Annotated in this window: 58 protein-coding genes (2 of these 58 cut by a window edge); 26 read left to right on the top strand and 32 right to left on the bottom strand. The window is 35.4% G+C overall.

The window, feature by feature from the left end:
• Window positions 1–523: the beginning of an NAD(P)/FAD-dependent oxidoreductase gene (locus K0R77_RS05625; protein WP_300349634.1), read on the bottom strand. Its footprint begins 686 nt before the window's first position; only the first 523 of its 1209 coding nucleotides appear in the window; the start codon lies at window positions 521–523; its stop codon lies off the left edge, out of view.
• A 292-nt stretch (window positions 524–815) separates the two neighbouring features.
• Between K0R77_RS05625 and K0R77_RS05630 the strand changes: the two genes are divergently transcribed.
• From K0R77_RS05630 to K0R77_RS05640, 3 genes are all read left to right on the top strand, one after another.
• On the top strand, window positions 816–1310 hold the full coding sequence (locus tag K0R77_RS05630; protein ID WP_300349637.1) for a thioesterase family protein: 495 nt from the start codon (window positions 816–818) through the stop codon (window positions 1308–1310).
• A 61-nt stretch (window positions 1311–1371) separates the two neighbouring features.
• A complete protein-coding gene (gene thiL, locus K0R77_RS05635; protein WP_300349640.1) occupies window positions 1372–2436 on the top strand; it encodes a thiamine-phosphate kinase in 1065 nt (354 codons plus the stop codon).
• Window positions 2437–2517: 81 nt separating this feature from the next.
• Entirely contained in the window at window positions 2518–2967 is a 450-nt protein-coding gene (locus K0R77_RS05640) for a hypothetical protein (RefSeq protein ID WP_300349643.1), read from the top strand.
• 51 nt (window positions 2968–3018) lie between these two features.
• Here the strand turns inward: K0R77_RS05640 and pepT are convergent, their stop codons facing one another.
• The gene (pepT, locus tag K0R77_RS05645) at window positions 3019–4266 is read right to left on the bottom strand and encodes a peptidase T (protein WP_300349646.1); all 1248 of its coding nucleotides are present in this window, start codon (window positions 4264–4266) and stop codon (window positions 3019–3021) included.
• Between the two features lie 187 nt (window positions 4267–4453).
• On the opposite strand from pepT, the gene K0R77_RS05650 reads away from it, so the two are divergent.
• The 3 genes from K0R77_RS05650 to K0R77_RS05660 all read left to right on the top strand — a co-directional run bounded on the left by K0R77_RS05650 (window position 4454) and on the right by K0R77_RS05660 (window position 6815).
• Window positions 4454–5302, top strand: coding sequence for a hydroxymethylglutaryl-CoA lyase (locus K0R77_RS05650; RefSeq protein WP_300349649.1), 849 nt, complete (start codon window positions 4454–4456; stop codon window positions 5300–5302).
• Between the two features lie 32 nt (window positions 5303–5334).
• Complete coding sequence (locus K0R77_RS05655; protein ID WP_300349651.1) at window positions 5335–5736, top strand: OsmC family protein; 402 nt, start codon at window positions 5335–5337, stop codon at window positions 5734–5736.
• Window positions 5737–5978: 242 nt separating this feature from the next.
• Window positions 5979–6815, top strand: a complete 837-nt coding sequence (locus K0R77_RS05660; protein WP_300349653.1) for a sulfurtransferase — start codon at window positions 5979–5981, stop codon at window positions 6813–6815.
• A gap of 169 nt (window positions 6816–6984) precedes the next feature.
• Here the strand turns inward: K0R77_RS05660 and K0R77_RS05665 are convergent, their stop codons facing one another.
• From K0R77_RS05665 to K0R77_RS05675, 3 genes are all read right to left on the bottom strand, one after another.
• Window positions 6985–7311, bottom strand: coding sequence for an SUF system Fe-S cluster assembly protein (locus tag K0R77_RS05665; protein ID WP_300349656.1), 327 nt, complete (start codon window positions 7309–7311; stop codon window positions 6985–6987).
• Between the two features lie 3 nt (window positions 7312–7314).
• On the bottom strand, window positions 7315–8016 hold the full coding sequence (locus tag K0R77_RS05670) for a 3'-5' exonuclease (RefSeq protein WP_300349658.1): 702 nt from the start codon (window positions 8014–8016) through the stop codon (window positions 7315–7317).
• 69 nt (window positions 8017–8085) lie between these two features.
• Window positions 8086–8433 carry a tRNA-binding protein gene (locus K0R77_RS05675; RefSeq protein WP_300349661.1) on the bottom strand — a complete coding sequence of 116 codons (348 nt, stop codon included), beginning with the start codon at window positions 8431–8433 and terminating at the stop codon, window positions 8086–8088.
• A 208-nt stretch (window positions 8434–8641) separates the two neighbouring features.
• Here K0R77_RS05675 and K0R77_RS05680 point away from each other — a divergent pair, with 208 nt between their 5' ends.
• The 5 genes from K0R77_RS05680 (at window position 8642) to K0R77_RS05700 (ending at window position 13959) form a co-directional block, all read left to right on the top strand.
• The gene (locus K0R77_RS05680; RefSeq protein WP_300349664.1) at window positions 8642–9217 is read left to right on the top strand and encodes a DUF4840 domain-containing protein; all 576 of its coding nucleotides are present in this window, start codon (window positions 8642–8644) and stop codon (window positions 9215–9217) included.
• A 96-nt stretch (window positions 9218–9313) separates the two neighbouring features.
• On the top strand, window positions 9314–9877 hold the full coding sequence (locus K0R77_RS05685; RefSeq protein WP_300349667.1) for a sigma-70 family RNA polymerase sigma factor: 564 nt from the start codon (window positions 9314–9316) through the stop codon (window positions 9875–9877).
• Window positions 9870–11270 (top strand): outer membrane beta-barrel protein, encoded by a 1401-nt coding sequence (locus tag K0R77_RS05690; protein WP_300349670.1) that lies wholly within the window; start codon window positions 9870–9872, stop codon window positions 11268–11270. Before K0R77_RS05685 ends, K0R77_RS05690 begins: the two co-directional genes overlap by 8 nt.
• 28 nt (window positions 11271–11298) lie before the next feature.
• A complete protein-coding gene (locus K0R77_RS05695; protein ID WP_300349673.1) occupies window positions 11299–12264 on the top strand; it encodes a T9SS type A sorting domain-containing protein in 966 nt (321 codons plus the stop codon).
• A gap of 159 nt (window positions 12265–12423) precedes the next feature.
• Entirely contained in the window at window positions 12424–13959 is a 1536-nt protein-coding gene (locus K0R77_RS05700; protein ID WP_300349676.1) for a YifB family Mg chelatase-like AAA ATPase, read from the top strand.
• A gap of 216 nt (window positions 13960–14175) precedes the next feature.
• On the opposite strand, the gene K0R77_RS05705 is transcribed toward K0R77_RS05700, so the two are convergent.
• Complete coding sequence (locus K0R77_RS05705) at window positions 14176–16377, bottom strand: S46 family peptidase (protein WP_300349679.1); 2202 nt, start codon at window positions 16375–16377, stop codon at window positions 14176–14178.
• A gap of 85 nt (window positions 16378–16462) precedes the next feature.
• Between K0R77_RS05705 and K0R77_RS05710 the strand changes: the two genes are divergently transcribed.
• A complete protein-coding gene (locus K0R77_RS05710; protein ID WP_300349682.1) occupies window positions 16463–16897 on the top strand; it encodes an META domain-containing protein in 435 nt (144 codons plus the stop codon).
• Between the two features lie 72 nt (window positions 16898–16969).
• On the opposite strand, the gene K0R77_RS05715 is transcribed toward K0R77_RS05710, so the two are convergent.
• From K0R77_RS05715 to K0R77_RS05725, 3 genes are read right to left on the bottom strand one after another with little or no spacing between them, the layout of a single operon-like run.
• The gene (locus tag K0R77_RS05715) at window positions 16970–17383 is read right to left on the bottom strand and encodes a hypothetical protein (protein WP_300349685.1); all 414 of its coding nucleotides are present in this window, start codon (window positions 17381–17383) and stop codon (window positions 16970–16972) included.
• A gap of 7 nt (window positions 17384–17390) precedes the next feature.
• Window positions 17391–19937 carry a collagen-like protein gene (locus tag K0R77_RS05720; protein WP_300349688.1) on the bottom strand — a complete coding sequence of 849 codons (2547 nt, stop codon included), beginning with the start codon at window positions 19935–19937 and terminating at the stop codon, window positions 17391–17393.
• A gap of 5 nt (window positions 19938–19942) precedes the next feature.
• Complete coding sequence (locus K0R77_RS05725) at window positions 19943–20422, bottom strand: T9SS type A sorting domain-containing protein (RefSeq protein ID WP_300349691.1); 480 nt, start codon at window positions 20420–20422, stop codon at window positions 19943–19945.
• A 208-nt stretch (window positions 20423–20630) separates the two neighbouring features.
• Between K0R77_RS05725 and hflX the strand changes: the two genes are divergently transcribed.
• The 9 genes from hflX (at window position 20631) to K0R77_RS05770 (ending at window position 30139) form a co-directional block, all read left to right on the top strand.
• On the top strand, window positions 20631–21863 hold the full coding sequence (gene hflX / locus K0R77_RS05730) for a GTPase HflX (protein WP_300349694.1): 1233 nt from the start codon (window positions 20631–20633) through the stop codon (window positions 21861–21863).
• The gene (locus K0R77_RS05735) at window positions 21863–22498 is read left to right on the top strand and encodes a DUF4919 domain-containing protein (RefSeq protein ID WP_300349696.1); all 636 of its coding nucleotides are present in this window, start codon (window positions 21863–21865) and stop codon (window positions 22496–22498) included. Before hflX ends, K0R77_RS05735 begins: the two co-directional genes overlap by 1 nt.
• Before the next feature lie 10 nt (window positions 22499–22508).
• Window positions 22509–23795, top strand: a complete 1287-nt coding sequence (locus K0R77_RS05740) for a sodium:proton antiporter (protein WP_300349699.1) — start codon at window positions 22509–22511, stop codon at window positions 23793–23795.
• Window positions 23796–23809: 14 nt separating this feature from the next.
• Window positions 23810–24529, top strand: coding sequence for a DNA alkylation repair protein (locus K0R77_RS05745; RefSeq protein WP_300349701.1), 720 nt, complete (start codon window positions 23810–23812; stop codon window positions 24527–24529).
• Window positions 24530–24598: 69 nt separating this feature from the next.
• Window positions 24599–25267: a hypothetical protein gene (locus tag K0R77_RS05750; protein ID WP_300349704.1), complete on the top strand. Its 669-nt coding sequence runs from the start codon at window positions 24599–24601 to the stop codon at window positions 25265–25267.
• A 15-nt stretch (window positions 25268–25282) separates the two neighbouring features.
• Entirely contained in the window at window positions 25283–27346 is a 2064-nt protein-coding gene (locus K0R77_RS05755) for a hypothetical protein (protein WP_300349707.1), read from the top strand.
• 49 nt (window positions 27347–27395) lie between these two features.
• Entirely contained in the window at window positions 27396–28634 is a 1239-nt protein-coding gene (locus K0R77_RS05760) for a hypothetical protein (protein WP_300349709.1), read from the top strand.
• Between the two features lie 30 nt (window positions 28635–28664).
• Window positions 28665–29003: a DUF6122 family protein gene (locus tag K0R77_RS05765; RefSeq protein ID WP_300349712.1), complete on the top strand. Its 339-nt coding sequence runs from the start codon at window positions 28665–28667 to the stop codon at window positions 29001–29003.
• Between the two features lie 65 nt (window positions 29004–29068).
• On the top strand, window positions 29069–30139 hold the full coding sequence (locus K0R77_RS05770; RefSeq protein WP_300349714.1) for an ionic transporter y4hA: 1071 nt from the start codon (window positions 29069–29071) through the stop codon (window positions 30137–30139).
• Window positions 30140–30174: 35 nt separating this feature from the next.
• On the opposite strand, the gene K0R77_RS05775 is transcribed toward K0R77_RS05770, so the two are convergent.
• A complete protein-coding gene (locus K0R77_RS05775; RefSeq protein WP_300349717.1) occupies window positions 30175–30555 on the bottom strand; it encodes a group III truncated hemoglobin in 381 nt (126 codons plus the stop codon).
• Between the two features lie 133 nt (window positions 30556–30688).
• Between K0R77_RS05775 and K0R77_RS05780 the strand changes: the two genes are divergently transcribed.
• Both K0R77_RS05780 and K0R77_RS05785 read left to right on the top strand, forming a co-directional pair.
• On the top strand, window positions 30689–31660 hold the full coding sequence (locus K0R77_RS05780; RefSeq protein WP_300349720.1) for an ion channel: 972 nt from the start codon (window positions 30689–30691) through the stop codon (window positions 31658–31660).
• Window positions 31660–32148, top strand: coding sequence for a YkgJ family cysteine cluster protein (locus K0R77_RS05785; protein WP_300349723.1), 489 nt, complete (start codon window positions 31660–31662; stop codon window positions 32146–32148). The genes K0R77_RS05780 and K0R77_RS05785 overlap by 1 nt, the downstream gene beginning before the upstream one ends.
• A gap of 162 nt (window positions 32149–32310) precedes the next feature.
• Here the strand turns inward: K0R77_RS05785 and K0R77_RS05790 are convergent, their stop codons facing one another.
• From K0R77_RS05790 to K0R77_RS05805, 4 genes are all read right to left on the bottom strand, one after another.
• Complete coding sequence (locus K0R77_RS05790; RefSeq protein WP_300349726.1) at window positions 32311–32679, bottom strand: iron chaperone; 369 nt, start codon at window positions 32677–32679, stop codon at window positions 32311–32313.
• Window positions 32680–32811: 132 nt separating this feature from the next.
• Window positions 32812–34170 (bottom strand): NADP-specific glutamate dehydrogenase, encoded by a 1359-nt coding sequence (gene gdhA / locus K0R77_RS05795; protein ID WP_300349729.1) that lies wholly within the window; start codon window positions 34168–34170, stop codon window positions 32812–32814.
• Between the two features lie 191 nt (window positions 34171–34361).
• Complete coding sequence (gene dprA / locus K0R77_RS05800; protein ID WP_300349731.1) at window positions 34362–35471, bottom strand: DNA-processing protein DprA; 1110 nt, start codon at window positions 35469–35471, stop codon at window positions 34362–34364.
• A gap of 38 nt (window positions 35472–35509) precedes the next feature.
• Complete coding sequence (locus tag K0R77_RS05805; protein WP_300349734.1) at window positions 35510–36277, bottom strand: rhomboid family intramembrane serine protease; 768 nt, start codon at window positions 36275–36277, stop codon at window positions 35510–35512.
• Window positions 36278–36493: 216 nt separating this feature from the next.
• On the opposite strand from K0R77_RS05805, the gene K0R77_RS05810 reads away from it, so the two are divergent.
• Complete coding sequence (locus K0R77_RS05810; protein WP_300349737.1) at window positions 36494–37426, top strand: DUF3078 domain-containing protein; 933 nt, start codon at window positions 36494–36496, stop codon at window positions 37424–37426.
• Window positions 37427–37497: 71 nt separating this feature from the next.
• Here K0R77_RS05810 and sufD read toward each other — a convergent pair whose 3' ends face one another.
• The 5 genes from sufD to K0R77_RS05835 all read right to left on the bottom strand — a co-directional run bounded on the left by sufD (window position 37498) and on the right by K0R77_RS05835 (window position 42137).
• Window positions 37498–38805 carry a Fe-S cluster assembly protein SufD gene (gene sufD / locus K0R77_RS05815; protein WP_300350441.1) on the bottom strand — a complete coding sequence of 436 codons (1308 nt, stop codon included), beginning with the start codon at window positions 38803–38805 and terminating at the stop codon, window positions 37498–37500.
• A gap of 114 nt (window positions 38806–38919) precedes the next feature.
• Window positions 38920–39663 (bottom strand): Fe-S cluster assembly ATPase SufC, encoded by a 744-nt coding sequence (sufC, locus tag K0R77_RS05820; RefSeq protein WP_047443242.1) that lies wholly within the window; start codon window positions 39661–39663, stop codon window positions 38920–38922.
• 251 nt (window positions 39664–39914) lie between these two features.
• Complete coding sequence (sufB, locus tag K0R77_RS05825) at window positions 39915–41363, bottom strand: Fe-S cluster assembly protein SufB (protein ID WP_300349744.1); 1449 nt, start codon at window positions 41361–41363, stop codon at window positions 39915–39917.
• Between the two features lie 35 nt (window positions 41364–41398).
• Window positions 41399–41767 (bottom strand): four helix bundle protein, encoded by a 369-nt coding sequence (locus K0R77_RS05830; RefSeq protein WP_300349747.1) that lies wholly within the window; start codon window positions 41765–41767, stop codon window positions 41399–41401.
• Between the two features lie 40 nt (window positions 41768–41807).
• Window positions 41808–42137 (bottom strand): iron-sulfur cluster assembly accessory protein, encoded by a 330-nt coding sequence (locus tag K0R77_RS05835; protein ID WP_162087737.1) that lies wholly within the window; start codon window positions 42135–42137, stop codon window positions 41808–41810.
• 145 nt (window positions 42138–42282) lie between these two features.
• Between K0R77_RS05835 and K0R77_RS05840 the strand changes: the two genes are divergently transcribed.
• Window positions 42283–43107: a GLPGLI family protein gene (locus tag K0R77_RS05840; protein ID WP_300349754.1), complete on the top strand. Its 825-nt coding sequence runs from the start codon at window positions 42283–42285 to the stop codon at window positions 43105–43107.
• Between the two features lie 40 nt (window positions 43108–43147).
• On the opposite strand, the gene K0R77_RS05845 is transcribed toward K0R77_RS05840, so the two are convergent.
• From K0R77_RS05845 to K0R77_RS05900, 12 genes are all read right to left on the bottom strand, one after another.
• Window positions 43148–44002, bottom strand: a complete 855-nt coding sequence (locus tag K0R77_RS05845; RefSeq protein ID WP_300349757.1) for a neutral zinc metallopeptidase — start codon at window positions 44000–44002, stop codon at window positions 43148–43150.
• Between the two features lie 50 nt (window positions 44003–44052).
• Entirely contained in the window at window positions 44053–44577 is a 525-nt protein-coding gene (gene ribH, locus K0R77_RS05850; protein ID WP_300349760.1) for a 6,7-dimethyl-8-ribityllumazine synthase, read from the bottom strand.
• A 4-nt stretch (window positions 44578–44581) separates the two neighbouring features.
• A complete protein-coding gene (locus tag K0R77_RS05855; protein WP_300349763.1) occupies window positions 44582–45289 on the bottom strand; it encodes a tetratricopeptide repeat protein in 708 nt (235 codons plus the stop codon).
• Window positions 45290–45568: 279 nt separating this feature from the next.
• The gene (locus K0R77_RS05860; RefSeq protein WP_300349766.1) at window positions 45569–46105 is read right to left on the bottom strand and encodes an adenine phosphoribosyltransferase; all 537 of its coding nucleotides are present in this window, start codon (window positions 46103–46105) and stop codon (window positions 45569–45571) included.
• A 3-nt stretch (window positions 46106–46108) separates the two neighbouring features.
• Window positions 46109–47299 carry a hypothetical protein gene (locus tag K0R77_RS05865; protein ID WP_300349769.1) on the bottom strand — a complete coding sequence of 397 codons (1191 nt, stop codon included), beginning with the start codon at window positions 47297–47299 and terminating at the stop codon, window positions 46109–46111.
• 51 nt (window positions 47300–47350) lie between these two features.
• Window positions 47351–48367: a hypothetical protein gene (locus K0R77_RS05870; RefSeq protein ID WP_300349771.1), complete on the bottom strand. Its 1017-nt coding sequence runs from the start codon at window positions 48365–48367 to the stop codon at window positions 47351–47353.
• A 135-nt stretch (window positions 48368–48502) separates the two neighbouring features.
• The gene (locus tag K0R77_RS05875) at window positions 48503–49834 is read right to left on the bottom strand and encodes a quinol:cytochrome C oxidoreductase (protein WP_300349773.1); all 1332 of its coding nucleotides are present in this window, start codon (window positions 49832–49834) and stop codon (window positions 48503–48505) included.
• A gap of 8 nt (window positions 49835–49842) precedes the next feature.
• Window positions 49843–50529 (bottom strand): cytochrome c, encoded by a 687-nt coding sequence (locus K0R77_RS05880; protein ID WP_300349776.1) that lies wholly within the window; start codon window positions 50527–50529, stop codon window positions 49843–49845.
• A complete protein-coding gene (locus tag K0R77_RS05885) occupies window positions 50522–51043 on the bottom strand; it encodes a DUF3341 domain-containing protein (protein ID WP_047443227.1) in 522 nt (173 codons plus the stop codon). Before K0R77_RS05885 ends, K0R77_RS05880 begins: the two co-directional genes overlap by 8 nt.
• Complete coding sequence (nrfD, locus tag K0R77_RS05890) at window positions 51030–52427, bottom strand: NrfD/PsrC family molybdoenzyme membrane anchor subunit (RefSeq protein WP_229983198.1); 1398 nt, start codon at window positions 52425–52427, stop codon at window positions 51030–51032. Before nrfD ends, K0R77_RS05885 begins: the two co-directional genes overlap by 14 nt.
• A gap of 25 nt (window positions 52428–52452) precedes the next feature.
• On the bottom strand, window positions 52453–55497 hold the full coding sequence (locus K0R77_RS05895; RefSeq protein WP_300349780.1) for a TAT-variant-translocated molybdopterin oxidoreductase: 3045 nt from the start codon (window positions 55495–55497) through the stop codon (window positions 52453–52455).
• A gap of 23 nt (window positions 55498–55520) precedes the next feature.
• Window positions 55521–56876 carry a c-type cytochrome gene (locus tag K0R77_RS05900; protein ID WP_300349783.1) on the bottom strand — a complete coding sequence of 452 codons (1356 nt, stop codon included), beginning with the start codon at window positions 56874–56876 and terminating at the stop codon, window positions 55521–55523.
• Between the two features lie 183 nt (window positions 56877–57059).
• Between K0R77_RS05900 and K0R77_RS05905 the strand changes: the two genes are divergently transcribed.
• A complete protein-coding gene (locus K0R77_RS05905; protein WP_300349786.1) occupies window positions 57060–57590 on the top strand; it encodes an SPOR domain-containing protein in 531 nt (176 codons plus the stop codon).
• Window positions 57591–57637: 47 nt separating this feature from the next.
• Here K0R77_RS05905 and K0R77_RS05910 read toward each other — a convergent pair whose 3' ends face one another.
• Window positions 57638–57671, bottom strand: partial view of a DUF6080 domain-containing protein gene (locus K0R77_RS05910; protein WP_300349788.1) — the final stretch only. Its footprint extends 1241 nt past the window's final position; the window shows 34 of its 1275 coding nt (coding positions 1242–1275); its start codon lies beyond the right edge, outside the window — the gene reads right to left on this strand; it ends in the stop codon at window positions 57638–57640.

Consider the following 57671-nt stretch of genomic DNA (forward strand, 5'->3'; position numbering starts at 1 on the left):
CTAAATTTTCAATCATTTTTAAAGATTTCGGCGAACTTCCGGTTGTGTAGATGACATAATCTGCCAAAAAATCGCCCAAACTCGTTTTTATCAGATATTTTTCACCTTCTTTTTGAATTTCTTTTACGGAACATTTTGTTTTTACTTCAACATCTTTCTGCTGAATTTCATTCTGAAAAGTATCGATAATCGTTTGCGAAGAATTGCTTTCCGGGAAAACTCTGTTGTCATTTTCTATCTTTAACGAAACTTTTCGTTTTTCAAACCAATCCATCGTATCTCCAGGTTGAAATTTTGTAAAAACACTCAGTAATTCCTTGTTTCCACGGGGATAAAACTGAACCAGTTCTTTAGGATCAAAACATGCATGGGTAACATTGCAACGTCCGCCTCCGGAAATTTTCACTTTCTGCAAGACATCAGAATTCTGTTCAAGAATGGTAATTTTATATTTCTTTTCGTCAAGATTTGCGGCGCAGAAAAATCCTGCCGCTCCGCCCCCGATAATGATAATTTGCTTCATAACTAATTAATCTTATGCTGAAGATTATTTTTACAAAACTACAATTTTTATAAACCATCTTATTTGAGTAATTTTGAGGATTATAATTTTTGAACTTTAAAACTCAAAATATAACCATAAAATATAACTTACTTTTTAATCCTTAGCATCAATATTCAGTTAGTTTATCATTCCGTAGGAATCAGCTAAGTTTTGATAAAGCTGTTTAGATTCCTACGGAATGACAAACATGAGGTTAGATTTTTTAATTTTTTTGGTTTAAAAAAGAGTTCAAATTAAAACGATTATTAAAATGATTTTCTACCATACATTTGAAGTACGCTGGAGCGATCTAGACGCCAATAAACATCTTGCCAATTCGTCTTACGTAGCATATTGTGCGCAAACGAGAATGGCTTTTATGAAAAAGGAAAAAATGGGGGTTACGCAAATGAGCCGATGGGGAATTGGTCCTGTAATCATGCACGAAAGATTCTCTTTTTTTAAGGAAATTTTTGCAGACCAAACAGTAATTGTAAGTCTTGAAATCGATGGATGTGCAGAAGATGCTGCCATTTATCGTTTTGTGCATAAATTTTATCTTCCCGACGGTTCACACTGTGCTACTTCAGAAGCTACCGGAGTTTGGATCGATACCATGTTGAGAAAAATGACGACTCCGCCGGATGATGTGATCGAGGCAATGAATAAATATAAAACTGCGGAAACCGTTGTAATGACGAGAGAAGATTTTAAAAAACTTCCTTTCCGTCCGGAAAATATTGATCCGGCAACATTGAATCTTTAAAGTTTTTGAGTTCAAGTTTAAGATTACTCATTACAAATTACCCATTATTTATAATTAAAATATGTTTGAAGATAAAGAACCAGAATTGACGCCAATTTCTAAACTAGGAGAATTCGGGTTGATAAAACACTTAACAGAATTTTTTCCTCTCGCCAACGAATCTTCGGAAGTTGGGGTAGGAGATGATGCTGCGGTCATCAATCCGGGGAATAAAAAAGTAGTTTTAACGACTGATGTTTTGGCGGAAGGAGTTCATTTTAATTTGGGTTATGTCCCATTGAAACATTTAGGCTACAAGGCGGTTGTTGTGAATCTTAGTGATATCGCTGCGATGAATGCAACGCCAACACAGATTTTGGTTTCTCTTGCGGTGTCAAACCGTTTTCCGGTGGAAGCTTTAGAAGAATTGTATTCAGGAATTCAGGCGGCGTGCGGAAGATATAAAGTCGATCTAATTGGTGGTGACACGACGAGTTCCAATGCAGGATTGGTTATGAGTATTACTGCAGTTGGAATTGAAGATGAAGAAAATATCGTAAAAAGGAGTGGTGCAAAACCAAACGATCTGCTTGTTGTTTCAGGAGATTTAGGAGGAGCTTATATGGGACTTCAGATTTTGGAAAGGGAGCACGCTGTTTTCTTAGCTGATCCAAATATGCAACCTGAAATGGAAGGTTTCGATTATATTTTGGAAAGACAATTGAAACCGGAAGCAAGAACAGACGTCAAAGGAATTTTGGAGCAGTTAGATATCAAACCAACGTCTATGATTGATATTTCAGACGGTTTGGCTTCGGAAATCCTGCATCTTTCAGACCAATCTAAAGTAGGTTTCAGATTGTATGAAGAGAAAATTCCGATGGATAATCTGACGATTACAACGGCGGATGATTTGAATTTAAATCCGGTGATGACGGCATTAAGCGGTGGTGAAGATTACGAATTACTGTTCACGATGTCACCAAATGATTTCGATAAAATGAAAAACCACCCTGATTTTACGATTATTGGTCATGCTGTTGAAAACGAAGAAGGAAATTTTATGGTTGCAAGAGGCTCTAACCAATTGGTTGCTTTGACAGCACAAGGTTGGGATGCTTTTTTAAGCAATCAACAGAATGATTAAAATTTAATTTTAAATATTGTGAAGCCACTGCATTTTTTGTAGTGGCTTTTTGTTTAATTTTAAATTGCAGAAAAACGATTTATGAAAAATTGGATCAGATTTCCTATCTTAATTTGTTTATTTATTGTAATGATCATTTATAGTAATAAAATTGAAGCAGAAAATACTGAAAAAAGAGACAGCGTTTTAAATAATGACGTCCAATTTAAAGGTTATGTAGTTGATTTTAGAACTTCAAACAATCATGCTTTTGGGCTTATCAGATTAAAATTAACAGAAAGTTCTGTAAACACATTTAATGATAGTCTTACAACAGGTATTTATCCATACAGAATTAATGGCGATATTGCAGAAATATACACTACAATATCAGATGGTCTTGACTATAATGATACTATAAGCGTGAATTCAAAATCTCATGAAATTGAATTTAATGAAACAAAAAATCATAAAAAGTTTGTTTCTGAGCTATATGTAATCGAAGACTTTGACAATATAAAATTTGTAAAGAAGAAAACTGAATTTCAATAAAAAAATCCAGCTCATTTTTTGAGCTGGATTTCAATTTTATATGAAAAACCATTAAGCTTTCACAATATTCACAATCACTTCCAAAGCCTTTTCCATGCTTTCCAAAGCAACATATTCGTAAGGCCCGTGGAAATTCATTCCGCCTGCAAAAATATTCGGACAAGGCAATCCCATATAAGATAATTGAGCTCCGTCTGTTCCGCCTCTGATGGCTTTGATTTTTGGCTCTATTCCTGCTTCTTTCATTGCTTTTGCAGCAAGGTCAACGATGTGCATTTTGCCCTCAAATTGCTGCTTCATATTGCGGTACTGTTCTTTAATCTCCACTTCAGCGGTTTTTTCGCCATGTTTCTGGTTAAATTCTGCAACTTTTTCTTCCATGAATTTTTTTCTTGCCTCAAATTTTTCATCATCATGATCACGAATGATGTATTGAAGTTTACATTCTGAAACATCAGAAGTCACATCCATCAAATGATAAAATCCGTCAAAACCTTTTGTGGTAGAAGGAGTTTCGTTCGCAGGTAAAGACTGGATAAATTCTGCCGCCAAAAGACTTGCATTTACCATTTTTCCGAAAGCATAACCGGGATGTACACTCAATCCGTGGATTTTTACAACGGCTCCTGCTGCGTTGAAATTTTCATATTCCAATTCTCCAACTTCACTTCCGTCCATTGTGTAAGCGAATTCAACCCCGAATTTTGCCACATCAAATTTATGCGCCCCTCTACCGATTTCTTCATCCGGAGTGAAACCAATTGCCATTCTTCCATGTTTGATTTCCGGATGAGCGATTAAGTATTCTGCTGCCGTTACAATTTCTGCACAGCCAGCTTTGTCATCGGCTCCCAGAAGTGTGTTTCCGTCAGTCGTAATTAAAGTCTGACCGATATGTTTTTTTAAACTTTCAAATTTTGAAGGAGATAATGTGAAGTTTGTTTCTTTGTTTAAAATCAAATCTTCGCCCTGATAATTTTCCCAAACCTGTGGTTTTACATTTTCACCACTGAAATCGGGTGAAGTATCGTAATGGGAAATGAATCCGATCGTTGGCTGAGTGTCATTTTCGAGATTTGACGGTACATAAGCCATAATGTAACCATGCTGATCGATCGAAACATCTTCCAAACCGATTGTTTTCAGTTCTTCTACGATGTAATTAGCGATATCCCATTGTCTTTCTGTAGATGGTGTAGATTCGCTTTCCGCATCACTTGTTGAATATATTTTTACATAGCTGAGAAAACGGTTCAGTAATTTTTCTCTCCACATTTCGTTGAATTCAATTGTATTCATTAGATGTCTAAAATTTTAACAAAGTTAGCAAATTTGATGCTGAGAATAGGTTTTTTGTAATTGAATATGATGTATTGAAATTATAAATCAAATATAAATTATTGGTTATCAAAAGAATCATAGCTTTGTTTTTTACAAAAGGCTAATTGTTTTAGTTTTATTATATTTGAGAAAATCTAAAGTGAAAATGTTTCTTACAGAATGTCCTAGAGATGCCATGCAAGGTTGGGGAGAATTTATCCCGACTGCCAAAAAAATCGATTATATCAACTCATTGATGGAAGTGGGTTTTGATGTTTTAGATTGTCTGAGTTTTGTTTCTCCAAAAGCAATTCCGCAAATGGCTGATTCTGCTGAGGTTGCCGAAAATATCGATAAATCTTTATCAAACACAAAAGTTTCTGCCATCATCGGAAATTACAGAGGAGCCGAAAAAGCTTTGATGCATCCTTCTGTGGATATTTTAGGCTTTCCGTTTTCTATTTCTGAAACTTTTCAGCACAGAAATACGAATAAAAATCAGGAAGAAGCATTTGATGATGTGGTTAAAATGATTGAGCTGACCAAAAGTGAAGGTAAAGAACTCAATCTATATTTCTCAATGGCATTTGGAAATCCGTACGGTGAAATGTGGAAATGGGAAGATGTAGATTTTTGGGCAAACCGTTTTTCTGAAATAGGAATTAAAAATATCTTACTTTCTGATACTACGGGAGTTGCGACGACGGAAACGATCTCTGTTTTATTTGAAAAAATACCGTCTAAATATTCTGAAATTGATTTCGGAGCACATTTTCATAACCGTTATGAAGATTCTTATTCTAAACTGAAAGTAGCTTACGACAAAGGTTGCAGAAGATTTGATAGCGCAATCAAAGGAATTGGCGGTTGTCCGATGGCAAAAGATGACTTGGTGGGAAATATGCCAACTGAGCAGGTCATCAATTTCATGAGTGTGGAAAAAGCTGAACACAAATTGAACTTACTGAATTTCGAAAGTTCTTATAACAAGGCTAAAGATATTTTTCATTTCTGAGACACTGTCTCTTAATTTTATTTTAAAATAATATGACATCAAAAATTACATATATTGGAGGACTCAGATGCTCAGCAGAACATTTACAGTCAGGAACAATCATCGAAAGTGATGCACCAACAGACAATCACGGGAAAGGAGAGAAATTTTCTCCGACAGATTTGTGTGCGACGTCTTTAGCAGAATGTGCGTTGACAACCATCGCTATTTTAGGCAAAGATAAAGAGATCAATATAGACGGAGCATATTGTACGCTTCAGAAAATTATGAAGACTGAACCAAGAAGAATTGGTGAAATTGTCTGTAATTTTGTTTTTTCTGATACTTATTCCGATAAAGAAAAAGCTTTCATCGAAGAAACTGCAAAAAATTGCCCCGTCTCAAGAAGTCTTCATCCCGAATTGGTACAAACCATGATTTTCATTTATCAATAAAATAGCTGCAGAGATTTCTGCAGTTTTCTTTTAGTATCATTTAAATTTTAAATCGTAAAAATAAGAAACAGAGCCTTTGTCATTTCGGAGGAATTTAAACAAATTTGTAACTTTATTAAATACGCTGCCGAGATTCCTCCGGAATGACAAACATTGCTTTGAAATGTATAAATTAAATTATCATTTATTTTTATTTGACTCATAATTTTCAAAACATAAAAGTTATCAACTAATCTCCCAAAATGTCACCAATAATTTCACCTTCCAAATTAAAAAATCTTTTTTCTGAAAATTTGGTCATTCTTGATGCAAGAGCAGGGAAAGATGCTCATCAAAAATATCTTGACAGGCATATTAAAAATGCAAGGTTCATCGATTTAGATAAAGATTTAGCTGAAGTTGGTGAAAATCCCGCTTTTGGAGGAAGGCATCCACTTCCGACAGTTGAAAAGTTTGGTAAAGCTGTTTCTCGTTTAGGAATATCAGAGGGTTCTCATATTGTAATTTATGATGATAAGAATGGAGCAAATGCCGCAGCAAGAGCTTGGTGGATGCTGAAATCTTTTGGATTTGAAAATGTGCAGGTTTTGGATGGAGGATTTGAGAATGCTGAAAAAAATAATTTTGAATTTTCATCAGGTGAGCAAAGTTTTGAGAAAGCTACAATCATCAAAAAAGTTAATTGGCTTCTTGCGGTTTCGAGCTTAGAAGATGTTGAAAATGAATTAACAAACAATTCTGCAACTGTAATTGATGTACGGGATTCTTATCGATACAAAGGAGAATCTGAACCGATTGATTTAGTCGCGGGTCATATTCCCGGAGCGATCAACATTCCTTTTTCTGAAAATTTAGATGAAAACGGAAGTTTTTTGAAACCTGAAATTCTGAAAGAAAAATATTTAAAATTATTAGAAAATAAACCGGAAAAATTAATCATTCACTGTGGTTCGGGAGTTACAGCTTGTCATACAATTTTAGCTTTAGCATATGCAGGTTTTGAAATTCCGAATCTGTATGTTGGATCTTGGAGTGAGTGGAGCAGGAGAGAAGGAAAAGAAATTGTCAAAGGAATTTAGATAATTAAACTATACTTTTGTCATTCCGTAGGAATCTGAGCTATTATAATTAAAACTTTGTCGAGATTCCTACGGAATGACAAACAGATTTTTAAAGAATAGAAAATCAGGATTAGTCAAAAGCAAAAAATGACCAAAATTTGGCAGCTTTTTTTGTTTTAAAGAAGATTTAAAGCATTCCCAGCTCAAATTTTGCCTCTTCACTCATCATATCTTTGTTCCAAGTTGGTTCAAAAGTAAGTTCGAGATCTACTTCATTCACATTTTCTACTTCTTTCACTTTGTCCTTTACCTCTTGTGGAAGACTTTCCGCAACGGGACAGTTAGGACTCGTTAAGGTCATGATGATTTTCACATCGGCTTCTTCCGAGATCTGAACGTCATAAATTAGTCCCAATTCATAAATATCCACCGGAATCTCAGGGTCGTAAACGGTTTTCAGTACTCTTATAATTTCTTCACCGATGTCGGCAATCTGATCGTCTGTAAAGTTCATTTGTTAATCTAAATTGATATTTCTCTGCAATAAATCTTCCTGACGCATACGTCGGAAAATGTTTGCCAAAGTTAAGACATCTTTTTCACAATAGTCAACTATTCGCTGCAAGTCTTTTTCTATGTAGTAGATTGATGAAACCATTGAGCCGTCGATGTCGTCTTTCGGGGTAGGAATTCCAAATACGTGAGCCAGAAGTTCGAGAGAAATATAGCTTTTATAATCACCGAATTTCCATAATTCCATGGTGTCGAGATGTGGTATTTCCCATGGTTTTTTTCCATACATCTGAAATGGAATAGGAGGTTGCATTCCGTTGATCAAAAAACGTCTTGCGATCCAGGGAAAATCAAATTCTTTTCCGTTGTGGGCACAAAGAATAACATCACGAAGCCTCGGACTGTTAAAAAGTTCTCCGAACTCCTGAAGCAGTTTTCTTTCATCACCATTGACAAAACTTTTTATTCTTAAAGTTTCATTTTTTTCCAGCATTCCGATTGTAATGCAGATGATTTTTCCAAATTCTGCCATGATTCCGGCTCTTTCGTAAAAATCTTCGGCAGTAATTTCGTCTTTACGTTGGTATCGTGTTTTTTTATCCCAAAGTTTCTGCTCGGTCTCAGATAATTCTTCCCACGAGCCTGCATTTGGAACTGTTTCAATATCAAGAAATAAGACTTTTTCTAATGGAATATTTTGTATCATAGTCTGTGTTTTTTAGAAATATGTTAGGTTTAATTGTAAAATTTATCAATATCAATTTATTCCAGCTTATTAACCAACTATCAAACCATTTTTTACGGGCAAAGACGTTGTAATAAGAGTTACATCTTTCGGATCTTCGCCATAAACACCCAAAATCAGACATTCGCTAAAAAAAATGACAATTTGTTTTTTGGGAAAATTGACAACTGCCAAAATTTGTTTTCCTAGCAATTGTTCTTTGCTATAAAGCGTTGTAATTTGAGCAGAGGATTTTTTAATTCCTAAATCACCAAAATCAATTTCCAATTGGTAAGAAGGTTTTTTTGCCTTCTCAAAATCATTTACAGTAATGACTGTTCCGCATCGGATGTCAATCTTTTCAAAATCTGCCCAGGAGATTTCAGGTTTTATCGTCATTATAAGGAGTGCTTATTATATTTTAACAAATATATTAAAATAACAAAACTTAAAATGATTTAATAATTAAAACAAAGCTATTGACAATCAATTAATTGTTATTTTTTTTAAACATTTTTGTTAATTCTCATGCAAGATTTACGAAAAAAAGGATTTATATAAATGAGTACTCAAAAGAATAATGTTTAATGTAAAAATTTTAGAATAAATGAAGAAATTAATAGTACTACGATCTCTTATGATTGCAATGTTTGCTTTTTTAGGAATTTCTATGATCTCATGCGAGATTGATAAATATGAACCTGTTCCTGTGAAGCAGGATGATGTAAAAGGGAATTATAAAGCAAGATTAGTGACTTCGCAAGGGAATAAATTCAATGAGAAAATAATTGAGTTTGCAGCTAAAGATACAATCATCACTTTCAAAGATTTTCCGGTAAGAGAAATTGTAAAAACGGTTGTAGCAGATCCTGTAAAAGCAGACACAGTTTTGGCACATATCGGAAAAATTGAATACAAATTGGATTATCAATCAAAACTAAACATCGACCAAAATATAATAGAGTTGACCTTTCAACCAAAGGTTTTAGGATTCCAAATGACTGTTGACGGGACAGCGAAAAATATAGTTGTAAAATTGAAAGCTAATCAAAAAGGTTTTTTTGTAGGATACGACTCGTCTTTGAGGTTTGGGTTTGAGGCAGAAAAAATAAATATTGACGGAGTAGAATTTTCCCCATATCAGACGATAAAATATGATATACCAATTAGTGTCAAAAATTAAATAGTAATTAGTTTTTAAGTTAGGATTAGCCTCAAATAGAGGCTTCCTATCTTTGTATTATGTTAAATTGAGTTGAATGGTATCATCATTTAATTAATGAAAAATAAGGAGCAGATTTTGGTCGACTGTCTTTTAAGAAAGGAAGAAGTGGCTTGGAAAGAATTTTTCGAAGCTTATTCGGGCAACCTATCTTATGTGTGTTCCAGATATATTATTGATGCAGAGGATGTTAATGACGTTTTGCAGAATAGCTTTTTACAGATGTTCCACTCAATTTCTTCTTTTGAGTATAGGGGTGCAGGTTCTTTGAAAGCATGGATTACTAAAATTGTAGTCAATGAATCTTTAAAACATATAAAGAAGAAGCTCAATTTTAAAGAAATTTCAGATGATTTTGAAATTCCTGCTGAAGAGGGAGATGAAGATCCAAATTTTGAAGAAATTTCACAACACACCATTATGGAAATTATACGTGCCCTTCCGGAAGGTTACAGAACAGTTTTCAATCTATATGTTTTTGAGAAAAAAAGTCATAAGGAGATTGCAAAAATTTTGGGAATTGCAGAAAATTCATCTGCATCACAATTTCACAGAGCAAAAGCAATTTTGGTGAAAAAAATAAAAGAATATAAAATGTCTAAAACAGCGCAATATGAGTAATGACTGGCTAAATGATCTGCGCAGAAAGATGGAAAATCATACGGATGATGTTCCGGATGAATTATGGGATGATATAAGATACAAACTTTTTGAAGAAGAAAAGACAAAAGCACCTATTCTGATTCAAATGAACGATGATTTGAAGACTGAAAAAAAAGCAATTAAAAATAATAAAAAACACCAATCTCTATATTATCGTATTGGTGGTATTGCTGCTGCGATTGCAATGTTTTTTATTTTGGACAGATTAATTGATTTTAATAGCAAAAAAGAACAATCCCAAGTATCTGAATATGCTAATAAATCCGGAGAAACTATTTACAATGATCAAAAACCAGCTATAGATAAAAATGACGGATCTACTGAGAATTCTTTAGAAGAAAGAAGAGGTGTAATCGTCATGAATTCAGGTAAAGAAAAAAGAAGAAATCACATTTTAGATAAAAACATTTTTATTAATAAAACAAATTCTAAAATTGATTTTTGGAAAGAAAACACTTTTGAAGTACAAACGAAAAGTAATGACAATATCTTAATGCAAGATGCTAAAAGATTAGTTCAGACAGAAAATTTGAATTTGGGTAAACAGCAAGAAAACATTGAAGAATCAACTCACGAACTTCTTACTAAACAAGAACGAGAATGGAAGGGAAAATTTGAAGATTCAGAAAAAGCGAGGCTGGCAAAAAATAAGTCTAAGAAAAAATGGATGGTCGGTGTGCTTACAGGAAATACTTCTTCAAACTCAACTGATCAGTTTCCCGGATATGCTACTCTTAATGGAACCACATTGAGCCTTCCCGAAGTTTGGAGTGTAGGTTTTGAAGAAAATCCGTTGATGGAAATTCTCTTAGCAAATCAGGATAAAAAAGTAGATGCAAAAATTAAGCACAAGACTCCGGTTACTTTTGGGGCTTCGGTTTATTATAATATAGGAAAAAAATGGGGGATAGGAACGGGAATTAATTATACAAAACTATCGGCGGAAGTTGTCTCAGGAAGCAGTGATAATTTTATCAGCAGTGAGCAAAATATTCATTATTTAGGACTTCCTGTTCAGGTTAATTATAATGTAATTCAAAAGGGAGCTTTCACAGCTTATATTACGGGGGGAGGTGTTGTAGAAAAAGCAATTTCGGGACAAATAAAAACCAAATATATCGTAGATGGTTTGCCGAAAGAAGAAACAAAAGAAGATATCAGCGAGAAACCCGTGCAGGTTTCAGCCAATACAGCAGTTGGATTTCAGCTAAAAATACTGAAACAAATTGGAGTTTATGCCGAGCCGGGAATAGGATACCATTTTAATGACAACAGCAATCTAAAAACTATTTATAAAGAAAAACCTGTGAATTTCAATTTGAAATTCGGAATCAGGGTGTCAATTAATTAAATCATAACACATCAAATCAAATATATTTATGAAAGCAAGATTAATTTTTTTAAGTCTTTTATTTTTAAGTGTCTTAAATATAAAAGCTCAACAGTGCAATCCCACGATTACAAGTCCCAGATTAGGAACGATGTTTCCTGATAAGGTAGTTTTTTGCAGCTCGGAAAGCGAAATACTTTCTACAACACAAACTTACTCGAGTTATCAATGGTATAAGCAAGAGTGGGATTGGCAAACACCCAATCCGAACCCATGGGTTGCAATTCCCGGAGCAACGATGCAAACCCTTACCATTGACGGAACAAATGACATGTTGTATTATTTTAAAGTAGAAGTTACAGAAAATGACTGTACTGCTGAAAGTGATCCAATCATGGCAGATGGTTATGTTTACGGACTTCCGTATTTGATGATAGATCTACAACCGGGAACTTATGAAGAAGTAAACGGGGAGTACAACATTTGTAATGGAGCTTCTGTACAGCTTAATAATGGATTTCCTCAAGTTTACGGAGATCATACTTGGTTCAAATGTATTCCGGGAAGTAACCCGCCATCACCAACGGATGCCTGCATTATTCCCGGAGCAACAGGAGACTCTTATACTGCAACCGAATCTGGGCTTTATGGCTTTTACGCTTGTACCGAGTACTGCCCGGATCAATGTCAGATGTTAGCTACTTTTGCATTTGTGCAATTAAATTTCGGGAATTGGAGTTTTTGTCCAAACCTTTCTACAGGGGAAACAAAAACACGAGAAAATAGCTTAAACGTTTATCCTAACCCCACTGCTCAATTCTTGTATATTGGTAAACAGTCTGAAAAATATAGTGAGATCTCAATCATTGATATGTCTGGAAAATTAATTCTACAGAAGAAAGATCACAAATTCAACGAAGCAATTGATGTAAACGATCTCGCTCCGGGTACTTATATAATAGTATGTAAGACCTCAGATAGTAAAATGTACCGAAATAAATTTATAAAGAAATAAGGAATTAAAGAATCATAGTTAGTTTTTTTAAATAATTTTAGTAAAGTGAAACCGATGCAGATTTAGTTGCATCGGTTTTTTGTAATATAATTTTAATATAAATTGTTTGATAAGTGCTTTTTCAAATAATTTTTTTATTTTTACTTAAAACACAATCAAATGCTGATAAAAATATACGGAAGTGCAATCTTCGGTGTTTCCGCACAAACCATTACAATTGAGGTTAATATAGATACCGGTGGAGTAGGATATCACCTTGTAGGTCTTCCTGATAATGCAATAAAAGAAAGCAGTTACAGGATTTCGGCTGCACTGAAAAACGTAGGTTTCAAAATTCCAGGCAAAAAAATCACGATCAATATGGCTCCTGCTGATCTTAGAAAAGAAGGTGCGGCTTACGATTTGAGTATAGCTATGGGGATTTTGGTTGCTTCAGATCAAATTGTAGCAGAAAATATTCAAGAGTTTATCATCATGGGAGAGCTTTCTTTAGATGGAAGTCTGCAGCCTATAAAAGGGGTTTTGCCTATTGCGATTCAGGCTCGTGAAGAAGGTTTTAAAGGAATTATTTTACCTAAACAAAATACAAGAGAAGCTGCGATTGTCAATAATCTTGATGTTTACGGAGTTGAAAACATCAAAGAAGTTATTGATTTTTTTAATGAAGGAAAACCACTCGAAAAAGTAGTTTTGGATACCCGAAAAGAATTTCAGGAGAAAATAAACAATTTCCCTTTTGATTTTTCTGAAGTAAAAGGACAGGAAACTGCAAAAAGAGCAATGGAAGTTGCCGCTGCAGGCGGACACAATATCATTCTTATCGGACCTCCCGGAAGCGGAAAAACGATGTTGGCAAAAAGAGTTCCGAGTATTTTGCCGCCACTCACTTTAAAAGAAGCATTAGAAACTACAAAAATACATTCTGTTGCCGGAAAAATGGGAACGGAAACTTCTCTGATGACTGTTCGCCCATTCCGTTCGCCACACCATACAATTTCGGATGTTGCATTAGTTGGCGGTGGAAGTTACCCGCAACCGGGAGAAATTTCTCTCGCTCACAACGGAGTTTTATTTCTGGATGAAATGCCTGAATTTAAAAGAACAGTTCTGGAAGTGATGCGTCAACCTTTGGAGGATCGTGAAGTGACGATCTCAAGAGCAAGATTTACTGTCAATTATCCTTCGAGCTTTATGCTGGTTGCATCAATGAACCCAAGTCCGAGCGGATATTTTCCAGATGATCCGAATAATACTTCGTCAGTTTTTGAGATGCAACGGTACATGAATAAACTTTCGGGACCGCTTTTAGACCGCATCGATATTCATGTAGAAGTGCAAAAAGTGGAATTTGAACAATTAGCCGAAAAAAGAAAAGGCGAAAAAAGTGAAGACATCAGAAAGCGGGTTTTAATTGCGCGTGAGATTCAGAATGAGCGGTATAAAGATTTGTCAATCAGTTATAACGCTCAAATTGGTTCTCGTGAGTTGGAGCAATTTTGTGAATTAGATGATGCATCTTTTAACCTCATCAAAATGGCAATGGAAAAACTGAATCTTTCTGCAAGAGCATACGACAGAATTCTAAAAGTTGCCAGAACGATTGCCGATTTGGAAGAATCTGAAAATATTCTTTCAAACCATATTTCAGAGGCGATACAATACAGAAGTTTGGATCGTGAGTTTTGGAATGTTTAATTATTAAAAAAATTATCTAGAAGATTTTACCTTTCCCGAAAAGTTTTTCCACAGAAAATGAAAATTTTACAAAGGCGGCATTCATCGTTCCGTTTTGCTGGATGATAGCTTTAAACTTAATCTTTTGTGTTTTCATTTTATTTAAAATTGAATCATCAAAAATAAAAAAACCGTGAAATTTATTTCACGGTTTTTAAAATATGATTTAGAAAAAAATTATTTCTTTTTCTTTTTTGCAGGAGCTGCAGTTTTGATTTTAGATGCGCCAGTATCAGCCGGAGTATTTTCATCTCTTACTAATGTCAACTCATCGACCAATCTTCTTGCACCGGCATATTTATCAATCGTCCAAAGAACAAAACGGATATCTACACTGATTGTTTTCTGCCATTTGTCTTCAAAAACGATGTCACCACTTAATGCTTCGCTATTTCCGTCGAATGCGATACCGATAAGGTTTCCGTTACCGTCGATTACCGGAGAACCGGAGTTTCCACCTGTAATGTCGTTGTTTGAAAGAAAATTTACCGGAAGGTAACCTGCTTTATCAGCATATTGACCGTAGTCTTTTGCTCCCTGAAGTGCAAGAACTCTTTGTGGAAGATCAAACTCTTCGTCACCAGCTTTGTATTTGCCTACTAAACCTTCCATTGTAGTGTAGTAGTTATCAGTAACACCAAAGTAGTTTCTGTCTTCTCTGATTGGCAATGTGTCGATCTGTCCGTAAGTCAATCTCATGGTAGAGTTTGCATCCGGGTAGAATTTTTTCTCAGGCATTGCTTTCATCAAACCAGCTAAGAAAAGACGGTTGTTTTTAGCAAAATTATCATCGATTTTTACAAATCTTTCACCAGAAACTCTCTGATCTTCTGCAATACCTTTTGCAATTTTCAAAAGAGGATCTGCATCTAATTTTAAACGATCAGGGTTTAAAATGTAGTTGGTTACAGATGTTTTGTTTGCAAATAATGAAGAGAATGCAACAGTTGACAAGTTATTAGCATCTAAAGCCATAATTGTTGGTGAAGCAACATCAGCTTTTACTCTTGTTTTGTAAAGGTTTACCAAAGAATTAAGCATTTCTCCTTCCAATTCAGGATTGATGTTGTCATAAGCATCTTTAATAGCTGCTTCTACTTTTGGTTTCATTGCCAATCTTCCTGCCATATCCTGTTTTGCGTAAGCATCGAGAGCCGGAGCCAATTGGTAAGCCAAAGCAATATATTTGGCATTTCTTGTTAATAAGGAAGCATAATTTCTTTCAACATTTCTGTCCGTAACCTGCTTGTAATATGTTGCGATCTGTTCTAGAACACCATCATACATTTCATTACCCGGCTGAGAAGCCCATTGTCTGAAAGTTCTTTCTATATTTTGTTTGTCTGCAATGGTTCCGTTTTTTTCAACGGCGTCGATTGTTCCCTGTCTGTTTTTCCAATAGTTGGCTACAGAAGCATATTGAGAAGCATAACCTAACTGAGTGGTTTTATCTTTATCCATATACTTCTTCATCACATCCATTGCCATTTTAGAAGTTTCTACCCAAGCCGGATAATCTTTAGAAACCATTTGGGTGATTCCGTAAGAAGTCAGGTAACGGTTTGTTCTTCCCGGATAACCCAAGATCATTGAGAAATCACCAGGCTTAATTCCTTTAAGAGAAACCGGTAAAAAATGTTTAGGCTTCAAAGGAACATTGGTTGGCTTATATTCAGAAGGATTTCCTGCTGCATCAGCATATACTCTGAAAACCGTGAAGTCTGCAGTATGTCGTGGCCATTCCCAGTTATCTGTATCTCCACCATATTTTCCTAAAGCTGATGGTGGTGCACCTACTAATCTGATGTCTTTATAGTCTTGATAAACAAAATAATAGAATTCATTTCCGTTGAAGAAATCTCTCACGACAACAGTATATTTTCCGTTTTCAGAATTTTCTGTCTGAATTGCTTTTGTTTCAGCATCGATTACAGCTTTTCTTTCAGCTGCAGTCATATTGTTATTAAGTTTAGAATTGATTCTTTGCGATGCGTCATCCATTCTTACCAAAAATCTTACGTAAAGATCTTTTGCATTAAACTCATCTTTTTCTTTCATCGCCCAGAAACCGTTTTTCAGGTAATCTTTTGACGGTGTAGAAGCTGCTGCAACAGCACCATAACCACAGTGGTGATTGGTAAAGATCAAACCTTTGTCTGATACGATTTCTCCTGTACAAAATCCTCCGAAGCTTACGATAGCATCTTTAAGACTTGAATTGTTCACAGAATAGATCTCTTCAGGCGTAAGGTGCAGACCTTCTTTCTGCATATCAACACCGTTAAGTCTTTTGATGAGCATCAACAGCCACATCCCTTCGTCTGCTCTCATTTGAGCAAAACCTAACAAGAAAGTGAATAGTAAAAATATTCTTTTCATTTTTAAAATAATTATTGTGGGGCTAATTTACTAATTTTTACGATAATCCATCCTTAATTGGTATGAAAATGGGTGGCTGAGTGGTATGAAAAACATTATTTTAAGTCTTTTTTCTGTTTTCATTTTAACACTGGTTTTAAATTGTTCGGCATCAAAGGTCGATAACCAACATTACCGGAGAGAATGGATGATGGTTTCGTTTGATCAATTTACCAAGCTGCAGTTGGTTGAAAATAAAGCAGGAATCAATTTAACAGGTGAAAGAACCGGTAATCGCGTGAAGGGTTTCGCAACAATGGGTTGCAACAGAATTTTCTTTACAGCTGAATTAAAAAATAACAGCAAAATAAATATTTCAGAAATTGGAAGCACAGAAATGGTCTGTAAAAATATGGAACTCGAAAATGCTTTTATGAAAAAAATAGGGAACATGAAAAATTATTTGATCGAAGGACATCGACTAACACTATCTGACAACAATGGAAATGAAATGAAATTTATCGCAGCAGATTGGGATTAAATTTATCCAAATAAAAAATCAAGAAGTCCGCAATTATTTTTGCGGACTTCTTTTTTGAAAAAGGTTATTAGTTTAATTTTTAGGAATTGTTTTTTTAATTTCTTCTAAAGTTGCCGTGTTTGGTAAACCCTGAACTTTTACTGTGGCATTTGTAGAAGCATTTCTCTTACGTGAATTTTGTCTGTTAGGGATCGAGGCTAAAATATCTTCAAAACTTGCGGTATTGGGTAATAGTTTATCCTGATTATTACTTTGCTTCCCGGTTTTCTGAGTTTCTTGCTTCACTTCCAGGCCCTGTTCGGATGCCAAAACGTTTTGTTTTTCTTTTTTAGGGAAATTGGCTTCGTTTTGTTTCTGCATTTTCTTTTCAAATTCTTTAGCATCTTTCAAAACCTGTTCCTGATCCTGAAGTTCTGGAGATTTTTTTTCCTGTGCGTAAAAAATTACGCTTAAAAGTAAAAATGGAATGATATATAATGATTTCATGATCGTTTTATTTAATGTTAACTAATACTTTTATTTTCCCGATTGAGCTTTGATCGTAATCCTGAAGCGCTTTTCCGATCACCTGTCCTATTTTTATTTTTTTAGGATTGGCTTTCATGGCAACTCCGGGTTTTGATGAGGTTACCAAAAGATCGCCTCTTTTGATTTTTCCTCCTTCAAGACAAACTTTGGTAGGGATAACTCCAATCACTCCCATCGGAACTTTTCCTGATAAATCAGCATCTACATTTTCTTCAGTTAATAAAACTCCTGGTTTTGTAGCATAAACTCCCGAAACTAAAGTAGAATATGGTTTTGATGATTTTTCTACCGCTCTATCGCTCGAAGTGGAGATTACTAAAACGTCACCCATTTCGTATTCAGAAATATTTCCTTCTATGTCAAATACTTCGGCTAAATCGGCACCACTGTTTTGCGTTCCACCATTGAAAAATCCCGTTCCTGTTTTATTGATTCTGGCAACATTGGCACTTGCACTTTGAAAAACTGCGATGTTTCCTGATGCTCCGGTATGATTTACAAAAACTCCCGTTCCTGTTCCTGCATTAGTCACAGATACTACTGCCTGAGAATTTGCGGTATTGAAATTTCTGAAATAAGCTGCGCGACCCGTTCCGAAATTAGGAATCCAGCCGTAGATTGCGCTACCAGTTCCGTCTACTGTTGCTTCTACACCGTCTCCGCTATTTTTTGCATTTGCTGTGATGCCATTTCCGTTTCCGTTGGCAAGAGCAATTAATGCAGGTCCGTTTCCTGAAGCGTTACTTGCATAAAATAAACCTCCAAAACCTCCTGTTCCGGCAGATTCACCATACACACCTGCGGTTCCGAAATTGGCAAACTGAGAATTGACCTTTCCTTTGACTGCCGGAGAAGTTCCATTTGTATTATCTACAAAAAAGTCTCCTGCAATACCGTTTCCTAATGTTGTTGAGGAAAGTGCTGTAGATGTATTTGATGTATTGAAATTTTTAAATTCTGCAGCTTTACCTGTACTGAAAGTAGGAACCCAACCGTAGAGTGCGCGTCCGTTTCCATCAACATTCGCTTCGATTGCATCACCGTCTTTGCCTGCATTGGCTACAATTGCATCGCCGTTTCCGTCTGTGATTGCCACTAAAGCACGCCCATTTCCGCTGACGTTTGAAGAATAAAATAGTCCGCCAAAACCGCCTGTTCCTGATGAAACACCGAAAACACCTGCTGCACCGAAATTTCCAAATATTGTTTTGGTTTCTCCTCTTACTGCGGCACTAACGCTATTGGTATTATTAGATAAAAAAGAGGCAACATTACCTTGTGTATTATCAGGGATATTTCCTGTACTATTTGATTCTACTTCAAAAGTATTTCTATCGTTTGCTGTATTAAAATTTTGAAATCTTCCCGCTCTACCAGTGCTTCCGCTTATGCCCACTCTTCCATACACCCCTATTCCCGTTCCCGTGGTATTCGTGGCAAGAAAGCCATGAACACCATATCCTCCACCATCATTTCTTCCCACTACTGCTCCTGCAATATCACTGGTATTTCTACCTACAACTGCTTCACCAGCTCCGTTATTATCGGCGATAACTCCGGCAGAACTTTGTGCGGTCGTAATTCCGTGGATGGCAAAACCGGTTCCTGTATTGCTCACAACGCCCGCTCCGGAACCTGAAGATGAAACATTAATAACATTTCCACTTCCTAAAGTACTTGCTGTAAGAACAGTGTTGGGATTGGCATTGTTTGAGATTGAAATATTGGCGGCAATACCATTTGTGCTTGTTGCATTTAAACCTGTTCCTGTATTGCTGTTAGCATAAACACCATATCCTGATCCTGAAGAGTTTCCATAGACTCCTAATCCGCTGGGAGTAACTCCGTAAACTCCCCATCCGCTTCCGTTTTGGCTTCCCCAAACACCAACACCCAAACCTCCGGTACCATTATTGATTCCTCGCACACCTGAAGAAAATCCTCCCGGAGCTACATTGGTAACAACTCCTCTAACTGCTGCAATACTTGAGGTTGTAGTATTGTTGTTTCCTTCAAGAGAAGTTCCGTCACCATCGTTAGTTATAGTAAAAAGATTTGAAGCATTATTAACCGTTGCTGTATAAGGTAACGTAAAACCTCCACCGGAACTGCCGGAAGTTTTAGCATACATTGCATAAGGCACACTTAATAGTTGGCTTGTTCCTGTAATTGTATAAGAAGTTCCGCCAGTGGGATCTGTTTCTGTTTTTAAATAATAATTTCCAGAAGGCCAGTTGATTGTGGCATAAGTTCCCGAAAGTACTGTTCCGGTTCCGATTTCCAGACTGATGAGTCCATTGACATTGGTTGTTCCGGTCAATCTTTCAGAATAAACAACTGTTCCGGCAGGTGAACCTTGAAGTACACTTACTTTCACTCCGATATTCTGATTGGCAAGCAATTGTCCGGATGTATTTCTCATTACAGCCTGATAACTCATTTTTTCCGGAGCCTGGGCTGAGACTAAGTGAAAGCCAAGCATCATTCCTACGGTGAGTAAAATTTTTTTCATGATGATTATTTTTTAATGATTTTAAATGTTTTAATATTTTTTCCATTCTGATTGATTCGGATGATGTACATCGCAGAAGGAAGCTCTGAAAAATTAAATTCTGATTTTGACTCTTTTATTTTGTTCTCTTTTAAAAGTTTGCCGGAAGAATCGAATAATTGAAATTCAGAATTTCGGTAGTCGTTTGTAGTAAAATCCACAAACAAAAAATCTTTGAATGGATTTGGATACAATAAAATGTCTTTCTTGTCTGAGCCTGCAGTTTCTGTAGTGGAAAGCGTAATGATTTCGTAGGCTTGCTGTACGCCTTCATTTGCTTGATTATTAGTTCCTTTGCTTGTATAATCAATCTGTCCTATACTGTAAGAAGCAGAGCCGTTGCCTCCTGTAGCATTTGATCCTGCGGCAAGAACTGCTTTTTGTGCACTGACTTCTGATGTCGCGCAAAGAATCAAAAAGATGCCGTACATAAAAATTTTTTTCATATTTAAGATAATTTCTGGTTAATAAAGATTTTAATGTTATGATCTGTTATTGAGATTTTTACGGTGTAAAGGTAAGTGGAGACGAAGGGGATAAACCAGAGGAAAAGGACTAGAATAAAAAAGGGAAAATCACCGTTTTTAAAGACTCGGGTTGTATTTATTAATTAAAAATGTTATCTTGTAAATCTTATAAATTATACAGAATTTAATGCTAGAAAAGAAACAACATAGTTACGAAAGGGCAGTTTTGGTGGGTGTTGTCACCCAAAATCAAAATGCAGAAAAGCTGCAGGAATACATGGATGAGCTGGAGTTTTTGGCTTTCACAGCAGGTGCTACGGTTGACAGACGTTTTACTCAGAATTTAACTCAGCCGGATTCCAAAACTTTTGTAGGAAGCGGAAAAGCTCAGGAAATAAAAGAATATGTAAAAGAAAACGAGATAGGAACCATTATTTTTGATGACGAATTGTCACCTTCTCAACTGAAAAATCTTGAAAAAGAAATTGAAGTAAAAATTCTTGACAGAACCAATCTGATCCTGGATATTTTTGCACAGAGAGCACAGACTTCTTATGCAAGGACTCAGGTAGAATTGGCTCAGTATCAATACCTTCTTCCGAGACTAACCAGAATGTGGACCCACCTTGAAAGACAGAAAGGGGGAATCGGGATGCGTGGTCCCGGTGAAACAGAAATTGAAACCGACAGAAGGATCATCCGTGACAGAATATCTTTACTGAAAGATAAACTGAAGACCATTGACAGGCAAATGGCGACTCAGCGTAACAATCGCGGCAAAGTAGTTCGTGCTGCTTTGGTAGGGTATACCAACGTTGGAAAATCAACTTTAATGAACGCTTTGTCAAAATCTGATGTTTTTGCAGAGAATAAATTGTTTGCGACACTCGATACGACGGTAAGAAAAGTAGTGATCGGAAACTTACCTTTCCTTTTGACGGATACCGTTGGTTTTATCAGAAAATTACCGACTCAGCTGGTAGAATCTTTTAAATCAACTTTGGATGAGGTACGTGAAGCTGACTTGTTGATTCATGTGGTTGATATCTCTCACGAAAGTTTTGAAGATCATATCGAGTCAGTCAATCAGATTTTAATGGAAATCAATGCACATCAGAAACCGATGATCATGGTTTTCAATAAAATTGATGACTTCAGCTATGAGAAAAAAGACGAAGACGATCTTACACCAAGCTCAAACCGGAATGTTTCTCTAGAAGAATGGAAAAGAACCTGGATGAATAAATCTAAACATCCCGCAGTTTTCATTTCTGCTTTAAAGAAAGAAAATTTTCCTGAAATGAAAAGGCTGATCTACGATGAGGTGATGAAAATTCATATTTCGAGATTCCCGTACAACGATTTTCTTTTCGAATATTTTGACAATGATGAAGATGAAGAATCTGAAAAAGAAGATTAATGAATTACAGAATACTCGTTTTTCTTCTTGCTCTTCCGTTTTTTGGATTTAGCCAAAAGACTAAGTTGGATTTGAAAAGTATTGAGAAAAACCTCAGCAATTCCGGCTCGCCTTACAATTCCGAAAAGCTTATTTTTAAGTTTAAAGGTCTTCCAAAATCTCTTGACAGTATAGAAGCGCAGCATTTGTACTACGGAAGAAATTTCATAAAAGATAAAGTTTCCCAGACCGGAGATGAGTTCAAAAGTCTGGCTGAAGCTTTTAAAAACAATAATTTTGCAGAATGCATCAGACTTGGCAAGATTCTTTACAATAAAGATCCCACCAATCTCGATATCATTCTTATCCTGCTTCGTGCTTATGATCAGACCAAAGATATAAGCAATTTTTCGCATCATCTTTCGCAATTGAGGCTTCTTACCGATGCAATAAAAAACTCAGGTGACGGAAAATCTGAGAAAACTGCTTTTAAAGTAAACAGCGTGGGTGACGAATACATTTTTCTGAATGTGATGAACATCGGACAAGATTATACAAGAGGCTCAAGACCCCTGAAAGACGGTGTGATCGACGTTTGGGAAAAAGGCGATAACAAAATTTATATCAAAGTACTTTATTTAGACTTAATTTTTTAAAAAAAATTCATTGGAATTATATTATTCATTTTCAGCGCTCATTGTATTGGCATCCATTTTTGCATATATCAACTACAGATTTTTAAAACTTCCGAGCACCATCGGAATTATGGTGATTGCTATCGTGGTTTCTATCATTTTGGTTTTATTTGGTGAAAATTTTCTTCCAAAAACATTTGGTCATCTGAATGATTTGATGAACAGTATCGATTTTACCGAAGTTCTGATGGGAGCAATGCTAAATTTTCTTCTTTTTGCAGGAGGGATTCATATTAATATTAATGATTTAAAAGAGCAGTTCCGTCCCGTCCTCATATTTTCAACGGCTGGTGTGATTATTTCCACCTTTATCGTAGGATTTGGAATGTTTTATCTGTTGCCTTTAGTTGGGTTGAAGATTCCTTTCATTTACTGTCTTGTTTTTGGAGCATTGATTTCCCCTACCGATCCGGTTGCGGTTTTAAGTGTTTTAAAACAGGCTAATATTTCAAAATCATTAGAAACAAAAATTGCCGGAGAATCTTTATTCAACGACGGTATGGCGGTTGTGGTTTTTACGGTTGTCTTACAGCTTGCAATTGGTAGCGAAGTAGATTTAGGTGTAGAAAATATCACCATTCTATTGATAAAAGAAGCTGGTGGAGGATTGCTTTTGGGAGTTCTTCTAGGTTGGGTTACATCAAGATTGATGCGTGAAGTTGATGATTATATTATCTCGGTTCTGGTAACGCTTGCTGTTGTGATGGGAGGTTATCTCGTTGCGAGACAAATGCACGTTTCGGGTCCGTTGACGATGGTTGCAGCGGGATTATTTATGGGTAATTTTAATGTTAAATTCAAAATGAAATCTGTTACTCAGGATTATCTGATTAAATTCTGGGAGTTAATTGATGAAATTCTGAATGCGGTTCTATTCCTTTTCATTGGGTTTGAACTATTAATGATCAAAGATTTAAATTATTACGTAATTCCCGGGATTTTGGCAATTGTCGTCGTTTTGGTCGCAAGATTTATTTCAATTTGGGGACCCACAAAATTTATGTCTTTCAGAACTCGATTTAGTCCGCAGACCATAAAAGTTTTATTTTGGGGAGGAATTCGTGGCGGTGTATCCATCGCTTTGGCAATGTCGATTCCGAAAAATGAATACAGTAATGCTATTTTAAGTATTACTTATTGTGTGGTTGTGTTTTCGATTGTAGTTCAGGGACTTACTATTGCGAAAGTTGCCAATCCTAAACAGATTGCTAAAGAAGAGCAGGAGCAGGAAAGTATTGCTTTAGATCAGTTACAATAAATGACTGATAGACAATGAATAATATTGTAAAAGAAATAAAAGAGGTATTCAGTCTTCTTTCGATTCCGGAAAAAGCGGCTTTTTTTCCACGATTCTTCAAAACAGGAAAAGGAGAGTATGGAGAAGGCGATCAGTTCATTGGAGTAATTGTTCCTGATCAGAGAAAAGTTGCGAAGGAATATTTTTCGAAAATCTCTTTGCCTGAATTGAGCGAACTGCTTTCTTCGGAAATTCACGAACATCGATTGACCGCATTATTTATGCTTATTTCGAAGTTTGAAAAAGCAAAAGAGCAGAATGTAAAAGATGAGATCGTTGAATTTTATTTAAATCATCTTCAATACGTGAATAACTGGGATTTGGTTGATACAAGCTGTTATAAGATTCTGGGAAGATATGCTTTTGAAAATCAAAAAGAAAGCCTGCTGAAAACGCTTGCAGATTCTGATCAGATGTGGCACAAAAGAATTGCTGTTGTCGGAACGATGTATTTCATAAAAAAAGGTTCTTTTGAGCTGACCAAGCAATTTGTTACTCAAAATTTACAGTATCCTCATGATCTTATGCACAAAGCAAACGGCTGGCTTTTGCGTGAAATGGGAAATAAAAATGAAACAGAGCTCATCACATACCTTAATCAACACTATAAAAAAATGCCGAGAACCTGCCTTCGTTATGCCATCGAAAAATTGGATGAAGAACTGAGACAAGATTACCTCAAAGGCAGAATTTAGTTGATGAATAGCCTACATAATGTGATATTAAAATTAAATTTAAGTAAATTAGCATTCTAAACCTAAATCATGAAAATTTCTTTTAAGCAGCTTCTGTTGCTATTTCCTTTACTATTTCTCACGAGTTGTTTTGATATTTTAGATAAAGTCAATGTAAAAGCTGACGGAAGTGGTGAATATTCGCTCATTCTCAATGCAAGCAAAAGCAAAACAAGATTGGCATCCATCTCAAAAATGGAGACCATCAACGGCAAGAAAGTTCCTAAAAGAGCCGAGATTGAATCAAAAATCAACGAAGCTGCAAGAATTTTCAAAAGCGTTCCCGGAATTTCAAATGTAAAAACAGTGATGGACTTCGATAATTACATTCTTAAACTAAGCTGTAATTTCAAAAAAATCGAAAACGTAAATGCGGGATTAGAACAGTTGAAAGCCAAAAATATTCTTGGCAAAATGATCCCCACACAGATTTACAGTCATAATTCTGCAAAAAAAACTTTTATAAGAAATAAAATCAACACCTTCAAAAGTGATTATAATCAACTGAGTTCTGCAGATAAAGAGGTCTTCAATAATGCAAAATACACTTCGGTTCTGCAGTTTGAAAATACGGTAAAATCTCAGTCAAACAATGCTTATCAGCTTTCACCCAACAAAAAAGCGATGAAGCTTGAAGGAAATATCCTTGATTTTATCCTTCAGAAAAAACAGATTCAAAATACGGTTCTATTCCAGTAATTCACTAATTTATATATGAAATCTATTTTACTAAAAACACAGACAATCGCTTTTCTGCTTTTTGGCTTTGCCCTTGCTTTTGCCCAAAACAGTATGCAAGTTCCTTCCGATGCGGTTTTCTACATGGAAATCAACGGAAAACAGCTCAATAAAAAAATCAATTGGGAAAAATTTAATCCTTTTCTAAAGCAAATTGACAAAAAAGAAAAAGGAAAACCTTCTTGGAATGACTATTCCAAAACAGGAATAAAATACGATGCTACACAAAAGCATTATGCAAGAATTTCCGATTCTGTAAAGTCTTATACGGCGCATTTTGTTTTAGATAACAAAGAAAAATTTCAGGAATTTATTAATTCAAGCAAGAAAAAAGGTCTGGAAGTTTCTAAGAAAAACAACTATTCTTATGTTGATCTTAATGAAGATCTTTTCGTTGCATGGAACGACCAACATGCCATGATCACTTTGATTGACTATAACAAACGCTCGAAAGATATTTGGGATGAAGAATTGGTAACAGATTCAGTTGCGGTAATGGCAGATAGTGTATATGTTGGTGTTGACAGCGCTGCAGCAGTTTATGAGGAAGAAGTAAAACCTTTCAATTATAAAGAAGAGATTAAATATTTGAAAGAAGAGATCAAATATCTTAAATCAGATATCAGGTCATACAATGCAGACATTGCTAAATACCAGAAAGATATCAAATATCTTGAAAAGCATCACAAATATCCGGAAGAAAAGAAGGAGAAAGAAGCTGTAATAGACTCTGCATACTCTGAAGAAAGTGTAGAAGCAATGCCGCCACCTGCGTCTCAGGATGACTACGTAGAAACGGAGGCTTATCCTGTAGATTCTGAATATCAGAAAGAAATGGATTCTCTGAAGGCAGAAAAATTTAAAATCGTAAAAGGAATTGCTGAAAATAATTTCGACAAATACTTCAATTCGAATTTTGAAATTGAATCATCTGCAGAAATGTTGAGCTTCAGGGATGGAAATTCTGATGTCTTTGTATATGCTGATTACGGTAAAATCATCAACGAAGGAGTTTACAAAAATATATATCGTCTAAACAATTTTACAGAGATTTTAGGCAAAATGTATAATTCAAACACAGCTTACAATCTTTATTTTGAAAAAGATAAGGTAAGGCTTGTCAACAATTATCAGCATAAAGATCCGGAAACTCAAGAGAATATTTCGGCTGTTTACAAAGGCAAAAAAAATAAAAAATTAACTGCATTGATTAACGATAAAAGCATCGGTTATTACGCAATGAATGTCAACGGATTCAAGTATTTTGATATGATGTACAGCCTCCTTCAGGATTCTGGTGACAAAGAATATCAGAAAGAAATGCAGTTGGTCATGGAAACCATGAAAATCGTTCTTGATGAAGAAGCGATCGCCAAAATTGCACCCGGAAACGGAATCTTTGTTTTAAACGAATTGAAGTCTAAAAAAGTAGACTATACAGATTATGATTATGACGATGATTATAATGAGAAAGAAATAAAAAAGACAAAAGACGTTATGGTTCCCGATTTTACTTTTGCTTTTGCAACAGAAAATGAAGGATATTGGAAAAGAATTTTTGATGTTTTGACAACCAATAAAGATTTGGCTAAAAAGTTTACCAAAAACGGAGATTTTTATTCTTTTAAAGATGGCAAAAGCAATGGCTATGTTGACCAGCTATTTTTCACTGTAAAAGACGGAATTGTTTATCTTACGACCTCTACCGACAATTTGAATGCTAAAAATCAGTCTTCAGCTTCTGAGAAATGGATGAAAGATTCTTCGAAATATCCTTTGTCTGGAAGATTAGACGTTCAGAAAATTTTGGTGGGTCTCGAAAAAGAATTTAAATCAACTTCCGAAAGAAAAACGTTGGATCTTCTGAGAAAAAATGTTGGCGAGCTGTACTTTAAAACTGAAGCAAAAGGCAACAGTATTCAAACAGAAATGAATTACAATACCAACATAAATTCTGAAAACAGTCTGATGTATTTCTTCGATTTGTTCGATGAAATTTTCAAAAATATGGAAGCAGATAAAAAACCTCAAACGCTTTAAATTGCTTTTGTTTTTAGCTTTAAATAAATTTAATTAATTAGAAAGTTGAATGAAGAAGAAATATATCTTTCTTGTGATCGTTTTTCTGCTTGCAGCTGCGGTTTATCTTCTGTTATTTCATAAGGATAAAACTTTAAAGTTTATTCCCGAAAATGCAGATGTCGTGGTTTTAGTTGATGTGAAAAAAGTGACGAGACAATATATTTCCGAATTGATAGCTCATCCTTCACAATGGTTCAAAAGTGATAAAAAAGGCAAAGACAAAATGTCTTTAAATAAATCCGGGATGAAAATTCCGGATTTTATACAGATTTTTCATTTAAAAAACACTCAGTTCGGAGATTGGTATACGATCGTTGAGCTTGAGGATGAAACTCAATTTTCACAATATTTAAAGCAAAATAAATTTATTAAAAGCGGTGAAAAGCTTTTTCGAAAAGACGGTTTGTTTATCAGTATTGAAGGCGCAGCTTGTATCTTAGGAACTTCAAATGCAGCATTCGAAGATATAAGGAAGTCACTGTTATCAGATTCAAAAAATAATATTTTAAATGCCAATCAGCTGATCAACAATTCTGATGGTAGTATTTCTTTCATTTCCGGATCAAAAATCAGTAATTTTTCGATCAGTTTAAATTCAGATGAAATTGAGGTGGCAAATTCCGGGAATACAAATACATTCACATCATTAATCTCAAAATTGGAGCAAAAAACTCAATTTTTGAGTGCAGAATTAGATGAAAAGAATGTTAAAAATGGTCTTCAATTTTTTAATAAAGATGTGAAAGATTCTCTTCAGATCAGTTATTTCAAAACCAATTCAGAACTCGAAGAGGTGAATGACACGATCATTACTTACGGTTACGATGATGATTTTAACGAAACTGAAAAGGTAAGTTATCAGAAAATTATTCAGCCCAATTTTATTATTTCTCTTCAAAGTTTAAATCCATATAAAACGTGGAACTTCTTTCAAAATAAAAAATGGATCAATGATCAGAATCAGTTTACGGCAATTCCGGTTCAGCCAAATCGTATTTTGAAGAAAGCTAAAGAAATCAGTATTCAATCGACGAGAAAACCTTTGCAGTTGCCTCAGAATCAAAATGAAAATTATATTTTTTTGAGAAATAATAAGTTGTTATCATCCTCTTTTCATCAGTTGAATTCTACTCAAAAAATGATACTTTCAAACATCAACTATGTTTTTTACGGAAACAAAGGACAGAATTATTTTATGAAAATTAAATTGAAAGAAAACGAACTGCCTTTACTTTTGAGGTTGTAAGTGTATTGTCAGTCAAAAAAGTTAACTAAAATGGCTTCTTCAGATCTTTTATTGCTAAAATCTTTCACGCACTATTTTTTGCATCTGGTTTTCCCGGTTTTCATTGCATTAGTGTTTTACAGAAAAAACTGGAAAAAAGTGTATCTGATTTTACTGGCGACAATGCTTGTAGATCTTGATCATCTTTTTGCTGATCCTGTTTTTGATCCCAACAGAATGAGCGTAGGTTTTCATTTTTTACATTCTTACTACGCCATTGCGTTGTATTTTTTGCTGTTATTTTTTAAAGGAAATTTAAGAATAATAGGGATTGGTCTGCTTTTTCATATGTTGACAGATTTTCAGGATTATGAGCTGTGGATTCATTAAAATAATATTAATATTTTCTTTTGATAATTAAAAACCCATAGATTTTTTGTATTTTAGAGACACTTATGAAGCCAAAAGAATTTTTAAACTACACATATATTTTCCCTGTCTTTGCGGTAATTTATTACTTCACAGGATTAATGGGAACGGGAGTCGTTTTTGATATTATTGCAGGCATCTTACTTACGGGAAGCGTGCTTTCTGCCGTTCATCATGCAGAAGTAGTTGCCCATAAAGTTGGCGAACCTTACGGAACTATTATTTTGGCACTCTGTATTACGATTATCGAAGTTGCGCTCATCGTTTCTCTGATGGTTGCAGGTGGTAAACAGGCGATAACCTTAGCGAGAGACACGGTTTTTGCAGCCGTAATGATCATTCTGAATGGGATTATAGGTATTTGTATTCTTGTGGGCGGAGTAAAGTATTTTGAGCAGTTCTTTGCACGTACTTCAGCGACGACTTACCTGGTGAGTATTGTTTCTATTCTTGTGATCACATTGGTGCTTCCCAATTTTACCTCAAGCGTCAACGGACCTTTCTATAATAATGCACAGCTTATCTTTGTTTCGATTGCATGTATCGTTATTTATGGGGTTTTTTTGATGGTTCAGACCGTGAGACACAGGAGCTATTTTGTACCTGCAGACGGAAATGCTGAAGATCATTTTATTCCCAACAAAACTCAGGCAATTATAAGTTTTTTCTTTTTGGTTATCTGTTTGGTTATTGTGGTTTTAATGGCAAAAGGTCTTTCAAAAACTATCGAAGATATGGTACAAAGTATGGGAGCACCAAAATCTTTGGTTGGAGTTATTATTGCAGCGGTTGTACTGCTTCCTGAAGGAGTTGCTGCGATCCGTGCAGCGAGAAATAATCAGATACAGTCAAGTTTAAATTTAGCTTTGGGATCAGCTTTAGCAAGTATAGGGTTGAGTATTCCTGCAATCTCTGCTGTAAGTATCATGTATGATATTCCGTTGGTTTTAGGATTAGATAAAAAAGATATCATTCTTCTCACCTTGTCTGTTTTCATCGTTATGTTGTCTTTGAGCCGTGGAAAAACGAATGTTCTCTACGGAACCGTTCTTCTGGTAAATTTAGCAGCTTACATTTTTACAGTAATCGTTCCCTAAACCTGGAACACTAAACTAAAAACATTGTAAAACCACTAAGGTTTTCTCGCCATTTCCATTTTATAAGCCATTAGATTGGCAATGTTCTCAGATTTTGTGATTGCCATAGAAGCATTTTCACCTGTGAAATTTTCTTCGATTGTTTGTTTCCACAATTGCAGCCATCTTGCAAAATGCTGTTTCTCCATTGCTTTGATTTCGTTGATAGGAAAATGCATCTGCATCGGGTTGCCTTTATAGCTCATCTGCCCGAAAAGAATGGTCTCCCAAAAAGAATACATTTTCGGTAGATGTTTGTCCCAGTCTACTTTCACAATGTCTTTAAAGAAAAATCCAATCGTTTCATCCTGAACTACTTTTGCGTAAAAACTATTGACAAGAAGTTCTATATCTTCTCTTGATTCCAGCTTTTTCATTCACCAAATTTAGCTTAAAATTAAATGCAAAATTCAATCTTGAAATTGATAAATTTCATAAAAACAATATTTTATCTTTGTAGATTATTTTATCATTTTTAATGTTGAGATAACGCAAATGATTTAGTTAAATATGGCAAAAGGTTTCAGGAAAAAAATTAGACAAGAGAACACTGAAAACAGCGGTTTTGGAAGTCGTGCTTCAGGAAGGTTTATTAATAAAGACGGGCTTCCGAATGTAAGAAGGAGGGGAGTCAATGTTTTTAACAGACTGAGTTGGTATCATACGATGCTGAATTTATCATCATTCCGATTCATCACTTATTTAGTGGTGATGTATATTCTGATCAATCTCGTTTTTGCGTTTATTTATTATCTGATCGGTGTAGAACATCTTACGGGAATCGATAAAAGTGATCCGATGAATGAATTTATCGATGTGTTCTTCTTCAGTTCTCAGACTTTTACTACAGTTGGGTACGGAAGAATTGCCCCGGTAGGATTTTTAGCAAGTTTAGTGGCTACCTTTGAGGCTTTCTTGGGATTGCTTACCTTTGCTATCGCAACGGGTTTATTTTACGGAAGATTTTCAAGACCCAGAGCTTATCTGAGATTTTCAGATATTGCTGTGATTGCTCCTTTTCAGGGTGTTACAGCGTTGATGTTCAGGTTGGCACCGTATAAAAATAATGCATTGACAGATGCTGATATTACTCTTTCAACAGCGATCGAGATTAATGAAGAAGGAACAACGAAAAGTAATTTTTACCGGTTGGAAACTCAATTAAGTAAAATCAATACTTTGGCTTTGAACTGGACGGTGGTTCATAAGATTGATGAGAATTCTCCTTTTTTCGGGTTTTCTGCAAATGATTTTAAAAATACCAATATTGAAATTATCGTTCATGTACGTGCATTTGATGAAGTATTTTCAAACACAGTTGTTCAGAGATCATCGTATGTGTCTAGAGAAATCATCTATGGGGCAAAATTTATCCCAATGTATTATCCGGATAATAACAAAGATTCAACAGTTCTTAATCTTGATAAAATTAATGAATATCAGAAAGCAGAACTTCCGGTTTTTGAAACGGAGAGATCATAATGAATTTAGAATCATATAAAAAACAGGCTTTACAAAAGCAGAAAGAGCATAAAAAATTTTTAGAAGGTTTAAAAAAGAAACCTCCTAAAAATCTCGATTATATTGTTCAGGAAACTCACGACGAGGTTTTTGAAAAAATCGATTGTCTTCAATGTGCAAATTGCTGCAAAACAACAGGACCGTTGTATACAGAGAAAGATATTGAGCGCATTTCAAAACACCTTCGCATGAAACAGGCTGATTTTGAAGCTAAATTTCTGCGTGTGGATGAAGATAATGACAAAGTTCTCCAAAATTTACCTTGCTTTTTTCTGAATCAGGATAATACGTGCTCAATCTATGAAGTTCGCCCCAAAGCTTGTAGAGAATATCCTCACACCGACAGAAAAAAAATTTACCAGATCAATAATCTGATGATACAGAATACTGTTATTTGTCCGGCAGCATTTGAATTTGTGGAAAAAATGATGAATAATTTAAACAAGTAAAAGTCTTAAATATTTTTAAAATAGCATAAACTTTCGTTAAAAGAACGATTGAATGTAATTTTATGAAGTCATTGTCGTTTCATAAATAAATCAATCCCCAATTGATTTACAACAGAAGTAGTTTTTTATATAAGTAAAAATGGAATCCTGAAATGTAACGTTTCAGGATTTTTTCTGATCAATCTCCATCATTCTGAACTGCACCATTTTTTCAACTAAATCTAAAGGCAAATCTTCCTTCATCGGAAACTGAACCGCACCTTTTGAAAATTTATATTTTCTTTTCTCAAAATCATTTTCAAAATGAATAATTGCTTCGGGAAGCGGATAAAATCCGATATGATTTTTATATCCTGCAAAGTAGACTAACGGCTTCTCATTATGCTTAAAAGCCGGCATCTGATAACCAATATATTCTTCCAAACCAGGAATTAAAGAATGAATAAACTTCCGCAATTGTTCAAGTTTTTGCTGAGTTTCTTCAGGAAAAGTAAGAAAATATTCTTCAAAATTTTTAAAAGTGTTTTTCATCAGATAAAAATAAAAAAAAGCATTGAACTGGACATTCAATGCTTTCACTTTCACTATTACTTTTTTCCCATTTATAGTCCCGGGACAGGTTTTAAGAAAAAAGGCCGGAAAAGCTTTCCGACCTTTATATTTTTATACTACACCTTGAGCAAGCATTGCTTCTGCTACTTTTACGAAGCCGGCAATATTGGCTCCTTTTACATAGTTTACATAGCCGTCTTCCTCTTTTCCGTAGTCTCTACAAGCTTTGTGGATTCCGATCATGATCTCTTTCAGTCTTGCGTCAACTTCTTCAGAAGTCCAGTTTAGTCTGATTGAGTTTTGAGTCATTTCAAGACCGGAAGTTGCTACACCACCTGCGTTAGAAGCTTTCCCCGGAGAGAACAATACTTTGTTTTCAAGGAAATAATTAATGGCTTCTAATGTAGAAGGCATATTTGCTGCTTCGGTCACACATACGCAACCGTTTTCTACCAAAATTTTAGCATCTTCAAAATCAAGTTCGTTCTGAGTTGCAGAAGGAATGGCTACATCGCACTTCACTTCCCAAGGGCGTTTTCCTGCGTGGAATACTGCAGAAGGATATTTTTTAGCATAATCTTCAGCTCTGTTGTTTCCTGAAGATCTTAATTCCAATAAATAATCGATCTTTTCGCCTTCAATACCATCTTTATCATAAACATAACCGTCCGGACCTGAAAGAGTAACCACTTTTCCGCCCAATTCGTTTACTTTTTTAATAACTCCCCAAGCAACGTTACCGAAACCTGAAACTGTTACCGTTTTATCTTTAAAAGTCTGTCCGATAGTTTTCAGCATCTGCTCAGCGAAGTAAACAACACCGTAACCTGTAGCTTCAGGACGGATCAGTGAACCACCGTAAGCAAGACCTTTTCCTGTAAGAACCCCTGTGAATTCGTTTCTTATTTTCTTGTACTGACCAAATAAATATCCGATTTCTCTTGCTCCAACACCGATATCTCCTGCGGGAACGTCTGTTTCCGGACCGATATGCTTGCACAATTCAGTCATGAAAGCCTGACAGAAACGCATTACTTCCATATCTGTTTTTCCTTGCGGGTCAAAATCTGAACCTCCTTTTCCACCTCCCATTGGAAGAGTAGTCAATGAGTTTTTGAAAACCTGCTCAAATGCCAAGAACTTAAGGACGGAAAGGTTTACAGTAGGATGGAAACGGATTCCCCCTTTGTAAGGTCCGATCGCAGAGTTCATTTGAATTCTGAAACCTCTGTTTACCTGAATTTCTCCTTTGTCATCAACCCATGGAACTCTGAAAATAATAATTCTTTCAGCTTCAGCCATTCTTTCAAGAAGCTTCATGCCGGTATATTCTTTTCTTGTCAGGATAAACGGAATTACTGTTACGGCAACTTCTTTTACTGCCTGTAAAAATTCCGGTTCGTTAGGATTTTTCGCTTCAATTTTAGCGATAAATTCCTGTATTTTCTGGTCAATATTATATTGTTCCATATTAGGTAAGGTTGAATATTATGTCAACAAATTTAATTTTTTTTTCAAGATTCACAATAGCTTATTTAATATTTGCTGATAATTCAATAATAATGAAACAGAATATTATTAAATTGATAATTATGAATTAAATTTTGTTAAAAATTAAATGTTATATGTGAAATAATGAAATATTAAGAAATCGTTAATTTTCAAATCGCTATAAATTGCCTCCCGGAAAATGATTTTACTTTACCTAAAAGCTCTAATTCTAAAATTACAGGCAGAATTTTGTGCGAAGCCACCGAAATTTTCTCCGCCAGATCGTCCAACGTTACATGAGGATTTTCTGCAATATTTGTATATATTAATTCTTGACTTTCAGATAATTGAATTGTTGTTTTGCTGTGAGGAAAAAGCTCTGCAATCTTTTCTTTAGGATCATTAAATCCTGCTAAATCCAACAAATCTTTTATCGTAGAAATTGCTGTTGCTTTATTCTGAAAAATAAGTTGATTGCAACCTTGGCTGTATTTATCGGTAATTTTTCCGGGTAGCGCAAAAACATCTCTGTTGTAGGTGTTGGCAAAGGTTGCAGTGCTCATTGAGCCGCCACCAAATGCTGTCTCTACAACAATTGTTGATGGAGAAATTCCAGCGACAATTCTGTTTCTTTGAATGAAATTTTCTCTGTCAGGCTTTCGGGATGAATTAAATTCTGTCAGTAAAGCTCCGTTTTCTTCAATGATTTTTTCAGAAAGCTTTTTGTTTTTGGAAGGATATAAAGTGTGAAAGCCGTGAGCTAAAACTCCGATTGTAGGAATTTGATGTTTTAATGAATATTCGTGAACTTCCTTATCAACTCCTAAAGCTAAACCGCTAATTGAAATGAACTGATGTGATTTTGCTTCTTCGAAAAAATCTTCAATAAATTTTTTGCCGTAAGCTGTAATGTTTCTTGTTCCGACTAAACTTATGGGTTTTAAGTTTTTGTCGAAATTTCCTTTTTGATATAGAATTGCAGGCGCATCATCGCATTCATTCAATAAAAAAGGTAAGTCGTGCTGATGCCTTAAATTGATTTTTATGGAATTTTTTTCGCAAAATAATAGTTCTTTTTCAGCAAAATTCAGATGTTCAGAATTTCCGATGTCGGAAACTGTTTTAATTCCGATTCCGTCGGTTTTGCTGAGTTCTTTTTTTGAGGTTTCCCAAACTTTTTTTGCGCTTCCGAAACTGCGTGTAAGTTTAAAAAAATTAATATCACCAATAAAGTTACATTCTCGTAAAGCGATAGAATAAAGATGTTCTTCAGAGTACATTTGTGTTTTATTTTCTTCAAATGTAATAAAATTCGGAATTATTTTTTCCTTATTTCTTCTAAATGATCCCAAAGATCTTCATTTTTCTTGTAAGGTAATTCAAGGAAATCTTCGGGGTGATTTTCTTTGTATTCCTGCCACAATTTATCGTCTTTTTCGCTGTAATAATTTGGGAATTCCCAAATGTATTTTTTCTTTTTATCACCTACATTTTTAAAAACAAAAGCCAAAATGCTTCCTACAACTGCACCTGATAAGTGCGCCTGCCAGGAAATTTTACTTGGTTCCTGCATGTTGTAAAACAGTTCTTCCGGAAACATTCCCCAAATCAAACTTCCGTAGTACAAAACCACTAAAAGTGAAATGGTTAACAAAGTCATATTCCATTTAAAAACTCCACTAAAAAACAGGAAAAATGCGAGTACATAAACAATTCCACTTGCGCCGATAGTACAGGTGTACATATATTCGCCTGTCAGAATATCAATCGGCGGAAGCATCCAAAGTAAAAGTCCCGTTGCAAGCCAGCCCAAAATAAAAACTTTGTTGGCAACCAAAGGATAGAACTGATATAAAAGTCCCATCAAGACAGCGATAGGAATAGAATTCCCAATAATATGATCAATACTTCCGTGAAGTAGAGGAGACGTAATAATTCCTAACAGACCTTCCGGTAACAGAGGAATAATTGCTCCAAAGCAACTTGCAAAAAAGCCCTGCATCTGTAAAAAGTATCCCAACCACATTGCTCCCAACATAAGAAGGGGATTGATGATAGCATTTTTGTAAATTACATTTTTAAACATATCTGAAAACTGTCAAATCAAAAGCCAATGATAAATTTCGGAAAATTTGTCGATGATTTTAATTTTTAAAAAATATATAAGACAAAAAGTAAGGATTTTAAGATTATCATGTTTTAAAATCATGACGCAAAACTTTTTATTGTAAACCTTTGAAAATCTGCGGAACAGCCATTTAACATTATATTCCTATTTTTGCATTTGGAAAAATTGAGATTTATGAAAAAGATTTTCGTTTTACTTTTTATGTATCTGAGTATACAATCTTTTGCGCAGGTAATTATCAGCGATTCTGCTGCGGTTGACACGATTAAAAAACCAAGACATTGGTCTGTAATTGCCAAAAATAGTGTCATGTTCAATCAGGCAGCCTTTTCAAATTGGGTTGGTGGTGGGGCCAATAATGTGGGTTGGCTTGCAAGTGCAAACTATAATCTTGTTTATGAAAAAGGACGCCACCTTTGGGAAAATATTATTATTCTGAATTACGGACAAAATACTACAAAAGGTATCGGAACAAGAAAAACTCAGGATGTTCTGAATATTTCCACCAACTATGGGCGACAGTTTTCGAAAAGCTGGTACGTTTCTACGGGAGCCAGTTTACTTTCGCAGTTTTCCGGTGGTTTTGAAGATGGCAATAATCCTCAAGCAAAGAAAATATCAAATTTTATGGCTCCTGGTTATGTAAACGCAGGTTTGGGTATTACTTACAGACCGGATGAAAATCTTACAGTGACTTTAAGGCCTGCCAATGGTAGGTTTACTTTTGTTTTGGATAAAGAATTACAATTAGCAGGAACTTATGGTTTAAAAGCTGATGGAGATTTTTTCCTGATGCAGATCGGTTTTCTCGGTTCTGCCATTTATAAAGTAAAACTCATGGAAAATATCGAAATGACCAACACGGGTTCTATTTTCTCTAACTATCTTGATAAACCGGATCATATGGTTCTATCGTATAATATGCTTTTAAACATGAAAATCAACAGATTTGTTTCTTCGATTGTTACTTTAGATTTGATGTACGATCACAATCAAATTCAAAAAACACAGTTAAAGCAGACTTTAGGAATTGGTTTTGCGTACAATATTGATAACGGAGTGAAACGTTCTGACAGAAAAGACAGTCAGTGGTGGCTTAAAAAATAAATTTTAAATTACTATAAACAAGAAAAGCACTTCAATCGAAGTGCTTTATTTTTGTATGTTTAAATGGAAATCTAAAATTCCATTGTAACTTCAAGTTTTTCGGCTAGAAGCTGTTCGATTTTTACTTTTAATGGTTCGATATCGATATTTTGCATTGCGTCATTGGCAAAAGCGTAAAGCAGTAATGCCTGAGCTTCTTTTTTAGAAATACCTCTAGCTCTTAAGTAGAATAAAGCATCTTTATTCAACTGACCTACCGTACAACCGTGAGAACACTTCACATCGTCTGCGAAAATTTCTAATTGAGGCTTCGTGTCGATCGTTGCACCTTCGCTTAATAAAACGTTGTTGTTTTGCTGATAGGCGTTGGTTTTCTGAGCAATCTTATTTACAAATACTTTCCCGTTGAAAACTCCGTGAGATTTATCTTTGTAAATACCTTTGTAGTTTTGATAACTCTGACAGTTCGGAGTATTGTGGTGAACTGCTGTGTGGTGATCTACCAACTGATCTTTCCCGATAATGGTGATTCCGTTCATAAAAGAGTTGATATTTTCTCCGTTATGAATAAAATCAAGATTGTTTCTGATAATCTTCCCGCCAAATGTAAACGTATTTACCGTTGTCAAGCTGTCTCTTTCCTGTTTCGCAAAAGTATGGTCTACCAAATAAGAAGTATCGCTGTCATTCTGAATTTTGTGCCAGTCTGCTTTTGCATTCTGATACGTGAAAATTTCAGTTACCGAATTGGTAAAAACAAAACTGCTGTCAAAATTATGATGACTTTCAATGATTTCTACTTTTGCTCCTTCTTCTACAATCAATAAATTTCTGGTGTTGTAGAATGTATTTTCTTCCTGATTTTGAGAAAGATAAAATACGTGAATTGGTTTTTCAATGATCACGTTTTTCGGAACTTTCAAGAAGAATCCGTATTTGCAATATGCCTGATTTAAATTGGTAAAAGCTAAATCTTTCGCAGCAATTGTATTAAAATATTGATCGAAAACCTCTTTATGATTCTCATCATTCAAAGCATAATTGAAAGATAAAAATTCTGCATTTTCGATAGAAATGTTTGAAAGCTCTTTGTGAAGCTGACCGTTTACAAAGACAATCCAGTCAAAATTTTCTTCTCCCAAATGTAACTCATCAAGCTGTTCTTTGGTTATATTGTGACTTTCTTTCGGGAAAAAATTATAATCTTTCTCCGTGATTTCTTTGAGGTTGGTATACTTATATTCTTCGTCTTTCTTGGTTGGAAAACCTTTCATTGCAAATTTTTGAAGCGCAGTTTTTCTGTCGTCATCTAAAAATCTGTGACGCAGACTCTCCAAAAATTCACTGTGATTTTCTATTGTTTGATCGTATAAAGCCATTACTGATATTTCGGCCATCACACCTTTATTATAAATTTAATTTGTATCAATATCGCAGTTTTTCACTGCCTTTTCGACTAAGGATTGATAAAAAACTTAACCAAAAATATTTTATTAATTAAGCAACCAGTCGTAACCTTTGCTTTCCAATTCTAAAGCTAAAGATTTGTCACCTGTCTTAATGATTTTTCCGTTCGCTAAAACGTGTACATAATCAGGCTCGATATAATTCAGCAACCTCTGATAATGCGTAATCAAAAGAACTGCGTTTCCTTCGTTTTTGAATTGGTTTACACCATCTGCAACGATTCTCAAAGCGTCAATATCCAATCCTGAATCAGTTTCGTCAAGAATAGCCAATTTAGGATTTAGCATCATCATCTGGAAAATCTCATTTCTTTTCTTTTCACCTCCCGAAAATCCTTCGTTTAGTGATCTTGAAAGGAAATCTTTTTTAATTCCCAATTTCTCAGATTTCTCACGAATCATGGCCAGCATTTCTTTTGCAGGCATATCTTCAAATCCGTTTGCTTTTCTGTTTTCATTCAAAGCAGCTTTAATGAAATTCGTCACAGAAACTCCAGGAATTTCTACCGGATATTGAAAAGAAAGGAAAATTCCTTTGTGAGCTCTTTCTTCAGGAGCATCTTCAATGATGTTTTCACCTTGAAAAAGGATTTCCCCTTCCGTTACTTCGTAATCTTCTTTTCCTGCAATCACAGAAGAAAGAGTAGATTTTCCTGCTCCGTTGGGTCCCATGATTGCATGAACTTCGCCCGGCTTGATTTCAAGATTGATACCTTTTAATATTTGTGCGCCATCTTCAATTCTGGCGTGTAAGTTTTTAATGTTTAACATAAACTTTATTTATCGATCATTAAGGAATACTTAATGTTTTTGTTTTATTATTTTATTAATATTAAGAATTAATAAATTCCTAGTTTAATTTTATTGTCAGCTTATTTTATATACTTTGTAGATTTTCAAAATAATCTTTGTCATTCCGCAGGAATCTCAACAGCGTTGAAATTCTATGTTTAGATTCCTCCGGAATGACAAAGCACTGCTATATTAGTTTGTAAAATTAAAATTTAAAAAGAATCTTAATTTTATCCTACAGAACCTTCCAAAGAAATCTCCAGTAATTTCTGAGCTTCGATGGCAAATTCCATTGGTAATTTATTTAAAACTTCTTTGCTGAAACCATTGACAATCAAAGCAATTGCTCTTTCTGTATCGATACCTCTTTGGTTACAGTAGAAAATCTGGTCTTCACCGATTTTTGAAGTGGTAGCTTCATGTTCTAATTGAGCTGTAGGATCTTTAATTTCAATATAAGGGAAAGTATGTGCTCCACATTCATTACCCATCAATAATGAGTCACATTGTGAGAAGTTTCTGGCTCCCTTTGCAGAAGGCATCACTTTTACCAATCCTCTGTATGAGTTTTGAGATTTTCCCGCAGAAATTCCTTTAGAAATAATCGTTGATTTTGTATTCTTCCCGATGTGAATCATCTTTGTACCCGTATCGGCATATTGATGATTGTTGGTTACCGCAATAGAGTAGAACTCACCAATAGAACCGTCACCTTTTAAGATACAAGACGGATATTTCCAGGTTACAGCAGAACCTGTTTCAACCTGAGTCCATGAGATTTTAGCTTTTGTTTCGCAAAGTCCTCTTTTGGTTACAAAGTTGAAAACTCCACCTTTACCTTCTTCATTTCCCGGATACCAGTTTTGAACCGTTGAATATTTAATTTCAGCATTATCTAAAGCAATCAATTCTACAACTGCAGCGTGAAGCTGGTTTTCGTCTCTGGACGGGGCTGTACAACCTTCAAGGTAAGAAACATAACTTCCTTCATCAGCGATGACAAGCGTTCTTTCAAACTGACCTGTTCCAGACTGATTGATACGGAAATAAGTTGATAATTCCATTGGGCATCTTACCCCTTTTGGAATATAGCAGAAACTTCCGTCAGAAAATACTGCGGAATTTAATGCTGCATAAAAGTTATCACCTCTCGGAACTACTTTTCCAAGATATTTTCTTACTAAATCCGGATGATTTTTGATCGCTTCGGAAATTGAACAGAAAATAATTCCTTTTTCTGCTAAGGTATCCTGAAAAGTTGTTTTTACAGAGATCGAATCGATTACAATATCTACGGCAACATTTGAAAGTCTTTTTTGCTCTTCGATATTGATTCCCAATTTAGCGAAAGTTGCCAATAATTCAGGATCAACTTCATCCAAACTTGCCAATTCTGGTTTAGCTTTTGGAGCAGCGTAATATTTGATCGCCTGAAAATCCGGTTTTGTGTATTTGATATTTGCCCATTCAGGCTCCGTCATTTTTAACCAAATTCTGAAAGATTCCAAGCGCCATTCTGTCATCCATTCCGGTTCTTCCTTTTTAGCAGAAATAGCACGGACGATATCTTCGTTTAAACCAGTTGGGAAATCTTCGTAATCGAGTATCGTTTCCCAGCCGAATTCGTATTTTTTATTTTCTAAATCGACTCTTAAGTCGTCTTCAGTATATTTTGACATTTATTAAATGATTAAAAAATTAAATGATTAAAAAATTAGTTTCGCTTTTTATTATCAGTTTTAGATAGATAATCAATAAATTTTGACAATTGTTTTGAAATTATTTTACAATCATTAATTAAATCGGTTGTATCTTCTTCATATAACATCAAACAAAGGTTTAACATATTTCTTACTTCTCCACAGCTTCCTTTAGAATATTTTAAATATCTAATGAATTGTGCATTGTTATTATATTCGCTGCCTTCTGCGATGTTATTTGTAATTGACAAAACGGCTCTTTTAATTTGATTTGTCAATTCAAATTCTTTTTTAAATTTTTCTTTGCTTAAAAGATTAAAAACATTTTTTGTAAGATTAGTTGCCTGTTTGTAAACTTCAAAATTTTCAAATTCTACGGCCATCAATAATCTTTTAATTTTTAATTATTTAATCTTTTAATAATTATAAAGAAAAACTCTCACCACAACCACACGTTCTGGCTGCATTAGGATTGTTAAAAACAAATCCTTTTCCATTCAATCCACCTGAGTATTCGAGGATAGTCCCTGCTAAATAAAGAATAGATTTTTTTTCTACGACAATTTTGATGTTATTGTCTTCGAAAATCTGATCGGTATCTGTTTTTTTGTTGTCAAACCCCAAAACATATTCCAAACCAGAACAACCTCCGCTCTTTACCCCAACTCTTATATAATCTTCTGCCGGATTAAAACCATCTTCTGTCATCAGTTGAATGGCTTTTTCCTTAGCATGATCTGAAACTTTTATCATTGTATTTATTTAGAATGATTTAATGGTGCAAAAATACGAACAATAATCAGTATATAAAAATCGTCGTTTTTATTTTATCAATTTTTATCATCGATGGTTTAACTTTGAGGTATATTTAAAATCAAAACTATAAATCAGGAAAATAATGAAAAAATTAGGCATCTTAGCTGCAATCTTAATGATGCAATCAGCTTTTGCACAGACCAACAGATTTGTTTATCAGGTAACAATGAAACCTGATGCTTCTAATAAATCAGATATTAAAACTGAGAATGCTTATTTAGACATTTCACCAGAAAAATCTATGTTCTATTCTGAAAACAGAATTAAAAGAGATTCTGTAATGCAGGCTAATCGCCAAAGTGGTGGAGCGAGAGGATTTAATAGAGATCAGATGGAAAGTTTGAGAACGAATATTAACTATTCTATTGAGAAAAATAAAAAAAATCAGAAAACGTTATATAAAGATCGTTTAGGAAGAGATCAGTATTCATACGAAGAAGACAGACCTTTAGATTGGAAAATTTTACCGGAAACGACTAAAATTGGTGAATATAAAGTTCAGAAAGCTGAAACTGAGTTTGGTGGAAGAAAATGGACTGCATGGTTTACAACAGATTTACCTTATCAGGACGGACCGTACAAGTTTAGTGGACTTCCCGGTTTGATTGTGAAAGCAGAAGATGCTAGTGGAGATTACTCTTTTGATTTAATGAAAAACTACAAAATTTCTGATTTTCCTGAGATGACAACATTTGGAAATGTGGTTAAAGTAAAAAGGACTGATTATGTAAAACAGCAGGAAAAATTTAAAACTGACCCGATGTCATTTATGAATCAAAGCGGTGGCGGAATAAGAATGGGAAATCGTGGTGGCGGAAACCAAAACCCTGCAGACATGAGAAAACGAATGGAGGAAAGAGTAAAAGATGAAGCAAAAAGAAACAGCAATCCTATTGAGCTGAAATAAATAATAAACAGCCCTGAAGAAATTTCTTCAGGGCTGTTTATTATTTTAAAAGTTGGTTAAAAGTATCTCCCTGTTTGATGTCTCCGGAGTTATATCCTTTCATAAACCATTCTTTACGTTGTGCTGATGAACCATGAGTAAAACTTTCCTGATTCACATATCCTTGTGATCTTTTCTGTATATTATCGTCTCCCACAGCTTCTGCTGCTTCAACTGCAGATTCTAAATCTCCGGGCTCAAGGAAATGTTCTCTTTCATTAGAATATCTTGCCCAAACTCCGGCATAGAAATCAGCCTGAAGCTCTGTCGCTACAGATACTCTGTTCATCTCTTCTTCAGAATATCTTCCACTTCTTCTTAATTGATCTGTTTTATCTAAAGTTCCTAAAAGATTCTGTACGTGATGTCCCATTTCGTGCGCCATTACATAAGCAATTGTGAATTCGGTAACTTTTGCTCCAAATTTTGATTGAAGTTCATTGAAGAAAGTCATATCCATATAAACAGTTTGGTCTGCAGGGCAATAAAATGGTCCCATCGCAGATTGTGCGGTTCCGCAACCAGATTGAGTTTGGGTTGTAAATAAAACTACTTTTGCCGGCTGATATGTCATGCCGTTTTCAGCAAAAATCTTTGTCCAGGTTTCTTCATTTTCAGCGGTGATCATTTTAATGAATTCTCCAACTTGCTTCTCATTTTGACTCAACTCACGCTGTTCAGTTTGAGGAGCAGAATTTCCTCCCGAAGAAAGAATTGCTGAAGGATCTCCACCAAGGAAAAATACAATGGCAGCAATGATGATTGTTCCTAATCCGCCACCCACAATAGCTCCACCGCCACCGCCTGATCCTCTTCTGTCATCCACGTTGCCGCTTCTGTCGTCTGTCCATTTCATAATAAATAATTTTACAGGTAAAGTTAAAAATATTCTTTAATAGAAATCAATTAGATTTGAGAATTTCCAAAGCCAATGCTTTCTTTTTTATCAGAAAGCTTTCTTTTAAAATTGATCATGCTTAAAGCCGTTACTGCTGCTTCCACACCTTTATTTCCCAAATTTCCACCGCTTCTTGCGATCGATTGTTCTTTGGTGTCGTCTGTCAAAACGCAGAAAATCGTTGGAGTATCGGTTAAAATATTGCAGTCTTTAATTCCTTGTGCAACAGCATCACATACGAAATCAAAATGAGGAGTTTCACCTCTGATGACGCATCCGATTGCGATTACTGCATCAAATTTACGCTCTTTGCAAAGCTGCATACTTGCATAATTCAATTCAAAAGCTCCCGGAACTGAAAATAATTTGATATTTTCAGACTTTACACCTTCTTTCTCAAGGATTTCTAAAGCTGCGTCGCGTAGATTATAAGTTACAAAGTCATTCCACTCAGAAAAAACAATGCCGATAGAAAAATCCTCGGCATTATTTATATGAAGTGGCTTGTAATCTGAAAGATTAACTGTTGCCATGTGTTTAGTAATATTTAGTCATTTCAATATATGAATCAGACATTCCGTTGTCGTAGTCCTGATATTTTTCGTCAATTGCTGCGAAATATTTTTTAGCTTCTGCATTTTTCTTCATTCCTAAAGCCACAATTCCTGCTTTTCTTGTGAAGAAATAAGAAGTGTAAGGATCATCTGAAGCTGAAGCTGCTTTGTCTAATAATGATAAAGCTTCATCATTTTTGTTAAGTCCAGATTTTGCGTCTGCCATTGCGCCATACTTCATAGCCATTAAAGTCTTGTTGTCAGAAGAAAATTTATCTAAAAGATCATAAGCTTCCTGAAATTTTCCTTCTTTAAATTTCAATAAACCAGCATTGTAAGCAGAAAGTTTACCAATTTTGGTTGAAGAATATTCGTTGTAAGTTCCTAAGTAACCAGGATTAGCAGCTGATTTTCCACCTAAAGCTTCTTTATCTTTACCTTCTGTAAGGTTTTTCTGTGCAGCTAAATATGTTTTTACAGCTTCAGCATTCTTTGGAGCTACCACAAATTGCTGGTATCCGAAAAAGCCTAAAACTCCCAAAACTAAAACTCCAAAAGCGATGCTTAATGGTTTCTGATATTTTTCCAGGAATCTTTCTGTGTTTAAAGCCTCTCTGTCAAGGTCTTTAAAAAATTCCACTGTTTCTTTACCTTCTTGCTCGTTTGGAGCATTCTTTCCCAATTTTGCCATAAATTCTTAAAAAATTGAATTGCAAATTTAATTGTTTCTGAGTGATTTACAAAATACTTTGCAGGTATTATTAAATGAATTGTAATTTCTTTATTTTTTTAATAATTTTTGCTTGCAGATTGCTGAATTTTAACGCAAAGTTCGCAAAGATTTTTTTATTACTAGCTGTTTTATTTTAAGGTTCGCAAAGGCGTTTCACTCAACTAAGAACACAAAGTTTTTTCAATTTTACGGATTAATACTTAAATATTTTAAGTAAAAAATAATGAATTGAAATTTTCAATATTCTAAAGTGTGATAAATTTCCGCATCAAATTTCTTGAGCTTTTCTTCACCTTTTAGATCTTTTAAACCAATCAAAAAACTAAACTGAACGACTTTTGCACCTTGCTTTTCAACCAGTTTTGCTGCAGCTTCTGTAGTTCCTCCTGTTGCTAAAAGATCATCATGAATTAAAATTCTCTGACCTTTTTTAATCTGACCTTCACGGGTTTCAATTTCTGCGCTTCCATATTCCAAATCATATTTTTCTGAAATAATCGGTGGTGGAAGTTTGCCTCTTTTTCTGATTAAAATAAATGGAACATCCAGAGCTACTGCGATCGCAATTCCGAAAAGATAACCACGGCTTTCAATTCCGCAGACTGCATCTACTTTTCCTTTGCTGAATTTAACTAGATCTTCAATGACCTCTTCATATAGTTTCGGATCTAAAAAAATCGGTGAAATATCTTTAAACTGAATTCCGGGAATCGGAAAGTCAGCTATGTTTTCAATGGTTTCGTTGAGTTTTCTGATCAGTTCTTGTGAAGCCATAGATTATGGATTTATCTTATAGCTTGAGATTTTCCATTCTCCATTGACGCTTTTCAGTCCGAAAGTTGCTTTCAGAGATGTTGTTCTTCCGTTTTTATCCGTTACATCGTATGTTGCATTTACGCTTGCAGCATTTGGATTTGTAGCATTTGTTGTAATGTTTTTCACGCTTACATTTTTCACAGCTCCAAAACCGGAAGTCGGGTTTGAGAAAGATTCATAGCTTCCCCAGCTTGGATTGCTTGATGAATCAAATGCTGCTTTTAAATTTTGCGAGCTTACATTATTTAAAAATTTGCTAACTGTATTTTTCGGATCTGCAGTCGGTTGTTTAGGCTGAGTAGGTGTTGCATTTGGATCTGTAACTGTTCCCGGAGTTGTTCCGGTAGGATTGTTGGGGTCAATTACTGCATTCGGATCTTGCACCATCATTGTAGAATCTGTTTTTGGAACTTCAGGCACTCTTAAAGCAGAAGGATTTACATCCAATCCTATTTTAGACATTTTGAAAGTCTTTGCCGTGGTTTTTACAGAAACTGTAATGTCAATTTTATTATCAACAATTTTAGATGCTAATAAAGAAGAAAATTTAAGACTAAATCCTCTGAAATTATTATCCTGCATCAGGTTTTTAGCAGTCGAAAGTTTCACTCCGTTACTGAAAACCTCTAAAGTTGTTTCTAAACCTGCACCTGTAAAAGCAATCGGTTTTCCTGCATTGTCAACTAACCTTGGAATGATCTGCATTGAAGTTGCACCATTTCCTGCATCGCCAGTTAACTGTGTTATAATACTTAATGAGTTTGCACGTACATCGTTTGGATCGCTTTCTTTAGCAGTCTCGTCACCGAAGATGTTCATTTCTCCTAATGATGGAGGGGCCGTACTTGCCCACTCAATGCCATTTTTTTGTGCAACCTGATCCGCCATCGACAAAATTTCAGGAACTTTTTTCCCGTCGATCAGTTGACCTAAAGCTTTAAGCTCGTTGACATCACCTTCGGCTTCTACACCGAAGGTTTTTAAAATATATAAAGCTTCATTAAATTTGATCTGCTTGATAGTTGTAAGGCTTGAAGCCATATCATTGATGCTCGACTGCAAAGTCTGAGTACTGGTAGCATCAACATGATCTTTCTTACAAGCTGTAAAAAGAAGTAAACTAAAAATAAGTAGAAAACTTAGCTTTTTCATTTGTTTATGGTTTGATGCAAATTTAGTAAAACCTTTATTAATACTGATTTTTTATTTTTTGTTTTCTTTTTCCTTTAAATCTTCTTTGAAGAACGAGCTGAAAATGGTTTGCATATTCGGGAAAGATGCATTTTGCCAATAATTGGTTTTGTACTGACTCGCATTTACGTCGTATTTCACTTTTGTTACGTCATTACTGTCGCTGAAATCTATTTCTGTTGGATAGAAATTTTTATAAATGATCACCTGGTTATAATCAGGCTCGCTTTTGTGTTTTAATTTGATGAAAGCAATTTCATTTGATTCTAATAAATCTCTCAAAGTCTTCTTTGAATCTTTCTCGTAAGAAATATTGATAATTCCTTTGACGTCAAAGAAGCGATAACCAAAAAGTGCGAATTCTTTTTCCTGAAGAGATTCACCAGTAATTTCGATTTCGTCTTTTGAAGCACTTTTCAATTCTTTTACTCTTGTATTTTTCTGGTTGTATTCTTCAATATTTCCTACACTTTTTAATTTTGGAAGTTGAAGGAAAAAAGTGTAATCCCAAGATCCCATTTCTTTTTTTTCATTTTTTGCTCCTTCTAATCTAAAAATACGATATTGTTCGATGTTTGCGCTTTTTGCCTTCTTTGTCTTGTTGTCAAAAACATAGGTTACAATTCCGTCAATATAGCAGTTTAATTTATTATTCAACGTTACATAAGCATTGAAATTCCCTTTAATTAAAACATATTTTGCAGGTTTGGTGTTTTTAATGACAACCGCTTCAATATCTTTTACTCTGTCATTTAATTTAACGACATCTTTGTCTAAATCAGAATAAGAAAGAGTACCAAGCAAAAGATTATCATACACCAATTGGAATTTTTCCTGAGATGGACTTAGCAATTTTCTGTCTATTTTTCCGTCAATGTCGGAGTAGGCAATAATGCTTCCGTCTTTCCCAAATACTGAAACTTTCGGTAGTGGCTGGCTTGTTTTCTCTGAAAGGAAAGTAGTGGTTTGTGCGTTAAATAAATTTAGCAATAGCACGAAGAGAAGAGAGAGTAATTGATCTTTTTTCATTATTTACAATTTTAAGTTTAAAGTTTAATCTATTATAAAGACAACTTAATTGTGAAAAAGGTTGCCTACAAACATAAAAAAAAAGACTGATTTATTATAAATCAGTCTTTTAAAGTTTTATTTTGTTACAAGTCCTTAGAAAGGATACTCATAAATTTCAGATTCGTGAAGGAAAGGGTTTCCTGTTGGAATAAGTTTCAATTTAGCTAATGCAGACATTACTGTGAAGATAAATAATCCTACTACAAATAATACAGCACCCAATACTAATAAAAGTACTTCCGGAGTGTTCCAGTAAGGACCAACTGTTCCCGGCATTACCATATTGAAATAATCTAAAAGGTGACCTAAGATGACAACTACTGCCATAATAGTTACAACTTTGTAATTTCTCTTAATGCTTGAACTTACCAATACCAATAATGGCAATAAGAAGTTGATGATCAACATTGGCAAGAATGTAACTCCATAGTGTTGGAATCTTCCGAAGAAGTAATTAACCTCTTCCGGTACGTTTGCATACCAATACAACATAAACTGAGCAAACCATGTGTACGTCCAAAGCATACTTGTTGCAAAAAGGAAAACTCCCAAATCGTGCAAGTGATTGTCATTGAACTGTGGTAAGAATCCGTTTTTCTTAAGGTAAACACTTAGCAAAATAATTACAGCGATACCACTTGAAAGACAGCTAACCATAGAATACCAGATATACATTGTAGAATACCAGTGAGGGTCAATAGACATCAACCAGTCCCAAGCCCAAGCTGCAGAAGCAAACCCGAAGAATGCGATATATCCTACGGCCCATCTGTAAAGGAATTGATACTCAACCAAAGATTTTGTATCATCTACTTTTTTAGACTGTGCTTTCAGTTTCCATGCGAAGAATGAAGCTCCGATTACGTAAATCAAAGTTCTGATTGCGTAGAAAGGAATATTTAAGAATCTTTTCTTTTCAAATAAGATTACATCAAAATGAGCAGAATTTGGGTCTGTCAAATCCGGATCCATCCAATGGAATAAGTGACCTTGGTGAAAGATATTTAATAACATTAATATTACTAAAATTGCTCCACCGTAAGGAATATAAGAAGCAATAGCTTCCATTACTCTTGTAATAATAATTGGCCATCCTGCGTGAGCTGCGTGCTGAATACAGTAGAAAAACAATACCGCACAACTTACTCCGAAGAAAAATACAGCTACAAAATGTATTGCTGCTAAAGGTTGATTGTGAACCTGCATTGTAGCATGCTCAAGATGTGAAGCGTGATCCTGAGGTCCTATCATCTCACTAGAGTGAGTAGGTGCATCGTGACCTGAAGAATGAACTGCCTCCATCATATGCTCTATTTTTTCTGCAGTCAACCCATGATTCAGGAAATAACCGATTCCAAATAGAACTAAACCTACAACAAGAAGTATTATAGAAGTTGATTTTAATTTTGGTGAAAAACTATACATTTCTTTTCTTATTTTTTAGTTGCGGTAGAATCTGTTTTTGCTGCTGTAGCTGAAGCTGCTGCCGGTACGCCTTTTTTGAAAGCGTTGATCACATACATTGCAACTCTCCATCTGTCCCCAGCGTTCAATTGTCCTGCATAAGAACCCATTGCATTTCTACCGTTTGTTAATACATAATGAACAGAACCTACAGTGATTTCTCTGTCTGCATAATTTGGTACACCTGAATATGCTCCACTCTGAACGATTGGTCCTTGTCCGTCACCACCAGTTCCGTGACAAGCTGAACAGGTACGATCAAATAACATTTTTCCTCTTTCAAGATCTTTCACAGCATTAGCCGGATTTAAAGGAGAAGTCGTTAATGTTTTTGAAGCATCATAACCTGCGTTATACTCATCCGGATTTTTTGGAAGTTTACTTTCTTCAAAAACACCGTCTTTATTTTGAGCAACAGAACCTTCTACCGGAGCGAGACCTGTAGCACCATTATTTCTAACAAATGCAGGAATCTCATTTTCATGATCTGAATATGCATCCTGAGCTTTCATCAATGGATCGTAAGCTACCGGAAAGTACATATCCGGGAAATATACCAATGGTGTATTTTCTTTCGGTCCGCAAGAATTAAGTAAAACTGCTGTTAAACCTAAAACTGCTGTAATTTTTAGTACATTCTTTTTCATTTTAAGCATCTTTAACAGTTATTTCTTCAACTCCCGTATCAACAAGCAGCTGCTTAATAGATTCTACATCTTCCGTAATAAATTCCATCATGAATTTATCATCTGTAGTTCTTGGATCTGGGTTCTGAGCCGGAGCACCAGGATACATTTTGTTTCTAACCAAGAAAGTTAAAGACATCATGTGTGCTGCACAGAATACCATTAATTCAAACATTGGAACTACGAATGCAGGCATATTGTGAGCCCAGTCAAAAGCTGGTTTACCACCAATATTCTGAGGCCAGTCATGATTCATTACATACCAAGTAACTGTTGCTCCAATACTCACTCCGTAAAGAGCGTAGATAAATGCTGCATCAGAAATTCTTGTCTTCTTCAACCCTAAAGCTTTATCTAGCCCGTGAACCGGGAATGGAGTATAAACTTCGTTGATTGCGATTCCTTTATCGTTGAATGCTTTAACTCCGTTCATTAGATCGTCGTCATCAGCATAAAGTCCGTATACAATTTTAGTGGTGCTCATCTCCTTCTTTTGCTTTATAAGTTTCACCTGAGATTTTCAAAATCGATTTTAATTCGGCCTGTGCAATTACAGGGAATGTTCTTGCGTACAATAAGAATAATACAGAGAAAAATCCGATTGTTCCTAAATATACACCTACGTCGATGATAGTTGGTTTAAACATCGTCCAAGATCCTGGCAAGTAATCTCTTGAAAGGTTGATAACGATGATGTCAAAACGCTCGAACCACATACCAATGTTGATGATCAATGCGATAATAAATGTTGCAAGAATATTTGTTCTTACTCTCTTAAACCAGAACGCAGCCGGAATAATTAAGTTACAAGATATCAATGCCCAGAATGCCCACCAGTAAGGTCCTGTAGCAGCACCCGGAGATAGGTAAGTAAAGTCTTCGTATCTTGAACCAGAGTACCATCCGATGAAATATTCAGTTGCATAAGCTACAGTTACCATACCACCTGTTAAGATAATTACGATGTTCATAATTTCAATATGATACATTGTGATGTAATCTTCTAAGTGACAAACTTTTCTTGCAATCAGCAATAGGGTCTGTACCATTGCAAATCCTGAGAAGATTGCTCCTGCAACGAAGTAAGGAGGATAGATCGTAGAGTGCCATCCTTTAATTACTGACGTAGCAAAGTCAAAAGATACCGTCGTGTGTACTGAGAATACAAGTGGAGTTGCCAAACCTGCAAGAACCAAAGATAATTCTTCAAATCTCTGCCAGTGTTTTGCTTTACCACCCCAACCGAAGGCCAGGAATGTATAAATTTTTCTTGTCCAAGGAGTTTTTGCTCTGTCTCTGATCATTGCAAAGTCAGGAATCAATCCCATAAACCAGAATACTGTAGATACTGAGAAATACGTAGAGATTGCAAATACGTCCCAAAGTAGAGGAGAGTTGAAGTTCCCCCAAAGAGAACCAAACTGGTTAGGTAAAGGGAATACCCAATATCCTACCCAAACTCTACCCATGTGGATTACCGGGAAGATTGCTGCCTGTACAACTGCGAAGATCGTCATCGCTTCTGCAGAACGGTTTACAGACATTCTCCAACGCTGTCTAAATAATAATAATACTGCGGAGATAAGAGTTCCGGCGTGACCGATACCTACCCACCATACGAAGTTGGTAATATCCCAACCCCAGTTAATAGTTCTGTTAAGCCCCCATGCTCCAATACCTGTCCCGATAGTGTAGGCGATACAGCCGAATCCGTAGATGAATAGAACTAAGGCTGCATATAGTGATACCCACCATAATTTTCCTGCTCTTTCTTCGATAGGTCGTGCAATATCTTCTGTGATATCGTGATAAGTTTTGTGACCAATAATCAGAGGTTCCCTTATCGGAGCTTCGTAATGTCCTGACATTTTTTACCTATTTATTATTTAAACTTTAATTTTCTGCTCTGTTTCTTACTTTAGTGTGATAGAACACGTTTGGTTTTGTTCCTATCTCTTCAAGTAAATGATATCTTCTGTTGCTAGAATACAATTCTCTCACTTCAGATTCTTTGTCATTCATGTCTCCAAACGTCATTGCTCCGGTAGAACAAGCAGCAGCACAAGCACAAGAATTTTTAAATTCGTTGTCTGTTACTTTTCTGTTTTCTCTCTTAGCATTCAAGATAGTAGCCTGAGTCTCCTGGATACACAATGAACATTTTTCCATTACCCCTCTTGTTCTTACAACAACATCAGGGTTAAGTACCATTCTTCCTAAATCATTATTTTGATTAAAATCAAAACGGTCATTCAAATTATAAGTAAACCAGTTGAAACGTCTTACTTTGTACGGACAGTTGTTTGCACAATATCTAGTACCAATACATCTGTTGTAAGCCATGTGGTTTTGACCTTGCTTACCATGTGAAGTAGCCGCTACAGGACATACCGTTTCACAAGGAGCGTGGTTACAGTGCTGACACATTACCGGTTGGAAAATTACATCAGGACTTTCATTTGGTTCGATCAAGATGTCGTACAATTGAGGAACATTTAAACCTCTTTCAACACCTTCTTTAGTCTCGATTTTTTCTTTTGCAGAATAGTAACGGTCGATTCTCAACCAATACATATCTCTTGACATTCTGATCTCTTCTTTACCTACAACAGGAACGTTGTTTTCTGCCTGACAAGCAATGATACATGCTCCACAACCAGTACAAGAGTTCAAGTCAACCGATAAGTTGAAGTGAGGTCCATCTGTATCATCAAATGCATCCCAAAGGTCAATTTTACCTGCAGGAAGTGCACCGCTGATTGTATGATATTCCAAAGGTTTGTTCCATCCATGGTGTTCGTCATCGAATGCTACATTTAAGAATTCCGCTAACGGAACTTCTTTAGCAATGTCATAACGACCCATTAGAGTATTTTGAAGCTGAATACCTGCAAACTCGTGGCTTTCACCTGTCTTTTCTATTTTAACATTAGAAACTGCAAGGTTAGAACCATCAAATAAAGGATAAGCATTTACCCCAGTATCTGCAGTTGCTCCTGAATCTTTTTTACCATAACCAAGAGCAAGACCCACTGATCCGTCTGCTTGTCCCGGCTGAATAAATACAGGAACGTTTTCTATAGTTACTCCGTTTACAGTAAGGTTTACGATAGAACCATCCAACTGCATTCTTGCATTCAAATCATTTTCTATACCTAAATCTTTCGCATCTTTCGGAGAAATTGTAAGGTAGTTATCCCAAGACATTCTTGTCAATGGATCTGGTAATTCCTGCAACCAAGGGTTGTTCGCCTGAGTTCCGTCTCCTATTGAAGTCTTGGTATATAAAACTAATTCTAAATCTGAAGCTTTAAAGTTTCCTAATTCAGCAACAGCCTGTGCAGCGTTTCCGCCAGCGTAAGACAATGTTGTTGCGTTATTAGAAGCAACGATACCGTTGTATAAAGCTTTGTTAAAAGAAGTTGCGCCCAATACAGAAGCTGAACTAGCTTTTAAATAATCGTAATAGTTATTAGCTGCATTGTTCTTTCCATTTTTCCAAACCAATAGAGATTCTTCGATCTGTCTTGATTTGTAAATTTTCTGAATCGTTGGCTGCATTAATGAATAAACTCCAGACTGAGGCTCAATATCACCCCAAGATTCTAGCCAGTTAGCTACCGGAATTACAGCTTTCGCTGCCTTATACATTTCGTTTTTCTTATCTGCAACAGCAATAACGTAAGGAACTTTAGCTAAAGATTTTTTGAAATCCTGACCTTTATGATGAGAATAAATCGGGTCAACATTGTTGGTAATCAATACCCCAACTTGTCCACCGTTTACCCATCCTAAAAATTCCTGGAATCTTGCTTTATCAAACTCTTTCAGGAAGTTTGCTTTACCAGTGAAAGCCACTGATCCTAATTTTTGGTTGATTAAGTGAGCTAAAATCTGAGCACCTTTAGAACCGTCAGCGAAAACAACAGCTTTGCTGCCTTTTGCTGCTAATTCTTTAGCAAGCTCGTTAGCTAATTTATCTGAAGAGCCACCTCCAACGATTGCGTTATAAACTTCAACCAAAGTTTTGTTTACAGCACTTGGCTTTAATCTGTATCTTGAATCTGCGTTAGCACCAGTTAAAGACATATTTGATTCCACTTGGATGTGTCTCAACATGTTTGCTCCCGGCTTTCTTGCTGCAGCGTAAGAAGTTTCTAAACTTGCTGCGTTGTATTCTCCTAAGAAATCTGCCTGGAAAGCAACCACCAATTCAGAACCTTTAAGGTCATAAACAGGCAAAGCTCTCTGTCCGAATACTTCCTGTGCGGCATCTAAAGAAGCAGCGTAAGGAATTGCATCATAAGTTACCAGTTCAGCGGTAGGATATTTAGCTTTAAATTCAGCAAATAACTTTTTGAATGTAGGTGAAGCAAAGGAATGTGATAATAAAACGATTCTTTTACCTGAAGCTTTAGCTTCTTCCAAACCTTTGATTACAAAATCATCTACTTTATCGAAAGTTTCATCTTTACCGTCTAATTTAGGCTGCTTTACTTTATCGTTATCATAAAGAGAAAGCACACTTGCCTGAGCTCTTGCGTTAGTTTTACCTAAATCTCCGGCTGCCGGGTTCGGATCAATTTTGATAGGTCTTCCTTCTCTGGTTTTTACTAAAACACTTGCAAAATCGTAACCGTCGAAATATGTTGAAGCGTAATAGTTAGGAACTCCCGGAATAATATCATGCGGCTTTACCACATAAGGAATTGTTTTAATTACCGGAGCTTCACAAGCTGCTAAAGTAACTGCTGCAGTAGAGAAACCTAATAACTTCAAGAAATCTCTTCTCGTTGTACTAGCGTCGCTTTTCTCAGCATCACCTAAGAAATCTTCTACCGGAATTTCTTCTTGGAACTCTTTAAGAGCCAGCTTTCCGTTTAGGGAAGGGTCTTTAAGTTCGTGAATACTTCTAAATTGTATTTTGTTTGAAGCCATTTATACTTCTGATTTTTTAGTTATTAATAATGACATTTACCACACTCAAGACCTCCAATCGCATCTACAGTAATCTTACCGCCATCTTGAGGGTATTGCTTTTTAAGCTTTTCGTGTAGATTTTTGAAGTATTCTTTATTATAACCGTTGTTCATATCAATTTCAGTCGTTCTGTGACATTCGATACACCATCCCATAGTGAAGTCGTTTGCCATTTGTACTACATTCATTGTATCAATTTTACCGTGACAAGCTTTACAAACAACATCAATCTTGTTGTCAGGATTCTTTTTGTTGAAAGAATTGATAATCGCCTGTTCACCCGCTACTACGTGCTGAGAGTGGTTAAAGTAAACGAAATCCGGCATATTGTGAATTCTTGTCCACTCTACAGGAGTTGTTTTACCTGTGTATTGCTGTTTTGCAGGATCCCATCCTGTTGCAGCATATATTTTCTGGATTTCTCCGTCGTAGAATGCCTTGTCTTTTCCTGGCTCAATGTATTTACCATTGTATTCAGAAATTGTTCTGTGACAGTTCATACAAACGTTCATAGAAGGGATTTCAGAAACCTTACCGTATTTAGCACTTGAGTGACACAATTGACAGTCGATTTTGTTTTCTCCAGCGTGAATTTTGTGAGAGAAGTAGATAGGTTGTTCAGGTTTATATCCTTTGTAAACACCAATCCACATGATCCAGTTCCACACACCGTAAGTTGCTAAGATAGCTAAAACAGCTAGAAGACCTTTGCCGATGTAATGGTATTTTTCATAGATTTCACTGAAAGATTTCACTCTGCTTTCGTTAAGCCCAGCTAAATCATCAGATTGCCCCAGTTTTACCAATTGTCTCAGTTTCACTAAGATCCAAACCAATAAACCTGCAATTGCTAAAAGTGAAATGATTACGATATTCGTAGTTGTTTTATCAGCTGGTGCAGCCGCTGTAGCGTCTGTTGCTGGTGTAGCAGGGTTTGCCACCGGTTCCGGTGCAGGAGGATTAGTTGTATAAGCTAAAATATCGTCGATATCCTTATCTGCAAGATTAGGAAAGACCTGCATTTCAGTCTTGTTGTACTTTTCAAAAACTTCATTGGCGTACTTGTCACCAGAAGCTCTGAGTGCCTTATTGTCTTTAATCCACTTATGAAGCCAAGCTGTATCTAGTCCCTGCTCAGACTTAAGTCTTTCTACCACACCTTTCAGTGCCGGTCCTACAACTTGTTTGTCTAAAGCATGACATGCTGTACAATTTGCCTTAAAAAGTTTCTCGCCATTTTTAGGATCGCCGTCTTGCCCGTAAATTGAAGCACTTGTTGATAGCAATAAACCTATCGCAATCAGCCCTTTTTTATAATGCTTTCTCCAACTAATCATTTAAATTATCTTATGTTAGTAAATATTGAATGTGTAATCAATCCCGCAAAAATAATATTTTTAACAGGAATTTAACGGTATATGTAAAGGGGAAAATGTCATTAACGTTTAATTTGTAATTATTCTAAATAACTATGGTTGCTGTATTTTTAAATTATCCTAAATTTGCAGAAACAAGTTTAAATGAGAAATTTCATTAAAATATTTTCGATGCTTTCTTTCTTTGGTTTTTATACTGTTGATGCCCAACAGGTTGTAAAGAGAGATACTTTGTCCGGAACAGAATTGGTGATGACGATGGACTCGCGTGTGAGTGATGCAATGACAGGTCTCGAAGAAAAATGTGCGAGAGTTGCAGTAATCAGTTCTGTTAACAATGATGATGCTCCAGCAAGACCAACAAAGATTTTTGTGCCAAACAGAGAGCTTACGAATGCTGAAGTTTGTAGAAAAAATCCGAGAATTTTAGGATATAAAATTCAGATCACAACAGTAAAAAGTAACGATGAAGCCAATGAAATTAAGGCTTACTTCAGAAAAAGATTTCCCAATCTGAAAGTGGAGACAGACGCTTCTTTAAGACCTAATTACAAGATTCTTGCAGGTAGCTATTTTACTAAACAAAGTGCTGCTTCCGACCTTTCTAAAGTCAGAGAATATTTCAAGTCTGCCATTGCGGTACAGTACAGAATTTTCTGTGCAGAGGCAAAATAGATTTAAAAAAATAAGAAAGGGCTGAAAATTTATTTTTTCAGCCTTTTTTATCTGTAATAAAGATTTAAAAATTCAAAAAAG

Origin of the sequence: Chryseobacterium sp. (genome assembly GCF_029240215.1) — a bacterium.
In the GTDB taxonomy this organism is placed as follows: domain Bacteria; phylum Bacteroidota; class Bacteroidia; order Flavobacteriales; family Weeksellaceae; genus Chryseobacterium.

Bases quoted from the DNA above. Each gene is read 5' to 3' on its own strand.
- K0R77_RS05745 (WP_300349701.1), top strand. From the start codon at position 23,810: ATGAATAATATTGTAAAAGAAATAAAAGAGGTATTCAGTCTTCTTTCG.
- K0R77_RS05770 (WP_300349714.1), top strand. From the start codon at position 29,069: ATGAAGCCAAAAGAATTTTTAAACTACACATATATTTTCCCTGTCTTT.
- dprA (WP_300349731.1), bottom strand. From the start codon at position 35,471: ATGTACTCTGAAGAACATCTTTATTCTATCGCTTTACGAGAATGTAAC.
- K0R77_RS05840 (WP_300349754.1), top strand. From the start codon at position 42,283: ATGAAAAAATTAGGCATCTTAGCTGCAATCTTAATGATGCAATCAGCT.
- K0R77_RS05680 (WP_300349664.1), top strand. From the start codon at position 8,642: ATGAAGAAATTAATAGTACTACGATCTCTTATGATTGCAATGTTTGCT.
- K0R77_RS05700 (WP_300349676.1), top strand. From the start codon at position 12,424: ATGCTGATAAAAATATACGGAAGTGCAATCTTCGGTGTTTCCGCACAA.
- pepT (WP_300349646.1), bottom strand. From the start codon at position 4,266: ATGAATACAATTGAATTCAACGAAATGTGGAGAGAAAAATTACTGAAC.
- K0R77_RS05865 (WP_300349769.1), bottom strand. From the start codon at position 47,299: ATGAAAAAGCTAAGTTTTCTACTTATTTTTAGTTTACTTCTTTTTACA.
- K0R77_RS05675 (WP_300349661.1), bottom strand. From the start codon at position 8,433: ATGACGATAAAACCTGAAATCTCCTGGGCAGATTTTGAAAAGATTGAC.
- K0R77_RS05710 (WP_300349682.1), top strand. From the start codon at position 16,463: ATGAAAAACATTATTTTAAGTCTTTTTTCTGTTTTCATTTTAACACTG.
- K0R77_RS05725 (WP_300349691.1), bottom strand. From the start codon at position 20,422: ATGAAAAAAATTTTTATGTACGGCATCTTTTTGATTCTTTGCGCGACA.
- K0R77_RS05855 (WP_300349763.1), bottom strand. From the start codon at position 45,289: ATGGCAAAATTGGGAAAGAATGCTCCAAACGAGCAAGAAGGTAAAGAA.
- sufC (WP_047443242.1), bottom strand. From the start codon at position 39,663: ATGTTAAACATTAAAAACTTACACGCCAGAATTGAAGATGGCGCACAA.
- K0R77_RS05775 (WP_300349717.1), bottom strand. From the start codon at position 30,555: ATGAAAAAGCTGGAATCAAGAGAAGATATAGAACTTCTTGTCAATAGT.
- K0R77_RS05835 (WP_162087737.1), bottom strand. From the start codon at position 42,137: ATGATAAAAGTTTCAGATCATGCTAAGGAAAAAGCCATTCAACTGATG.
- K0R77_RS05830 (WP_300349747.1), bottom strand. From the start codon at position 41,767: ATGGCCGTAGAATTTGAAAATTTTGAAGTTTACAAACAGGCAACTAAT.
- K0R77_RS05785 (WP_300349723.1), top strand. From the start codon at position 31,660: ATGAATTTAGAATCATATAAAAAACAGGCTTTACAAAAGCAGAAAGAG.
- K0R77_RS05790 (WP_300349726.1), bottom strand. From the start codon at position 32,679: ATGAAAAACACTTTTAAAAATTTTGAAGAATATTTTCTTACTTTTCCT.
- K0R77_RS05690 (WP_300349670.1), top strand. From the start codon at position 9,870: ATGAGTAATGACTGGCTAAATGATCTGCGCAGAAAGATGGAAAATCAT.
- K0R77_RS05720 (WP_300349688.1), bottom strand. From the start codon at position 19,937: ATGAAAAAAATTTTACTCACCGTAGGAATGATGCTTGGCTTTCACTTA.
- K0R77_RS05750 (WP_300349704.1), top strand. From the start codon at position 24,599: ATGAAAATTTCTTTTAAGCAGCTTCTGTTGCTATTTCCTTTACTATTT.
- K0R77_RS05755 (WP_300349707.1), top strand. From the start codon at position 25,283: ATGAAATCTATTTTACTAAAAACACAGACAATCGCTTTTCTGCTTTTT.
- K0R77_RS05630 (WP_300349637.1), top strand. From the start codon at position 816: ATGATTTTCTACCATACATTTGAAGTACGCTGGAGCGATCTAGACGCC.
- thiL (WP_300349640.1), top strand. From the start codon at position 1,372: ATGTTTGAAGATAAAGAACCAGAATTGACGCCAATTTCTAAACTAGGA.
- K0R77_RS05705 (WP_300349679.1), bottom strand. From the start codon at position 16,377: ATGAAAAGAATATTTTTACTATTCACTTTCTTGTTAGGTTTTGCTCAA.
- K0R77_RS05760 (WP_300349709.1), top strand. From the start codon at position 27,396: ATGAAGAAGAAATATATCTTTCTTGTGATCGTTTTTCTGCTTGCAGCT.
- K0R77_RS05735 (WP_300349696.1), top strand. From the start codon at position 21,863: ATGAATTACAGAATACTCGTTTTTCTTCTTGCTCTTCCGTTTTTTGGA.
- K0R77_RS05665 (WP_300349656.1), bottom strand. From the start codon at position 7,311: ATGAACTTTACAGACGATCAGATTGCCGACATCGGTGAAGAAATTATA.
- K0R77_RS05660 (WP_300349653.1), top strand. From the start codon at position 5,979: ATGTCACCAATAATTTCACCTTCCAAATTAAAAAATCTTTTTTCTGAA.
- K0R77_RS05885 (WP_047443227.1), bottom strand. From the start codon at position 51,043: ATGAGCACCACTAAAATTGTATACGGACTTTATGCTGATGACGACGAT.
- K0R77_RS05655 (WP_300349651.1), top strand. From the start codon at position 5,335: ATGACATCAAAAATTACATATATTGGAGGACTCAGATGCTCAGCAGAA.
- K0R77_RS05895 (WP_300349780.1), bottom strand. From the start codon at position 55,497: ATGGCTTCAAACAAAATACAATTTAGAAGTATTCACGAACTTAAAGAC.
- K0R77_RS05650 (WP_300349649.1), top strand. From the start codon at position 4,454: ATGTTTCTTACAGAATGTCCTAGAGATGCCATGCAAGGTTGGGGAGAA.
- K0R77_RS05670 (WP_300349658.1), bottom strand. From the start codon at position 8,016: ATGATACAAAATATTCCATTAGAAAAAGTCTTATTTCTTGATATTGAA.
- hflX (WP_300349694.1), top strand. From the start codon at position 20,631: ATGCTAGAAAAGAAACAACATAGTTACGAAAGGGCAGTTTTGGTGGGT.
- K0R77_RS05715 (WP_300349685.1), bottom strand. From the start codon at position 17,383: ATGAAATCATTATATATCATTCCATTTTTACTTTTAAGCGTAATTTTT.
- sufD (WP_300350441.1), bottom strand. From the start codon at position 38,805: ATGGCTTTATACGATCAAACAATAGAAAATCACAGTGAATTTTTGGAG.
- sufB (WP_300349744.1), bottom strand. From the start codon at position 41,363: ATGTCAAAATATACTGAAGACGACTTAAGAGTCGATTTAGAAAATAAA.
- K0R77_RS05805 (WP_300349734.1), bottom strand. From the start codon at position 36,277: ATGTTTAAAAATGTAATTTACAAAAATGCTATCATCAATCCCCTTCTT.
- K0R77_RS05905 (WP_300349786.1), top strand. From the start codon at position 57,060: ATGAGAAATTTCATTAAAATATTTTCGATGCTTTCTTTCTTTGGTTTT.
- K0R77_RS05765 (WP_300349712.1), top strand. From the start codon at position 28,665: ATGGCTTCTTCAGATCTTTTATTGCTAAAATCTTTCACGCACTATTTT.
- nrfD (WP_229983198.1), bottom strand. From the start codon at position 52,427: ATGTCAGGACATTACGAAGCTCCGATAAGGGAACCTCTGATTATTGGT.
- K0R77_RS05640 (WP_300349643.1), top strand. From the start codon at position 2,518: ATGAAAAATTGGATCAGATTTCCTATCTTAATTTGTTTATTTATTGTA.
- K0R77_RS05875 (WP_300349773.1), bottom strand. From the start codon at position 49,834: ATGTATAGTTTTTCACCAAAATTAAAATCAACTTCTATAATACTTCTT.
- ribH (WP_300349760.1), bottom strand. From the start codon at position 44,577: ATGGCAACAGTTAATCTTTCAGATTACAAGCCACTTCATATAAATAAT.
- K0R77_RS05900 (WP_300349783.1), bottom strand. From the start codon at position 56,876: ATGATTAGTTGGAGAAAGCATTATAAAAAAGGGCTGATTGCGATAGGT.
- K0R77_RS05810 (WP_300349737.1), top strand. From the start codon at position 36,494: ATGAAAAAGATTTTCGTTTTACTTTTTATGTATCTGAGTATACAATCT.
- K0R77_RS05860 (WP_300349766.1), bottom strand. From the start codon at position 46,105: ATGGCTTCACAAGAACTGATCAGAAAACTCAACGAAACCATTGAAAAC.
- K0R77_RS05845 (WP_300349757.1), bottom strand. From the start codon at position 44,002: ATGAAATGGACAGACGACAGAAGCGGCAACGTGGATGACAGAAGAGGA.
- K0R77_RS05695 (WP_300349673.1), top strand. From the start codon at position 11,299: ATGAAAGCAAGATTAATTTTTTTAAGTCTTTTATTTTTAAGTGTCTTA.
- K0R77_RS05870 (WP_300349771.1), bottom strand. From the start codon at position 48,367: ATGAAAAAAGATCAATTACTCTCTCTTCTCTTCGTGCTATTGCTAAAT.
- K0R77_RS05780 (WP_300349720.1), top strand. From the start codon at position 30,689: ATGGCAAAAGGTTTCAGGAAAAAAATTAGACAAGAGAACACTGAAAAC.
- K0R77_RS05685 (WP_300349667.1), top strand. From the start codon at position 9,314: ATGAAAAATAAGGAGCAGATTTTGGTCGACTGTCTTTTAAGAAAGGAA.
- gdhA (WP_300349729.1), bottom strand. From the start codon at position 34,170: ATGGAACAATATAATATTGACCAGAAAATACAGGAATTTATCGCTAAA.
- K0R77_RS05880 (WP_300349776.1), bottom strand. From the start codon at position 50,529: ATGCTTAAAATGAAAAAGAATGTACTAAAAATTACAGCAGTTTTAGGT.